Consider the following 56,619-nt stretch of genomic DNA (forward strand, 5'->3'; position numbering starts at 1 on the left):
AAGACGTTCTGCACGACGCGTCTGCGCGAGGTGGTCGGATGGGCCCGAGAGATCATGGGCGGCAACGGAATTCTCATCGAGCACGAGGTCATCAGGTTCTTCTCCGATGCCGAGGCGTTGTACTCGTACGAGGGCACCGCTCAGATCAACAATCTCATCGTCGGTCGCGGCGTGACGGGCTACAGCGCGTTCGTGTGACGGACAGACGAAAGCGCCCCCTCGCGTGTGCGAAGGGGCGCTTTCGTCGTAGGCGTGGAGATCAGCGAGCGAACAGCAGTGCGCGCTTGACTTCCTGGATGGCCTTGGTCACCTGGATGCCACGAGGGCATGCGTCGGTGCAGTTGAACGTGGTGCGGCAGCGCCACACACCCTCGACGTCGTTGAGGATGTCCAGACGCTCGGTGGCACCCTCGTCACGGCTGTCGAAGATGAACCGGTGCGCGTTGACGATGGCCGCCGGACCGAAGTAGCTTCCGTCGCTCCAGAACACCGGGCACGAGGTGGTGCAGCACGCACACAGGATGCACTTGGTGGTGTCGTCGAAACGGGCGCGGTCCGCAGCCGACTGAATGCGCTCGCGGGTCGGCTCGTTGCCCGTCGTCATGAGGAACGGCTTCACGGCGCGGAACGCGTCGAAGAAGGGCTCCATGTTGACGATGAGATCCTTCTCCACCGGCAAGCCACGGATGGGCTCGATGGTGATGTTGAGGGTCTTCGACGAATCCTTCGGCAGCATGTCGCGCATCAGCACCTTGCAGGCGAGACGGTTGACGCCGTTGATGCGCATCGCGTCACTGCCACAGACGCCGTGGGCGCACGAGCGACGGAACGTCAGAGTTCCGTCGAGGTAGCCCTTGACGTAGTGCAGCAGGTTCAGCAGGCGGTCGGTGGGCAGCGTGGGGACCTGGAAGGTGTCCCAGTACTGGCCGTCGCCGCTCTCGGGGTTGAAACGAGCGATCTTGAGCGTGACCATGACCGCGCCGTCGGGCACGGGAGGCAGATCGTTCTGTTCGGACTTCTTGTCCAGTGTGGGTGCGCTCATGTCAGTACTTCCGCTCCATCGGCTCGTAGCGGGTCTGGATTACCGGCTTGTAGTCCAGGCGGATCTCGGTGAGCAAACCTTCGCCCTCCTTGTAGGCCATGGTGTGCTTCATGTACTCGGCGTCGTTGCGATCGGGGAAGTCCTCGCGAGCGTGTCCGCCGCGCGATTCCTTGCGATTGAGCGCTCCGACGACGGTCACCTCGGCCATCTCGAGCAGGAAGCCGAGTTCGATGGCTTCGAGCAGGTCGCTGTTGTAGCGCTTGCCCTTGTCCGCGACGGTGATGTGGTTGTAGCGCTCCTTGAGGGCACGCACATCCTTCAGCGCCGTCTCGAGGCGTTCCTGCGTGCGGAAGACCGACGCGTTGTTGTCCATCGACTGCTGCATCTCGGAACGGATGTCGGCCACCCGCTCGTGACCGTGGTCGGACAGGATCAGCTCGAGCCAGTCCTGCACCATCTTCGCCGGCTCCTCGGGGAGCGGGGTGAAGTCCACCGAGTTGGCGTACTCGGCCGCGGCGATGCCCGCACGACGACCGAAGACGTTGATGTCGAGCAGCGAGTTGGTTCCCAGACGGTTCGCGCCGTGCACCGACACACAGGCGCACTCACCTGCCGCGTACAGGCCGGGGACGATGTCCTCGTTGTTGCGCAGCACCTCACCGCGAATCTTGGTGGGGATACCGCCCATGACGTAGTGACAGGTCGGGTAGACCGGCACCGGCTCCTTGACGGGGTCGACACCGAGGTAGGTGCGCGAGAACTCCATGATGTCGGGGAGCTTCTCGTCGAGAACTTCCTCGGGAATGTGGGTGACGTCGATGTAGACGTAATCCTTGTTGGGACCACCGCCGCGTCCCTCGAGAACCTCGAGCACCATCGACCGCGCCACGATGTCGCGCGGAGCGAGGTCCTTGATGGTCGGGGCGTACCGCTCCATGAAGCGTTCACCCGACTCGTTGCGCAGAATGCCGCCTTCGCCGCGGACGGCCTCGGAGATGAGGATGCCCAGGCCTGCGAGGCCGGTCGGATGGAACTGGTGGAACTCCATGTCCTCCAAGGGAAGTCCCTTGCGGAACACGATGCTCATGCCGTCGCCGGTCAGAGTGTGCGCGTTGGAGGTCGTCTTGTAGATACGTCCCGAGCCGCCGGTCGCGAAGATGATCGACTTGGCGTGGAAGATGTGCAGTTCGCCGGTGGCGAGTTCGTAGGCGATGATGCCGGTGGCAACCGGCCCGTCGTCCGTCTCGGTCAGGCAGAGATCGAGCGCGTAGAACTCGTTGTAGAACTCGACGTCGTGCTTGACGCAGTTCTGGTAGAGCGTCTGCAGAATCATGTGACCGGTGCGGTCGGCTGCGTAGCACGCGCGACGAACGGGTGCCTTGCCGTGGTCACGGGTGTGGCCGCCGAAGCGTCGCTGGTCGATCTTTCCTTCGGGCGTCCGGTTGAACGGAAGACCCATCTTCTCGAGGTCGAGGACGGCGTCGATGGCCTCCTTGGCCATGATCTCCACCGCGTCCTGGTCGGCGAGGTAGTCGCCGCCCTTGACGGTGTCGAACGTGTGCCACTCCCAGTTGTCTTCCTCCACGTTGGCCAGTGCGGCACACATGCCGCCCTGAGCTGCTCCGGTGTGGGAGCGGGTGGGGTAGAGCTTGGTCAATACGGCTGTCCGAGCACGGGGTCCGGCTTCGATCGCAGCACGCATTCCGGCACCGCCTGCGCCGACGATCAGTACGTCGTAACGATGTTCCTGCATGTAAGCGTCAGTGTCCTTAGCTCGCCGAGATGTTGGGATCGAAGGTGAAGATGACGTAGGTGCCGACGCCCATGATGAGGATCATCGACAGCACCAGTAAGGTCGTCAGCCAGAATCGCGTCGAGTCCTTGCGGGAGTAGTCGGCGATGATGGTGCGCAGACCGTTGCCGCCGTGCAGCTGTGCCAGCCACAGCATCGTCAGATCCCAGAACTGCCAGAACGGGCTGGCCCAACGGCCGGCGACGAAGGCGAAGTTGATGCGGTGCACGCCGTCGTCGAGCATCAGCATGATGAACATGTGGCCCAGGACCAGCACGACGAGTGCCAGGCCGGAGAACCGCATGAACAGCCACGCGTAGAGCTCGAAGTTGCCCTTGCTCTGACGCCGCGGCGAACGCGGGTTGGCCAGGCTGGCCGGACGGTCGTAGTTCGTGCCGAGGACCTTCGCCTCGGGACCCTGCGTCGACATCAGTGACCACCCGCCGTGAACATGTTGTAGAAGATTCGTCCCGCGCCCGGGATCATGACGACGAGCCAGACGACTGCGATGACCCAGAGCATCAGCTTCTGGTACTGCGGTCCCTTGGCCCAGAAGTCGATCAGCATGACTCGGATGCCGTTCAACGCGTGGTACAGCACTGCCGCGACGAGGCCGAGTTCCATCAGTCCGACGAGCGGGGTCTTGTAGGTTTCGATGATGGCGTCGTACGTCTCGGGATTGACCCGAACCATCGCCGTGTCGAGAACGTGGACGAACAAGAAGAAGAACGTCAACACGCCTGTGATGCGGTGCAGAACCCAGGACCACATTCCCGGGTCCCCGCGGTACAGAGACCGCTTGCGCTCCTTGACCGGAGCGGCTTCCGTCGTGCTACTCATCGAGTGCAATGCCTCCAACGTCGTTGGTGGACGCGTCGAGCCCGGTGGCCGGGCTTAACCTGGCTCGATTTGTCGCGATTCGGCCCTAGTGCTGGTTGTACTAGCCGCTTGATAGAAACTGTAAACCCATTCGAAACACGGAACTAATTCGACTCGAGGTTCGTATGGTGCCGAAATCCCGTGTTAGGTTTGCCTTCCCAATTCATTCGGGCGGTTTCGGGTAGATCTCTGCATCAATTCAGACAGCGTGATTGGATGGGTGACCATGAACGAAATCGACTGGAATGCGTTGCGCGACAATGCCCATGGGGCCATGAGGCATGCATACGCCCCGTACTCCAATTTTCCGGTGGGCGCGGCAGCTCTGGTGGACGACAATCGCATTGTCACCGGGTGCAATGTGGAAAATGTCTCATACGGTTTGGGCCTGTGCGCCGAGTGCGGGTTGGTGTCGAACCTGCACTCGACCGGCGGGGGCAGGCTCGTTGCCTTTTCCTGTTGCGATTCCCGACGCGAGATCCTCATGCCGTGCGGGCGGTGCAGGCAGTTGCTGTACGAGTTCGGCGGCGCGGATCTGCTCGTCGATACCGCCACCGGGCCGCGTCGGCTGGCAGAGTTGCTCCCGGACGCATTCGGCCCCGACAACCTCGACGAAGGACGCGTGAACAACCATGCCTGACGCCGTATCGATCATCAGCGCCAAACGCGACGGACGCGTTCTCGACGACGAGCAGATCGAGTGGGTGATCGCCGAGTTCACCCGCGGAAGCGTCGCGCCGGAACAGATGTCGGCGTTGGCGATGGCAATTCTGCTGCGCGGATTGTCGCGCCGGGAGTTGAGCACATGGACGAACGCCATGATCGCGTCGGGCACGCGAATGGACTTCTCCGCGTTGCCGCTCCCTACCGTGGACAAGCACTCGACCGGTGGCGTCGGAGACAAGATCACGCTGCCGCTCGCACCCTTGGTCGCTGCGTGCGGAGCGGCGGTGCCGCAACTGTCGGGCCGCGGGCTGGGGCATACCGGGGGCACCTTGGACAAGCTCGAGTCCATCCCCGGATGGCGAGCTGATCTCAGCGGCGACGAGATGCACCGGATTCTTGCCGACCCCGCCGTGGGCGCGGTGGTCTGCGCGGCAGGCGCAGATCTGGCTCCGGCCGACAAGAAGCTCTACGCCCTGCGCGACGTCACCGGAACCGTCGAGTCGATTCCGTTGATCGCCAGTTCGATCATGAGCAAGAAGATCGCGGAGGGCACGGGCGCGTTGGTGCTCGACGTGAAGGTCGGGGCGGGCGCGTTCATGAAGAACGTCGACGATGCACGCGAACTGGCAACGGCGATGGTCGAACTCGGAACGGATGCGGGCGTACGGACCCTGGCGGTGCTGACGGCGATGGACACACCGCTCGGCCTCACCGCGGGCAACGCGCTCGAAGTGCAGGAGTCGGTGGAGGTTCTGGCGGGCGGCGGGCCGGCGGACATCGTGGAGCTGACGATCACGCTGGCACGCACCATGCTCGCCGCGGCCGGGATCGAGGGCATCGATCCGGCAGACAAGCTTGCCGACGGGTCCGCCATGGACCGGTGGCGCACGATGATCGCGGCGCAGGGCGGCGACCCCGACGCCGCGCTGCCTGTCGCCCGTGAGAGCCAGGAATTCACTGCGACGCAGGACGGCGTCGTCACCGGCTTGGATGCGATGGGCGTCGGCCTCGCGGCGTGGCGGCTCGGCGCGGGCCGGGAGCGGCAGGGCGAGCCGGTACAGAGCGCAGCCGGGGTGCGTCTGCATGCCAAGCCGGGCGATCGGGTTCGCGCCGGGGATCGGTTGGCCACCTTGTACACCGACACCCCGGAGAAGTTCGACTACGCGCAGCAGGCCCTCGAGGGCAGTTGGGAGATCGGCACCACCGCCGCGCAGCCGACCCCCCTCGTCATCGACCGGATCGGGCAGTAACGCCGTCGGTCAGATCAGGTTCCCCGCCTCGGTCAGCACGCTGCGCAGAATCTGTTCCATCTCGTCGAACTCCTTCTGCCCGCAGATCAGCGGCGGAGCCAGCTGTACCACCGGGTCGCCACGATCGTCGGCCCGGCAGTACAGCCCGGCGTCGAACAGGGCGGTGGACAGGAACCCGCGGAGGATGCGTTCTGCTTCGGCGTCGCTGAACGTTTCCTTCGTGGCCTTGTCCTTCACCAACTCGATGCCGTAGAAGTACCCCTCGCCGCGCACATCGCCGACGATGGGCAGATCGTGCAGTTTTTCGAGCGTCGCGCGGAACGCGGGTGCGTTGTCCGCAACGTGGGCGTTGAGCCCCTCGCGTTCGAAGATGTCGAGATTGGCCATGGCGACGGCTGCGGAGACGGGGTGCCCGCCGAAGGTGTAGCCGTGGGCGAAGCTCGACGTGCCGTCGTCGAACGGCTCGAAGAGCTTGTCGGAGGCGATCATCGCGCCGATGGGGGAGTAGCCCGAGGTCATTCCCTTGGCGCAGGTGATGATGTCGGGCACGTAGCCGAAGTCGTTGCAGGCGAACATCGATCCGATGCGCCCGAACGCGCAGATGACCTCGTCCGAGACCAACAGGACGTCGTAGCGATCGCAGATCTCGCGGACGCGCTCGAAGTATCCGGGTGGAGGAGGGAAGCAGCCACCCGCATTCTGGACCGGTTCGAGGAACACGGCGGCCACCGAGTCGGGGCCCTCGAATTCGATGGCCTCGGCGATGCGGTCGGCCGCCCAGATTCCGAACGCCTTGGGATCGGTGTCCATGGGGGCCGCAGCCCGATAGATATTGGTGTTCGGCACCCGAAATGCGCCCGGGGTCAACGGTTCGAACGGTTCCTTGAGTGCCGGGATACCGGTGATGGCCAGAGCGCCCTGCGGGGTGCCGTGGTACGCGATGGCACGCGAGATCACCTTGTGCTTACCTGGTTTGCCGACCTTCTTGAAATACTGCTTGGCCAGCTTCCACGCGCTCTCGACTGCTTCGCCACCGCCGGTGGTGAAGAAAACTCGATTGAGGTCCCCAGGGGCGTATCCGGCGAGCCGTTCGGCGAGTTCGATGGCAGGCTCGGTGGCATACGACCACAGTGGGAAGAACGCCAATTCCTTGGCCTGCTTCGCTGCGGCCTCGGCCAGTTCTTCGCGGCCGTGCCCCACCTGCACCACGAAGAGGCCCGACAGTCCGTCGATGTAGCTCTTGCCGTTCGAGTCCCAGATGGTCGAACCCTCACCGCGGGTGATGATCGGGGGAGTGACCCCGCCGCCGTGACGGGTGAAGTGGCCCCACAGATGCTTGGCCGCGGAGGCGTCGAGTTCGGATGTGGATCGCGTCATCGTGTTCCCCAATTGTATTGCTGCTTGACGAGTTTCAGATAGACCAGGGTTTCGGTACTGGTGACCGCGTCGAGGCTGCGGATCTGCTTGTTGAGAATCCGTAGTAGTTGTTCGTCGTCCTCGCACACCACTTCGACAACGATGTCGAAGGAGCCTGCCGTGAGGACCACGTAGTCGATCGCGTCGATCGCCGAGAGTTGCTCGGCCAGTGCATGACTGTCTCCGGTGCACTTGATGCCGATCATGGCCTGCCGCTTGAATCCGACCTGTACCGGATCGGTGACGGCGACGATCTGCATGACGCCGGAGTCCGTCAGGCGTTGAACACGTTGCCGCACGGCAGCTTCCGACAACCCGACGGCTTTGCCGATCGCGGCGTAGGAGCGTCGCCCGTCCTCCTGAAGTTGTTCGATAATCGCCTTGGAGACGTCGTCGAGTGCGATGGGTGACTGATCCGGCATCGGTCGATCTTGTCACCGACACCGCCGCCGACACAAGCGATAGGCGATGAAATTCGCAATAAATATCTGTGTCGACGACAGAATCGGTTGTTGCGGGATCGGAAACCGGGCGAATCCGTGGATCGGTCGGTATCGTGCAGTCATGGCGAACATTCCTGGTTGTTGGATCGACGGACGCGCAGTGGACGGCAGCGGCGACCGCTCCGGCGTCGAGAACCCGGCGACCGGAACCGTGGTGTCCGAGTTCGGTCTCGCCACGGCAGAGGACGTCGAAGCGGCTCTCGTTCGAGCGCGCTCGGCGCTACCGCAGTGGGCCACCGCAACGCCGGCCCAGCGCGGCGCGGTGCTTGCCGACTTGGCGCGATCGGTGGCGGCCGACGCCGAATTCGCCACCGAAGAGGTGGCCCAGACCGGTAAAACCGTGCGTCTGGCAACGGAGTTCGACGTTCCGGGCAGTGTCGACAACATCGAGTTCTTCGCCGGAGCTGCCCGACATCTGGACGGCAAGGCAGCGGCCGAGTACTCGGGCGAACACACCTCGGCCATCCGACGCGACCCGGTCGGCGTCGTCGGATCGATCACGCCGTGGAACTATCCGCTGCAGATGGCCGTCTGGAAGGCGATCCCGGCGTTGGCGGCCGGGTGTTCCATCGTGCTCAAGCCCAGTGAACTCACGCCTCTGACCACGCTGCGTCTGGCGCGTCTCGCCTCGGAGGCCGGCCTGCCCGACGGGGTGTTCAACGTGGTCACCGGAACCGGAGCGGAGGCCGGAGTCGCGTTGTCCTCGCATGCGGGCCTGGACCTGATGACTTTCACCGGTTCCACTCCCGTCGGGAGGCAGGTGATGTCGCAGGCAGCCGTGCACGGCACCCGGGTGCAGCTCGAACTCGGCGGCAAGGCCCCCTTCGTGGTGTTCGACGATGCCGACCTCGAGGCTGCGATTCACGGTGCCGTCGCCGGTTCGTTGATCAACGGCGGACAAGACTGCACGGCAGCAACCCGCGCCATCGTCGCGGACTCGCTGTACGACGATTTCGTCGCCGGAGTTGCCGAGGTGATGGAACGCGTCGTCATGGGAGATCCGACGGATCCGGCGACCGACATGGGATCGCTGATCTCGATCGCGCATCGGGATCGGGTTGCGGCCATGGTGGATCGGGCTCGCGATACCGGAGCGAGGATCGTCACCGGAGGCCGTGTCCCGGACGGTAGGGGTGCTTTCTACCCGCCGACGTTGATCGCCGATGTGGGTGAGCAGGACGAGATCTATCGCGACGAGGTGTTCGGACCGGTGCTCACGGTGTCGCGGCACTACGGCGACGACGATGCGATTCGGCGGGCCAACGACACCGCGTTCGGACTGGCGGCCTCGGCGTGGACCCGCGACGTGTACCGCGCGGGCCGAGCGTCGCGGGAGATTGCGGCCGGTTGTGTGTGGATCAACGACCACATCCCGATCATCAGCGAGATGCCGCACGGCGGATTCGGAGCCTCGGGGTTCGGCAAGGACATGTCGAGCTACTCGCTCGACGAGTACCTCACCGTCAAACACGTGATGACCGACATCACCGGTGTGGCCCGAAAGTCCTGGCATCGCACCGTTTTCGCCAGCGCAGGACCCGAGGATCAGGAGCTACGACGATGAGCGCATCCTGGGCGACCGAACCCACCGATCGCGGCGTGGCGATGGTTCTCGGAGCAGCGCCGCAGCCCTTCTGGCTCGACCGACCGGAACGACCGACGCCCAGGCCGCGGCACTCCGGTTCGACGTCTGCGGATCTGGTGATCGTCGGCGGCGGGTTCACCGGATTGTGGGCGGCTCTGCAGGCGGCAGAGGAGAACCCCGACAGATCGATCGTGTTGCTCGAAGGCGACCGCATTGCCGAGGGCGCCACCGGACGCAACGGCGGCTTCTGCGCGGCCAGCCTGACGCACGGACTGGGCAACGGACTCGACCGGTATGCCGACGAACTACCCGAGTTGCTGCGAATGGGAACCGAGACGCTCGACGCGATCTGCGCGACGGCGAAGAAGTACGGAATCGACGCCGACATCGAACGCACCGGCGAGCTCGACATCGCCAATTTCGACTGGCAGGTCGACGACCTCCGTGAGCTCGGCGACGAGGGGAGACGACTTTCGCAACCGATGGAATACCTCGACGCCGCTGCAGTGAGAGCCAAAATCACCTCACCGATGGCGCGCGGTGCCCTGTTCGACCCCGACGTCGCGATGATCGATCCTGCCAAATTGGCCTGGGGCCTGGCCGACGCGGCGGAGTCGCTCGGCGTACGCATCCACGAGAACACTCCGGCCTTGTCGATCGACAAGTCCGGCAACGGTATTCGGGTGAAGACGGGCTACGGCACCATCGAGGCAGCCAAGGTTCTGCTGGCCACCTCGGCATCGAAATCGTTGCGCCGCAAGCTCCGTCACTGGATAGTCCCGGTGTGGGACTACGTGATCATGACCGAACCGCTGACGTCGGCGCAGCTCGCCGCAATCGGCTGGTCCGGCCGCGAAGGATTGGCCGACTCCGGCAATCGATTCCACTATTTCCGGTTGACGGCGGACGATCGCATCCTGTTCGGTGGGTGGGACGCGCACTACTTCTACGGTAGCGACACCGACCCACGCCGAACCCAACATCCAGACGAGTTCGCGTTGCTCGCCGAACATCTGCTGCAGATGTTCCCAGCCCTCGAGGGAATCCGTGCGACCCACGCGTGGGGCGGATCGATCGACACGTGCTCGCGGTTCAGCGCCTTCTGGGATCTGGGTATGAACGGGCGAGTGGCGTCGGTGGCCGGGTTCACCGGCCTCGGCGTCGGCGCGTCGCACTTCGGGGCCCGAACGGCACTGGATCTGCTCGACGGACGCGATACCGAACGAACGCGCCTGAAGATGGTGCGTACCAAGCCGTTGCCGTTTCCACCCGAGCCCCTCAAGTCGATCGGGATCAACATCACTCGTGCGCAATTCGCTCGTGCAGACCGCAACGAGGGGCGGCGGGGATTGTGGCTGAAGGGAATGGACGCGTTGGGTCTGGGCTTCGACAGTTAGAGCGGCTGCGCCGCACGTGCGTGGAAACTCGGGCTCTGCTACGCATTTCCACTCACATGCGGCGAAGCCGCTCTACTCGTGCGGAACGACGACCACCGGCACCGGGGCAGCACGCAGAATCTTGGCGGCACTCGAGCCCAGGAACACCCGCTTGGGGGTCGCCAGCCGACTCGAGCCGAGCAACAACACATCGCCCGGCTTCCACTCGAGGTTGCCCACGGCCTCGTCCAGTTTCGACCCGTCGGCCACCACGGATTCGAGGCCCTCGATGCCGGGGAGAGTGCGGGCCGCGAGTTCGAGATTCTCCTGTGCGGCAGCGACTTGCCGTCGACGCGTGTCCAGTGAAGTCTCGTCGCTCGGGGTTCCGGTCGATTCCAGAGAGACCAGCGAGACCAATCGAAGAGGCACGTGCGCAGCGCTGGCGAGAGTGAAAGCGAACGGCAACGGGTTCGGGGCGGATGACCGGGTGGGGACGGCGACGGTGAGATCGGTGATCGGTGCGCTGGAGAGCCGGTAGCCCCGAGGGGCAAGTGCCAACGGAACTTCCGAGGCGTGCAGAAGCTGACCGGCGACCGAGCCGATCGAATGTCGGTTCAGCAGGCCGTCACTGGCACCGCCGACAACGATCATGTCGGCATCGGAGTTCACGGCGAAGTCGATCAGGGCGCGGGCGAACGACTCGTGGCTGAGCACGTGCGTGGTCACCTCGATACCCGACGGGACCTGGGCGGCCGCGTCGTCCACCCAGCCCTTTGCCTTGGCCTCGAGGATCTTTCGATACGGTCCACTGCCTTCCATGACAGGTTCGTCGACGGCCATGACCAGCACGATGTCGATGGACGCGTCGAGGGCGCGGGCGAGGGCGGTGGCCAGGGCTACGCCGTCGTCGCCGCTGGGGGTGGCGAGGTAGCCGACGGTGATCTTCATGAGTTTCGGTCCTTCTCTTCTAGTAAGTGTCCGGAACCTTGACTTCGGTGGACGCGGTGAGTGTCTTGCCCTGGAAGAAATCCTTGTTGCCCACGAAGCACAGCAGCATCAGTGGGATTCCGAGTACCAGCATGCCGACACCGAGGACGAACACTCCGCCGATCGGACCGTAGACGGTGTAACCGTAGTCGGGCTTGATCATGTCGACTGCGCTCTGCACGAACGCCCACGTCATGGACAGCCCACCGAGAAGTGGAAAGATGCCGCGCATGAACAGGTTTCGGGCGGACGAGAACAGTGTCCGACGGAAGTACCACGTGCACGCGTATGCGGTGATGCCGTAGTAGAACGCGACCGCGAGCCCGAGCGATGCCACCGAATCCTGCAGCGCATTGGCGCTGACGAAGGTGAGTACCAGGTAGAACATCAGGGCTGCGGCACCCATCACGAGCGTGCCGAAGCCGGGCGTCATGTACTTGGGGTGCACGCTGGCGAACCGCTTGGGGATTGCCTCGTACACAGCCATCGACAGTGTTCCGCGGGCCGTGGGCAGGATGGTCGTCTGTGTAGAGGACAGCGCCGAGATGGACACCGTCAACAGCAGCAGCGACGCGACGATCGAGCCGGCGACCGGATCGCCGAGAATGGTGAGCACATCATCGACGTTGTCCGGGTTGTTCAGACCGATACCCGTGTCTCCGAACCCGGCGAACGACTGCACGGCGTATCCGACGAGCACGTAGGTCGCGACGAGAATCAGCGTCGTGATCACGGCGGCCCGTCCCGGCGTCTTCTCCGAGTCCTTCGTTTCCTCGCCGACGGCAAGGCAGGCATCCCATCCCCAGTAGATGAAGATGCACAGGATGATGGCCTGGGCCGCGTCGGACATCGTCACCCCGGTGGGCACCAACCAGCTCCATTGCGGCGTGATGGCCTGCGGACCGGCCGTACCCGTCCCCACCTTGACCAGTGCCGTCACTGACACTCCGATGAGTACGCCGAACTGGACGACCAGCAACACGTTCTGCATGCGTTCGCTGATGAGGATGCCGCGAAAACTCACGTAGGTCATCGCGACGATGAAGAACGAACCGAGGGCGACCTTGGCCGCGGTCGACTCCGCCAAGTCCGACAGGCCGAGGAACTCGAACAGGTAGATGGCTGCGATCTCGGCGACGTTGGCCAGCACGATGATCGCCGAGACGGCCAGCCCCCACCCGGCCATCCAACCGACCCAGGGCCCGAAGGCCTTGGTACCCCAGGTGAACGACGTCCCGCAATCAGGTGTGTCGCGCCCGAGCTCGCGGTAGGCGAAGGCGGTGAGCAACATCGGAACGAAGGCGATGAGAAACATCGACGGTGCTTTGTCGCCGACGGCCAGAACGACGTAGCCGAGGGTGGCGGCGAGACTGTAGGCCGGGGCCACCGCCGACAGTCCGATGACGATGTTGCCGACCAACCCGAGCGCGCCGGTGTTGAGTCCCTTGCCCGGAATGGTGTTGGGCGGTTCCGCAATCGACATAGGTCTCTCCGAGGTTCGAGTCGACCGAGGCGTCGGAAGGGGACCCGACAGAATCGGTCGCGTGTGATGGATGAACACTACGATTTCCGTCGCCGATTCGCTGTGTATCGACGGAATAGTTTTCATCGGAGTAACAATGCAACGAAATAGGTCGCGGAAGTGGCGGACGTCGCGGGAATCCGCGGACTCGCCGAGTGGCGATGACAGGCGCGCGTCCGCGCACGACGCGCGCTACCGTCGACACATGAGCACCGCGGAGAACACTCAGTCCTCGATCGGTGGCAGTGCGCCACTCGATCTCGCGTCCATCAGGTCGGCTCCGAAGGCGTTGCTCCACGATCATCTCGACGGCGGACTCCGACCGCAGACCGTGCTCGAACTGGCCGACGAATGCGGATACGACGGGTTACCCGCGACCGACGGTGCCGCTCTGGGGGAGTGGTTCCGCGACGCAGCGGACAGTGGATCGCTCGAGCGCTACCTCGAGACCTTCGCGCACACCGTGGCCGTCATGCAAACCCCCGAGGGGTTGTTCAGGGTGGCGCGCGAATGCGCCGAGGATCTGGCCGACGACGGCGTCGTGTACGCCGAGGTGCGCTTCGCGCCGGAACAGCACCTCGAACGCGGGCTGACCCTCGACGAGGTCGTCACCCACACCCTCGCCGGTTTCGAGGCGGGCATCTCCGCAGCCAAGGTGCGGGGCAAGAACATCACCATGGGCACCCTGCTGACGGCCATGCGGCACGCCGCACGTTCACGAGAGATAGCGGAACTGACGGTGCGTTTCCGTGACCGCGGGGTGGTGGGCTTCGACATCGCCGGGGCCGAGGCGGGCTTCCCTCCCAGCCGCCATCTCGACGCCTTCGAATACATGCGAGCCAGCAACGCGCACTTCACCATTCACGCAGGCGAAGCGTTCGGTCTGCCGTCCATCCAGGAAGCGGTGGCGTTCTGCGGAACCGACCGGCTCGGACACGGAGTACGGATCACCGACGACATCACCACGAACTCCGACGGCACGCCGTCACTCGGTCTCTTGGCCGCGTACGTCCGCGACACCAGGATGCCGTTGGAGTTGTGCCCCAGTTCCAACGTGCAGACCGGTGCCGTCGAATCGTTGGCGACGCACCCCTTCGATCTGCTCGCACGACTGCGGTTTCGCGTCACCGTGAACACCGACAACCGATTGATGAGCGACACCTCGATGAGCCGAGAGATGGTCAAACTGGTGGATACGTTCGGCTACGGGTGGAGTGACCTCGAGCGGTTCACGATCAATGCGATGAAGTCCGCATTCCTGCCGTTCGACGAGCGATTGGCGTTGATCGACGACGTCATCAAGCCCGGCTACGCGGTGCTGATCGGCTGACGAGCGAGCGCGCGGCCGGGCGAGAACGCCCTACTTCTTGCGGAGACGGCTCTCGAACTCTCGCTCGAGGGCCCGCCAAGCCTCGGCCTCGACGTCGAACGGTGCGCTCGGGGCCAGCCGATCGGGACTGGGCTCGAGGGTGTACGAGACGTACCAGCCCAACGGTGTGGACGTGGCGAGGGCCTCGTCCACCGAGCTGTCGCCGGCGAAATCGGCTGCATCGGTGAACAATTCGACGGCAAGATCGAGCTGGTCGACGTCCACCGCGGTGGGCCCGTCGGCAAGGTCGTCGGCGAGTCCGGGCAGTACGTAGACGTTGTCGTCGGTGATCGTGATGTCCAGTGAGCCGTCGATCGCGGCGGTCTGAACATCGGAGTAGGTGCTGACCTGCGCCAGGTCGTGATCGTGATCGTCGGCGAGATAGCGAGCCAGCGAGCGCTCGGACCCGAACACGCTGATGGCTCCACCGCGGCCGAGGAAGACGGGCTTGTCGCCGAGGTAGCACCGCAGGGTGTACAGCGTGTCGTCGGACGTGATGATGCGAATGGGATCGATACCGACGGTGGTCCAGAACGTCTCCTCCGCCGCGGCAGCGGCGATGGGATCTCGGTCGACGTCGTCCTCGTCGCTCTCTGCGTCGCCGTCGGACTCTTCGTCCTCGGTGTCGTCGTCGATGTCGTCCGTTGCGTCGTCTGCATCGACGGCGTTCTCTGCAGCCGCGGTGATCTCCGCGTCGGCGACGGCGACGGCGGCGCTGTCGACGTCGGGGGAGGTCACGATGGAATCGACTGCGTCGAGGACTTCGTCCCAATGCTTCGCCACTGCTGCGCCGATGCGGTCCCACAGCTCGGCACCTTCACGGCCGAGAAAGTTCTCGACGCCACCGGCCACCGCTCCGACGAACGGATTGGTTCCGAAAAAGCTTGTGACGGGCCGTAGTTCGCAGACATCACCGATGGACGAGACGATGTCGAAGGTGGCCTGCAGTTCGGCGAGAACGTCGGCTTCGGGGTCTGCAGCCACCAACTCGGGGACTGCGACGAGGTCGAACCGATGCAGCTCGTCGGGCTCGAGTTCGTAGGCCGCGAGAGCGGACACCACCGGCCACGACGGGTGGTCGACGAGGTCGTTGTCGTCGTCGGATCGGACGAATGCGGCGAGCTCGGCAACCGTGGCGAATCCGTAGAGATCTTCCTCGTGTCCGAGGAATGCCTCCCATTCGTCGTCGCCTTCTCGCCACTCCGGTGCCCACAGAGTCGAGAAGTCACCGGCGGTCAGACCGAGTTCGATCGGGATGATGTCTCCAGCCATGGCGCGAAGCCTATCTCAGGAGTCTGTGAACGAAGCCTGCAGACTTTGCAGGATGGTCTCGCGCAGGTCCAACGCTGCGGACGCCGCCTCGGCAGCTGTGAGAACGATGGTCGACGCGAGTTCGCGGGCAGTCACCGATCCGAGATCCTCCGCGAGATCGAGACCGACCATGGCCCCGGTACCGTCCGCGACGACGGTCACGAGCCCGTTGGGTGAGGCCACTCGAATCCTGATGTGGTCGACGCGCTCCTGTGTCTCACGCAATCCGTTGAGCCGGTGTCGGGCTTTGTCGATCACTTTGTCGATCACGGTGTCGAGATCGGTGGGGCGAGAGTGGGTCATACCGGTCGCAACCAACTCGTGGGTGCCGGATCCTGGGCCAGATCGTCGTTCGCGTCGGCGGCCACTCGGGCGTCGGTCGGCAGACCCAGGCGATCGAGGATGTCGGCGGGAACCCCGTCCTCGGCCAACCGGATTCGGCGCTGTGCCCGAGCGGCTGTGGTCGCCCGCGTGCATCGATCCAGGATCGTCGACGCCAATGCTGTTCCCCCGTAACGTAGTTCACGTTCGTCGATAGCGATTGCGATCGGCACTCCATGCTCGGTGGCGCGAACGGATACCGAGCCGGATCGAGTTGCCGATACCGCGCTGACGACGGTGGTGTTCGCGTCCGTCATCGACTTCCTCTCATTCGGTCTGCCTCTCGTTCGGTCCGACCGTTATTGGGTCGGGCGGTAGAAGCCCTTGAATGCCATGTCGCTGTTGGTCGTTCTGATCGGTCCTACCTGCACCGGGTCTCCCGCCTCGACGAGCTGGCCGTTGCCGATGACCATCGCTACGTGGCCGTCCCACACCGCGAGATCGCCGGGCTGTACGTCACCGGCCGCCACCGATGTGCCGATGTCCTGTTCCTGCGCCAGCCGGGGGATGTCGACGCCCTGCTGTGCGTACGCCCATTGGGTCAACCCACTGCAGTCCAGTCCGGTGCCCGGCGTCGTACCGCCCCAGGCGTAGGGGACGCCCTGCTGCGTCAGCGCGCTGCGAACGGCACCTGCGGCTTCGGCGTTGGGGGCGGTGACGGTGCTCCCGTCGGGCAATCGCACCTCTACTCCTCGGCCGGCGTCCCCGGCGCGGGGTGAATCCATCGCCGAATTGCCCAAGAAGTGCTGTGCTCCACCGGCTCCGGGGGAGTCCGGCGTGCCGCCGGTTTGTGAGAGCGACTGCGCGAACGTCTTCGCCAGCTTCTCCCCGGTCTCGATCACCTGAGCCGTTGCAGGTGAGGTCATCAGGTTCGAGGGCGAGCCCGGCACCGCTGCCGGGCCGGAGTCGATGGGTGCGGGGACCGCGGGTGGGGAGGCCAGCTCGCCGGCTGTCGCAGCGTGCACGGCCAGTTCGGCGCGCACACGCGCGACCACCGCCAGAGCGCGCTCGAGGTGCTCGATCGCGGCCGAGATCAGCATCGTCTGCCCCATCGGGGTGGCGATGATCGGTCCTGCGGAAAGGGCGATGCCCACGAACGACTGCACTATTGCCTGTAGTTCGACGAAACCCTGCTCGGTATCCCGACATGCCCGATCGACGACGGCGGCGATATCGTCCGCGTGATCGGCAAGGGCCAGAGCACTCGCATGAGCGTTCTCGGCGTACCGAAGTGCTGCGTCCGCGGCGTCGCCGTTCCAGTTCGAAGCAAGTTCGGTGATCGCGATGCGGCCGATTCCCTGGGCGGCCTCGATCGCAGCCGACGACAGTCGCAACACGTCCGCGGGGCCTCCGGAGGGAACGGTACCGCCGCCGAAGGCACCGAGTAGCTCGACGATGGGGCGAGAGAGTAGATCGATCATCGCCGCTTACCGAGCGTCCGGTGCGCGACCGGCAGAGTGGGCCGTGACGGCCGCCCCGGTTGCGTCGTCGGTGCGGGCGTACGACACCGCAGCATCGGCGGCCGCAGAACCGAGGCTCGCCACCGCTCCCGCCAGGCGAACGACCGCATCGGTATGCGCCAGATGGGTTCCGGTCACCGTGGCCAGAAATTCCTGCCCGATCAGGCCGAACACCGGCGCCAACACGGCGGGCCCGCAGGCAGCGGCGGCAGCACCGGCCGCCGCGATCTGCTCGGCCATGGTCGACGCAGCCGCACCGTAGGCGAGCACCCCCTCGGTCTCGACGACGAGTTCGTCCATGAGTCCCCCTGAAATCGCGTGCGTTCGCGCAGTCGCCGAATGCGACGCCCAACTGGTTCGACGCGACTGCGGGCACATCGGTTCCCACGACTTGCCGTTCACCGTGCGTCTCGGCGATCTCCTCCGCTGGGGCTCATCGTGTGGGGCCTCATGGTGCTGGGCCTTATCCTGTGAGACATGGATACACACGTGGTCGACCACCCACTGGCCGCCGCCCTGCTCACCACCATGCGGGACGAGCGGAGCGACAACGCCACGTTCCGCACTGCGCTCCGCCAGCTCACCCACATGCTGGTGTACGAGGCCACCAGGGACGCCGACATCGACACGTTCGAGGTACGTACTCCCGTCGCAGTCACCCAGGGCACCCGGTTGGCTCGTCCGCCGCTGCTCGTGCCCGTACTGCGTGCCGGTCTCGGCATGGTGGAGAAGGCGAGCGGTCTGATTCCACAGTCTCGCGTCGGGTTCGTCGGGATGGCCAGGGACGAGCAGACGCATCAGCCGGTGCCCTACATGGAGTCCCTGCCCGACGACCTGTCCCAGACTCCGGTCTATGTGCTCGACCCCATGCTGGCGACCGGCGGATCGATGGTGCACACGATCGAGCTGCTCGTCGGACGCGGCGCAACCGATGTCACTGCCATCTGCGTCGTGGCCGCCCCCGAAGGCGTCGCAGCGCTCGAAGCATCGGGACTCCCGGTGCGACTCGTTGCCGCGAGCATCGACGACGGACTCAACGACAATGCCTTCATCGTCCCGGGCCTCGGCGACGCGGGCGACCGTCAGTTCGGGCCCCGCTGATTCGCTCCGGTGCAACCCTGCTCGCGCTCGGGGTGTCCTGGCCCTCCGCCGGTCCTGACACCCCGCGGTTGCGCCTGCTCGACATCGAGGCCGAGCAGGTCGAGTTTCAGGAGCTGGTGGGTAACACACTGAGCTACCGCGCTCTCGGCGGTGCGGCAGACCGATACTGCACGGGCCGAACGGCATTCACTGCGGACGGGCCGCCGCGGTACGTTCCGTGCCCGGGCCGGGAGCCGGCCGTCGGATCAAGCCAGTGTGCACGGTGCGCGGACAAGGACGTGTTTCGTTTCGTTCATACCGTGCACCGCAGCGGATTCGTCTCGCGTGATCTGGAAAAGCATGTCATGGCACCGCATTGGCTCTACCTGGCGGCGTTTGCCAACGGCACCTTCAAGATCGGGACGGCCGCGCAGACTCGCAAATGGGGTCGGCTGGCCGAGCAGGGGGCTATCTGTGCGCAGTACGTCGCGCACGCGGACGACGGCAAGGCCGTGCGTGTCGCCGAGGACCTGGTGACCGAAAGGCTCGGACTACGGCAGGCCGTACGGTCGGCGACGAAAGCAGCATCGCTGTGCGTGCCACTCGATCTCGACCGGTTGGAGGCAGGCACTGCCGCGCGTGCGGAGCAGGTCCGTCAGCTGTTGACCGACGCCGCGATCGGCGGATGTCGGCCGATCGCGGAGCGGTGGACTCCGCCTGCGGGGCGGGAAACATTGAGCGAAAACGATACTCGGGTTGCCTACCCCGCCGATGTCGCAACCGGCTCTCATGGACTGCAGATCAGGACATGCGTCGGGCAGGCGGTGATCGCCTCGGTCGACGAGCAGACCTACGTCGCGGATCTGGCGGCATTGAAGGGTCGGCGCATCGAACTCGGGGCCTTCACGTCCGATCTGCCTGCGGTGCAGTCGGCACTGTTCTGAGTTACAGCTCTTTTGCGAACGCGGAGAGCTGGGCCAGGAGTTCGTACGCCGTCGCTCTCGCCCTCGCCAGATCCTGCCGGTCCGAGACGGGCTCGACGACCTCGAGGTACGCCTTGAGCTTGGGTTCGGTCCCGGACGGTCGCACGATGACCCGGAGTCCGGATCCCGCGATTTCGACTGCGTCGGTGCGCAACTCGTCGTCCCGGTCGGCGTAGTCCATGACAGTCACCGTGCGTCCGGCCAGCTCGGTCGGCGGCGTGCTGCGCAGTCGGCGCATCATGTCCCCGATGTCGGTGAGATCCTGCACTCGGCGCGACACCTGCGCGCCGCTGTGGACTCCGAATTCGACGGCGAGGTCGTCGAGTACGTCGAGTAGCGTGCGTCCGTCCTGCTTCAGCGCCGCCGCGAGGTCCGCCAGTACGACGGCGGCAGAAATCCCGTCCTTGTCTCGCACCACATTCGGATCTACGCAGTGACCGATCGCTTCTTCGTAGGCGTACACGAGGCCGTCTCCGGCGCGCACGAGCCATTTGAAACCGGTCAGTGTGCGGGCATAGCGCGCGCCGCGGGCCGGTGCCAGTGCCGAGAGCAGCTGCGAGGACACGATGGTGTTGGCCACCAGTGAGCCGGGCGGTGCGTCACGCAGCAGGTAGTCGGCCAGCAGAGCGCCGGTTTCGTCCCCGGTCAGCATCCGCCAACCGTGAGCGTCTCGGACTCCGACTGCGCAGCGATCGGCATCGGGGTCGAGTGCCACGGCGAGGTCGGCGTCGGTCTCGGCCGCCAGCGCGAGAACCGCGTCCGCAGCACCCGGCTCTTCCGGGTTGGGGAAGGTCACCGTCGGGAAGGACGGATCGGGCTCGAACTGCTCCTCGACCACCCGGATGTCGCGGAACCCAGCGCCGCGCAGTGCCGCCACGGCGAGTTCTCCGCCGACGCCGTGCAGTGCAGTCAGGGCGATACGAACATCGCGTGATCTCGAACGGGGCAGTCTCACAACCGAATCGAGGTAGCGCGACGCGATGTCCGAGCCGCTGGGCTCGACGGCTGTGCGAGGCACGTCGACTGCATCTGCGCTGGCCTCGATGAGCGCCTCGATCTGGGCATCGCTCGGCGGAACCAACTGCGACCCGCCCCGCAGATACACCTTGTACCCGTTGTCGGCGGCCGGGTTGTGCGAGGCGGTGATCTGCACCCCCAGCTCGGCATCGAGCGCCCGTACGGCGAAGGCGACAACGGGCGTGGGGAGTGGTCGAGGGAGAAGGACCACCGAAAATCCCTGCGCAGCCAACGTTTCCGCCGCTGCGAAGGCGAACTGTTCCGAACCGGTGCGCGCGTCACGGCCCACCACGACCGTGGATCCGCCGAGGCCCTGCCCGAGCAACCACGCTGCGATACCGGCGGTTGCTCGCACGACCACGGCGACGTTCATGCCGTTCGGGCCGGCGCGCACCGGCCCTCGGAGACCGGCGGTGCCGAAGGTCAACGGACCGCTGAATCGGTCCGCTAGTTCGGAATCGGAGAGGCCGTCGAGTTCGTCGCGGCTCGCCGGATCGGGATCTCCCGCGATCCAGCGTTGCACGCGTTCGGTGAGATCCTCGATCACAGCCGGGTGACCAACTCGTGCAGCAGAGCGCCCATCCGAGCTGCCGAATCCTTGCCCGCAGCGAGCACTTCGGAATGATCGAGGTGTTCTCCGGTCATGCCGGCAGCGAGGTTGGTGACCAACGAAATTCCCAGCACGCGAGCACCCTTTGCACGGGCGGCGATCGTCTCGTGCACCGTCGACATGCCCACCAGATCTGCACCGAACGTGCGCAGCATCTTGATTTCGGCAGGCGTCTCGTAGTGAGGGCCCGGCAGTCCCGCGTAGACGCCGTCCTCGAGAGACGGATCGATCTCGGCCGCGAGAGCGCGGAGTTCGGGTGAGTAGGCACCGACGAGATCGACGAATTCGGCGCCGACGAGCGGCGAACGGGCGGTCAGGTTGAGGTGATCGGAAATCAGAACGGGTTGGCCGACGCTCATGCCTTCACGGATGCCGCCGGCGGCGTTGGTGAGGACGACGGTCGTCGCGCCTGCCGCGATCGCGGTGCGCACCGGGTGCACGACGCGTCGGAGGTCGTGGCCCTCGTAGGCGTGCGTACGGCCCTGAAGTAACAGAGTGTGGGTTCCGCCCACGTCCACCGAGGTGATCGTGCCGGAGTGGCCCGACGCGGACGGCGGCGCGAAGCCGGGGAGATCGGCCATGCGCACGGTCGCGGTGGGGGAGCCGAAGACATCTGCGGCCGCCTGCCAGCCGGAGCCGAGGACGATGGCGACGGTATGGGTGTCGATGCCGGTCGCTGCAGCGAGAGCATCGGCGGCGGTGCGCGCCGCCGCGTCGGGATCGGTCACGGGATCGGTTGCTCGTGCGTCGGAAGTTGCCACGATGAACAACAGTATGAGATCGCTGCGATGGATGTGGAACCGAGACGGTGCGACCGGGAAGTTACCGCCGAGTAGTATCCGCTGCATGCCTTATCTCGAACGCGACGGTGATGTCCACATCTTGTTCCTCGGTGCCCAGGAGGGCGCGGGCAATCCAGAGAACAGGTTCCACCCCGACTGGATAGATGCCGTCCATGCACTGCTCGACGAGGTCGAGGCATCGACCGGTCCGGCCGCGCTGGTCACCACCTCGGCAGGCAAGTTCTACAGCAACGGACTCGATACCGATTGGCTGTTCGCGAACCTGGACCGGATCACCTGGTACCTCGACCGCGTGCACACGCTCTACACGCGGCTGCTGGAGTTCCCGATGCCCACGGTCGCAGCCGTGCAGGGCCATGCGTTCGGTGCCGGCGCGATGTTCGCAACATCGCAGGATTTCCGCATCCAGCGCGCAGACCGAGGCTTCTACTGCCTGCCGGAGGTCAACCTCAACATGCCGTTCACCGTCGGCATGTCTGCCCTGATCAACTCCAGGCTGCCCAAGCAGACCGCCGTCGAGGCGATGCTGACCGGCCGTCGTTACGGCGGGGCCGATGCGGTGGCCGCAGGAATCGTCGAGGCCACCGCGTCCGAGGAATCGGTGGTTTCCGACGCCGTTGCCAAGGCGGCGGCGCTGACCAGCACCCGGGGAGCGAACCTGGCCGGCATCAAGAGTCGGATGCACGTGGACCTGCTCGCTGCGCTGACGACGCCGACGGACGACAGCAACTTCAGCTTCGGCAACTAGCCTCGTCCGGCACTGTTCGGGCTCGGAGTCGGCACAGCCGTTCCGACACGCCGCCTCGCTAGTGACACACTGTCTCTCGTGATCGACGAACCGAACAGTGCCGCCGTGGGCGAGGAGATCGGCCGCGCGCTCGCTCACGCAACCGACGAAGTGGTTGCGCTGTCGCATTCGATTCACGCAGAACCGGAACTGGCGTTCGAGGAATACCGCAGCGTTGCGAAGGTCCTCGACACGCTTCGCGCCCACCATTTCGAGATCGAATCCGGGGTCGCCGGCATCGACACCGCATTCACCGCGTCGGTGGGTAGCGGCGAGCTCGTGATCGGAATCTGCGCGGAGTACGACGCGTTGCCCGAGATCGGTCATGCCTGCGGCCACAACATCATCGCCGCGTCCGCGGTGGGTGCCGCCCTGGCGCTCGCGCCGGTGGCCGATGCGCTCGGCATCACGGTCCGAGTGCTAGGCACCCCTGCCGAGGAAACCGGCGGTGGCAAGGTCCTGATGCTCGAGCGCGGCGTCTTCGACGACATCGGTGCCGCACTGATGGTGCATCCGGGCCCGTTCGACATCGTGGGCGCGACGTCGCTGGCATTGGCCGACGTTGCCGTCAAATTCACCGGCCGTGCGGCCCATGCCTCGGCCGCCCCCGAGTGGGGAATCAACGCGGGCGATGCCGTCACCGTCGCACAGGTGGCGCTCGGGCTCATTCGGCAGCACCTCTCGCCCGGCCAGCAACTGCACGGCATCGTCAGCGACGGCGGCGTCGCGCCGAACATCGTGCCCGGACATGCCGAATTGCTCTACTATCTTCGCGCGAACAGCACCGAGTCACTCGAGGCGCTGACGAAGAAGACGTTCGCCTGTTTCGAGGCGGGTGCCATTGCCACCGGATGCACACACGAAATCCGCACGGTGTCGCCGACGTACGCGGCCCTGACCCCGGATTCGTGGCTGGTGGCGGCATTTCGTCAGGAAATCGAATCATTGGGACGGTCGCCCTTGGCACCGGATTTGGAAGGATTTCGCCCGTTGGGCAGCACTGACATGGGAAACGTGACGAATGTTCTACCCGGAATCCACCCCGTCGTCGGCCTCGATGCCGGAGGGGCGGTGACGCATCAACCGGAGTTCGCCGCCGCGTGTGTCACCGAGTCCGCCGATCGTGCACTGCTCGACGGTGCTCTCGCCCTCGCCGGAACGGCCGCTCGTGCCGCAGCCGATCCACAGACCCGGGCGCGTCTGCTCGACGGTGTGAACGCTCGATCGGCGGTGCAGCGATGAGTTCACGTGAAGCCGCGATCGATCGGTGGATCCAGGCTCACACAGAAGATCTGTCCCTGTGGCGTCGGCACATTCACGCCCATCCGGAACTGGCCCGTCGTGAATTCGCTACGACGGCGTTCGTCATGGAGCAGCTGTCGGCGGCAGGCCTGTCACCCAAACCTCTGCCCGGCGGTACGGGCTTGATCTGCGATATCGGTCCCGACGGCCCACGCGTCGCGCTGCGTGCGGACATGGACGCGTTGCCGCTGCAGGAGATCACCGGTGCGCCGTACACGTCGACGGTTCCCGGCGTATCCCACGCGTGCGGGCACGATGCGCACACCACGGTGCTGCTGGCGACCGGACTCGCGCTGGCGTCGCTGCCGGACCTGCAACATGGCGTTCGGCTGATCTTCCAACCTGCCGAGGAGGTCATGCCGGGCGGTGCACTCGACGCCGTTGCCGCGGGAGCGCTCGACGGGGTGTCGAAGATTTTCGCGTTGCACTGCGATCCGCGGCTCGAGGTGGGGCAGGTGGGAGTGCGTGTCGGGGCCATCACCTCCGCCGCCGACACCGTCGAATTGCGTCTGGACTCGCCGGGCGGGCACACGTCGAGGCCGCATCTGACGACCGATCTGGTCTACGCGTTGGGGACCGTCATCACCGGGCTGCCGGGCATGTTGAGCAGACGAATCGATCCGCGAACCAGCACGGTCATGGTCTGGGGCGCGGTCGTGGCGGGGCAGGCCCCCAACGCCATTCCGCAGACCGGCATGCTCACCGGAACAGTACGGACCGGCGACCACGAAACGTGGGCACTGCTCGAGCCGCTCGTTTCCGAGATCGTCACCGGTCTGCTGGCACCGACCGGGGTGCGCTTCGAGCTGCACTACCGTCGCGGCGTACCGCCTGTGGTGAACGACCCGGCGTCCACGGCCACCTTCGAGAAGGCCATCGGCCGAGTCGGTCCGACAGCATTGGCCGACACGGCGCAGTCCGGTGGCGGCGAGGACTTCTCGTGGTACCTGGAGAACGTGCCGGGAGCGATGGCCCGACTGGGCGTGTGGTCGGGGACCGGTCCGCAACTCGACATCCATCAGCCGACATTCGACCTCGACGAGCGAGCCTTGGCCGTGGGTGTGAAAGTGATGACCGGAATCGCATTGGACCCGAACTAGCGGTCGGGCGGTTGTCGTCGCCGCTGACCGCGAACTTCTACGACGTGGTGCCCGGTCCTACGTTGCGGCTGTTCCTGGTGCGTAGGTCGCGCACGTATTCGGCTGGGGCACCGGCAATTTCGGCGGCCTCGGCCATGACCCCGAGGTAGCGTGCCGACGGTAGGCCACCCTCGTAGGCGTCGAGAACGTAGAGCCACGCCAGGACCGGCTCGCCTCCGGTCTCGATGCGCAGCCGAATCTTGCGGTGGATGCCGAGCTCCGAGCCCTCCCACCGATCCAGGCTCTCCTCGTCCTCGTCGGAGACGTCGTAGAGCACCACGAAGACCTGTGAGTCCGGGTCCTCGACGATCGTGGCGAGCGCGCCCTCCCAGCCGATGTCGCCACCGCCGAAGGTCAAGCGCCACCCGTGCAGCCACCCGGTTCCCGACAGCGGTGAGTGGGGGCAACGCTGCAACATCTGCTCCGGATGCATGTTCGATCCGTAGGCGGCATAAATTGGCACGTCGGCCAGCCTAAACCGTATCGCCGCCCGTTGACGCCCCGTGGTGGTGTTTCGGTGCGTCGTCGCAGGTACGCCGAGCGACGGGTGGAGTGAAGCTAGCCTTACCGACGCGCGGAACCGGACACTGCAATACCGTTGACGTGACACAGTACAAAGATTTCAGCACGCGAGAAGAGGATCAATGACCCGGATTGTGATCATCGGTGGTGGTCCGGCAGGGTACGAAGCAGCATTGGTGGCGGCGCAGCACGGCGGACAGGTGACGCTCGTCGATTCCGACGGCATCGGTGGCGCCTGCGTTCTGTGGGACTGCGTGCCGTCGAAGACGTTCATCGCCTCGACCGGCATTCGCACCGAGATGCGTCGCGCGAGCGACCTCGGAATCTCACTCGACCCATCACAGGCAGCGGTCGCGCTGCCCCAGATTCATTCGCGAGTGAAGAGCCTCGCGCAGGCGCAGTCCACCGACATCGCGCACCGGGTCACCTCGGTGGGCGTCGAAATACTGGCCGGTCGCGCCGAGATGATCGACACGCACGTCGGATTGGCCTCGCACCAGATCAAGGCGGTGTTGGCCGACGGCGAGGAGCGAATTCTCGACGCCGATGTCGTCCTCGTCGCCACCGGAGCGCGCCCCCGCGTCGTCAAGGGTGCCGAGCCGGACGGCGAACGCATTCTCAACTGGCGGCAGTTGTACGACCTCGAAGCACTGCCAGAACACCTTGTCGTCGTGGGATCCGGTGTGACCGGTGCCGAGTTCGTCTCGGCCTACACCGAGATGGGCGTCAAGGTCACCGCGGTATCGAGCCGCGATCGCGTCCTCCCGCACGAGGACGAGGACGCTGCCCTTGTGCTCGAAGACGCGTTCAACGAACGTGGCGTCACCCTCGTCAAGCATGCCCGCGCAGACTCGGTCGTCCGCACCGACGACGGTATCGTCGTCACGCTGTCCGACGGGCGCACCGTCGAGGGCAGCCACGCGCTGATGACCGTCGGATCGGTCCCGAACACGTCGGGACTCGGTTTGGAGAAGGTCGGGATCGAGCTCGACAAGGGTGGATACCTGCGTGTCGACCGCGTGTCTCGTACCGCGGTCGCGGGCATCTACGCGGCGGGTGACTGCACGGGTCTGCTGCCGTTGGCGTCGGTGGCCGCGATGCAGGGACGCATCGCGATGTACCACGCCCTGGGCCAGGCCGTCAGTCCCATCAAGCTCAAGACCGTGGCGTCGGCGGTGTTCACGCGGCCCGAGATCGCATCGGTCGGCGTCGCACAGTCCGCGATCGATGCAGGCGACGTACCGGCACGCACGGTGATGTTGCCGTTGACGACCAACCCGCGAGCGAAGATGAGTGGTCTCAAGCGTGGTTTCGTCAAAATATTCTGTCGCCCCGCCACCGGTGTGGTCATCGGTGGTGTGGTGGTTGCTCCGAGCGCATCGGAGTTGATTCTTCCGATCGCGATGGCCGTGCAGAACAATCTGTCGGTGAACGACCTGGCCAACACGTTCTCGGTCTATCCGTCGCTGTCGGGTTCGGTCATCGAGGCCGCGCGCCAGCTGATGGCGCACGACGATCTGGACTGATCTCGCAATGTGAGAAACGCGTTTCATATTTCGGACGCACATGACATAGTCGAGAGAGCGGACACACCCGTCCGCTCTCTCTTCGACTCTGCGGATCCGCGGGCCGTTCTTCCCGTCCCTGCTGCCCTGGAGTCTCTTTCATGTCTTCGATTCATCCGTTTGCCGGCTTGGCCCGACGCACCGCAACACTCGACAGCTCGGCCATCCGCGACCTTCTGGCCCTGACCGCTCGCGACGAGATCATCAGCCTGGCCGGCGGTTTACCGGCCACAGATCTCATACCGGTCGACCGCATCGCTGCCGCAGCGGACGCAGTGCTGCGACACTCCGACGCAGTGCAGTACTGCGAGACCTCCGGCCACCGAGCCCTGCGCCGCGTCATTGCAGCCAGGGAAACTCTCGCACGCGAAGGGGGTACCGTTCCGGTGGAATCCGTCGTCGTGACGCACGGATCGCAGCAGGCCTTGACACTGCTCGCGCAGGCGCTGATCGACCCGGGTGCCGTCGTGGTGGTCGACGAACCGGCGTATACCGGAGCGCTGCAGGTGTTTTCGATTGCCGAGGCGAAGATCGAATCCATCCCCATCACCGATGGCGGGATGGATGTCGACGAGCTCGAAGCGCGGCTGCTCGCCGGCCTGCGGCCCGCGGTGGTCCATACGGTCGCCAACTTTCACAACCCCCGCGGCGTGACGATGACCGAGGCTCGCCGTCGCCGACTCGCGGCCCTGGCCGACCGGTACGGATTCTGGATCATCGAGGACGATCCGTACGGCGAGATCTGGTTCGACACAATTGAATCCGGACCGTCCCCGTTGCCGATCGCGTGTCACAGCGATCGTGTCGTCAGGTTGTCGAGCGCGTCGAAGATCCTGGCGCCGACTCTGCGCGTGGGATGGTTCGTTGCCCCGCCCCGAGTGTGCGCGGCGGTGGAACTGCTCAAACAGGGTGCCGATCTGTGCGGTTCCTCGCTGACACAGCTGATGGCAGCGGACATGCTGGGCGACACCGGGTGGCTGGCGGACCACCTGACCGATCTTCGGCGTGAGTACGGTTGTCGCGCAGACGCATTGATGAGCGCTCTGTCCGGGGAATTCGGTTCGGCGCTGGACGTCTCGCGACCCACAGGTGGAATGTTCGCATGGGCGACCTTTCGCGACGGGACCGATACCACCGAGCTGCTCGCTGCGGCGCTCGCGCACGGCGTCGCGTTCGTGCCGGGTAGCGCGTTCGTGCGCGCTGCAACGTCCACGTCGGCCGAGTACTTCCGCCACTCGCTGAGGTTGAGCTTCGCCGGCTCCACACCGGAGGTGCTGAACGAGGCAGTGCGGCGGCTGAGCGCGGCACATGCGTCGATGACACGGCGAAGCTGAACCGCGACCAGCCTGCGCTGGTTCTGCGCTCGGCCGACCTGGGGCGGTAGCCTGACGTGGGAGACATCGCGAGGAATTTTCGAGGACAGGGAGCGTCCAGTGAGCAACCGATCGAACACGAAGTTCCTCGGACCCACCCAACGGGTGGAGGCGTGGGACCAGCTCGGACGCGAACAATTCGACGTCGTGGTCGTCGGCGGTGGCGTCGTGGGTTCGGGTGCCGCGCTCGACGCCGCAACACGAGGCCTGAAGGTGGCGCTCGTGGAGGCGCGTGACTACGCGTCGGGCACGTCCTCTCGCTCGTCCAAGATGTTCCACGGTGGCCTTCGCTACCTCGAACAACTCGAGTTCGGACTCGTCCGTGAGGCGCTGCACGAACGTGAACTCTCGCTCTCCACACTCGCGCCGCATCTGGTCAAACCGCTGAAATTCCTGTTCCCCCTCACCCATCGGGGGTGGGAGCGCCCGTACATCGCGGCGGGTATCTTTCTGTACGACCGGATGGGCGGTGCCAAATCGGTTCCGCAACAGAAGCATCTGACCCGTTCGGGTGCCCTGCGGATGTCGCCCGGCCTCAAACGGAAATCGCTGATCGGCGGAATTCGGTACTACGACACCGTCGTCGACGACGCGCGGCACACGATGACCGTCGCCAGAACGGCAGCCCACTACGGCGCGGTGGTGCGTACATCCACTCAGGTCGTGGGGTTCCTCCGTGAAGCCGACCGTGTTTCCGGTGTGCGAGTGCGAGATTCGGAGACCGGGGCCACCACCGAGGTGCGTGCGCACGTGGTGATCAACGCCACGGGCGTGTGGACCGACGAAATACAGTCGCTGTCGAACATGCGTGGTCGCTTCCGAGTACGGGCCTCGAAGGGTGTGCACATCGTGGTGCCGCGCGATCGCATCGTCAGCGAAGCCGCGATCATTCTGCGCACCGAGAAGTCCGTGCTGTTCATCATTCCGTGGGGCGCGCACTGGATCATCGGGACCACCGATACCGACTGGAACCTCGATCTCGCGCACCCCGCCGCGACCAAAGCCGATATCGACTACATCCTCGGCGAAGTCAACGGGGTGCTCGTCACGCCGCTCACGCACGACGACATCGACGGCGTCTACGCGGGATTGCGGCCGCTACTGGCGGGTGAAAGCGACGAGACGTCCAAGCTGTCCCGTGAGCACGCGGTGGCGCGGGTGGCACCGGGACTCATTGCCATCGCAGGTGGCAAGTACACGACCTACCGGGTGATGGCCGAGGACGCAGTGGATCTCGCGGCCGAGGACATCCCGGCGCGGGTGGCGTCGTCGATCACCGAGAAGGTGCCGCTCGTCGGCGCGGACGGTTACTTCGCCCTGGTCAATCAGGCCCCGCACCTGGGTGAAGTACACGGGCTGCATCCGCACCGAGTGACTCATCTGCTGGACCGATACGGCTCGCTGATCGACGAGGTGCTGGCCATGGCGGACGGCAAACCCGAACTGCTGCAACCGTTGACCGACGCGCCCGCTTATCTGCAGGTCGAGGTGGTCTATGCCGCTGCGGCCGAGGGCGCACTGCACCTCGAGGACGTGCTGTCGCGGCGCACCCGGATTTCCATCGAGTACTCGCATCGTGGGATGAACTGCGCGGGTCAGGTCGCCGCACTCATCGCCCCGATCCTGGGGTGGGACGAGGCCACGGTCGACCGTGAGGTCGACACGTACCGGGCTCGGGTCGAGGCCGAGATCGCGTCGCAGCGTCAGCCGGACGACGAATCTGCCGACGCCCTGCGCGTCGTCGCCCCCGAAGCGCGTCAGGAAATTCTCGAACCCGTCCGGACCCTCTGAGTCACGGAACCCGAACCAGCGTCCGCGGTGCGCGAGCAGCCGTCGCGCCGGAGACAGCCATGACCAGCAGGGTGAGTATCGCAAGTGTCAACATACGATCCATGGTGATCGGCGAAGCTGTGAGCAGGCTTGGTCTCACCTGACGAAGCTCTGTGAAGGCCGGTCATCTCTGGCAGTGCGGGCAGTAGTAGATCTGCCGTTCTTCGAGTGGGTTGTCGCCGATCAGTCCGAACTCGATGGTGGTACCGCACCGCCTGCACGGCTTGTTCTCACGGCCGTACACCCAGAAATGACGGCCCGCGCGACGATCCCCGGTGGTGACGCGCTGATTTCGATTCTTGTTGGCGGTGATGGTGCGGAAGGACAGGTCGATCATCTTCTTCAGGTCTCCGGAGTCCTCGACCGGCGTGCGGGGATCGACTCCGCGAAGGAAGCAGATCTCGTTGCGGTAGACATTGCCGAGTCCGGCTATGTTGCGCTGATCGAGCAGGGCCAGGCCGATCGGTCGGCCGGGGTCCGACTCCAGATTGGTCAGGGCGACACCTGGGTCCCAGTCGGGTCCGAGTAGATCCGGTCCGAGATAGCCGACAGCGTCGTCCTCGTTCTCGAGGATCTCCAGCACGCCCAGCTCGAATCCGATGGCCTGCGCCTTCTCGGTGTTCAGAATGATCCGAGCTTGGAAGGCCGGACGACGCCAGCGAGCCCCCAGTGCATAGACGTGCCAGGTGCCTTCCATCTTCAGGTGCGAGTGGATCGAGTAGCCGCCCACTCTGATCAGCAGGTGTTTGCCCCTCGACGCGACGGACTCGACCGTTTCGCCGGTGAAGTCGACTGTGGCGTAACGGGGTACACGAATGTCGCAGGCAGTGAGCTGCTGGCCCTCGAGCGCTGCCCGCAGAGTGTTGGCGGCGCGCCAGACGGTATCGCCCTCGGGCATCTACGTCCTCTCTCGTTCTTCGGTTCTCTTCTTCGTCAGTGGTGCGGTGCCTCAGCGCCGCAGGCGTAGTCCGCGGGGTGTCGCCGAGAAACCGGCCGCGGTCAACGTCTTGGAGAAGTCCGTGCCGTGGATATCGTGACCGTTGATCCGTTCGACCAGTAACTTGTCCACCCCGCCGCGCTTGACCGTGGTCGCCAATGCCGTTGCTGCAGAGGCGATGTCCTCGGTGTTGTCGCCGAAGGTCAGCACCGACTTCCCGCCACGTTCGACGAACATCGTCAACTCACCGCGAACGAGGACTACCAGTGCACCGGCCTTGCGACCCGGCCGGTGCTTCGTCGTGTCGTCGGTGTCTTCGCCGCCGGCCTTCGGCCAGGGCAGTGCTCCGCCGTAGGGGTTGGCCGGATCGCAGGACGCGAGCACCACGGCGGTGGCGTTCTTCTTCGGTTCGTCGTAACTACGCAACCGGTCGACGACGTCGGAGGTGGAGAACTGAGCGCCGCCGAGCGAATCGACGAAGTATCCGCGTCGGCAGCGACCGGAATCCTCGAACCCCGTCAGCACCTTGTACATCGTGGCGAACCCGCCGGGGACACCTTCGTTCATGACCGAACCACGCGTCACCACGCCGTAGCGTTCGAGGAGTACGTCTGCGGTCGCGTGAGCGCGGACGGTGAGGTCCGGTTCGAGTTCGGGCAACCGTGACCACCGACCGCCGGCCGTCGGTGGGCCGGTGCGGGTGGGCAGGGACGGCCGCTCGAATTGACGGTAGGAACGCAGGCGCGGGGTTCGACGCGGTGATCGATGACTCGGGGCGGAGCGGGTGGCCGTCGAGTTCAACAGAGCCCGCAGTGGCGCGAACGTGTCGTTGCTGAGCCGTCCGGCCCACACCAGCTCCCAGAGTGCAGCCTGCAGAGCAGTGTCGTCGGTGCTGCCGACGGTATCGGAGAGCTGGCGGAAGAAGTACGCACCACCGCCCGCGACTGCGTCCTGGATGCGAATCTGCAGCTCGGACAGGTCGGATTCGGCGGCGGGCACCAGAGTCAGCGGGGCGGTGTCGGCCATGTGCAGGCTCACCCAGCCGTCTTTCGACGAAATCGCACCGTGTCCCGCCCACAACACCTCACCGGTGGAGGTCAACTCGTCGAGCATGGCGGGGCTGTAGTCGCTCACCCGGGAGGCGAGCACGAGAGATTCCCACGCCGACGCCGGAACGGGCACGCCCGCAAGCTGTTCGATGACCGTTGCGACACCGTCGATGCCGCTCAACCGGCGACTGTCCACGTGCTGCCACGCCGGCAGGAAGCGGCCGAGCGTGGCGGTGGACACGGGTTCGACTTCCTGCCGTGCCGCCGCCAAAGATCGCCGCCGCAATCGCCGAAGAACCTCGGCGTCGCACCATTCACTGCCCGTTGCACCGGGACGGAATTCGCCCTCGACGACGCGTTTGTCCACGGCCAGTCGGCGCAGGACGTCACGCACCACGGCGGTACCGACGCCGAACCGCGCGGCTGCGTCGTCGAGGGTGAACGGACCGTGGGTTCGGGCGTACCGGCTGATCAGGTCGACGAGTGGGTCGTCGACGGGCTCGATGAACGCGGCGGGAGTGCCGATCGGTAGCGGAACACCGAGTGCATCGCGCAAGCGAGCCGCGTCCTCGATGGCCGTCCACCAGTTCTGGCCGGCGAACGAAACTTCCATTGCCCGCTTTGCATCGGCCAACTCGGCGAGCCACTGCGGGAATTCGTCGCCGTTGGTGCGCAGTCCGACTTCCGTGGCGGTCAGCGGACCGAGCAGCCGCAGCAGATCCGCAACGCCTTCGATGTCCTTGGCGTGTCTGTCCTCGGGCAGTCGCTGCAACTCGAGCTCGGTGGTGCTGATGACGCTGTCGTCCAACAACTCTCGCAGCTCGACGCGTCCGAGCAACTCGGCCAGCAGCGCCGAATCGAGAGACAGTGCGGCGGCCCGCCGTTCGGCGAGCGGGCTGTCGCCCTCGTACATGAAGGCGCCGACGTAGTTGAACAGCAACGAATTCGCGAACGGTGACGGTGACGGCGTCTCGACGTCGACGATCCTGATCTGGCGTCGGCCGATGCGGGCCAGGATATCTTCGAGGGCGGGGAGGTCGTAGACGTCCTGCAGGCACTCGCGCACGGTTTCGAGCAGGATCGGGAACGTGGGGTATTTACGAGCGACGTCGAGCAGCTGTGCCGAACGCTGCCGTTGTTGCCACAGTGGTGCCCGCTTGCCGGGGTTGCGTCGGGGCAGAAGCAGTGCACGAGCGGCACATTCGCGAAATCTCGACGCGAACAATGCCGATCCACCGACCTGCTCGGTGACGATGTCGGCGATCTCGTCGCGCTCGAACACGAACAGTTCCGCGCCGGGCGGCTGGTCGTCGGTATCGGGTAGCCGGACGATGATGCCGTCGTCGGATGCGGTGGGGGCGGCGTCGATGCCGTATCGCTCGATCAGCCTTGCGCCGACCGCGAGGGCCCACGGCGCGTGTACCTGCTGACCGTAGGTGGAGTGCAGCACCAAACGCCAGTCGCCGAGTTCGTCGCGAAAGCGCTCGACGATCATCGTCTTGTCGGTGGGCAGTTGGCCGGTGGCCTCCAACTGTTCGTCGAGCAAAGCGATCAGGTTGTTGACTGCGTTGGCGTCGAGACCGTCCGCGCTCAGCCGCTCGGCCAGGTTGCTGCGGTCGGTGGTGCTCCGCAGAAACTCGCCCAGGGCCCGGCCCAATTCGGCCGGTCGACCGAGGCCGTCGCCGTGCCAGAACGGCAGCCTGCCCGGTTGGCCGTATGCGGGACTGACCAACACCCGGTCGTGCGTGATCTCTTCGATGCGCCAGCTGGTGGCACCGAGTGCGAACACGTCGCCCACTCGCGATTCGTAGACCATCTCCTCGTCGAGTTCGCCTACCCGAGACTGCTTTTCGCCCACCATGTAGACGGTGAACAGGCCGCGGTCGGGGATGGTACCGCCGGACGTGACGGCCAGCCGCTGCGACCCGGGACGGCCGGTGAGAGTGTTGGCGTCGCGGTCCCACACGAGCCGTGGCCGTAGTTCGGCGAACTCGTCCGACGGGTAACGGCCCGAGAGCAGGTCGAGTGTCGACTCGTAGGCAGATCTGGGCAGAGTGGCGAAACTGCCGGTGCGACGGACTGATTCGAACCAGTCCTCGGCGTCGATGGGTTCGAGTGCGCACGCCGCGACGGTTTGCTGGGCGAGGACGTCGAGGGGATTGGCCGGGACGAAGAGGGCCTCGATCTTGCCCGACGTCATGCGTTCGACGGTGACCGCGCAATGGATGAGATCGGTGCGGTGCTTGGGGAACAGCACGCCCTTGGAGATCTCGCCCACCTGGTGGCCGGCGCGACCGACGCGCTGCAGGCCACTGGCCACCGACGGCGGTGCCTCGACCTGGACCACCAGATCGACTGCGCCCATGTCGATTCCGAGCTCCAGACTGCTGGTGGCCACAACGCAGCGCAGACGACCGGTCTTCAGATCGTCTTCGATCAGCGCGCGCTGATCCTTGCTGACACTGCCGTGGTGGGCCCGTGCCAGCAGAGGATCGGCGCCGTGGTTGACGTCGGATGCGGTGCCCACCTGAGATGGTGGTTTGTGCTCGGTATCGACTCCGCCGCCGATACGTTCGGCGTACACCTCGTTGAGCCGCGCGGTCAGTCGTTCCGCGAGCCGGCGCGAGTTGGCGAAGACGATGCACGATTTGTGCTCGAGGATGAGATCGACCATCTTCTCCTCGACGTGCGGCCAGATCGATCCCTGAGCCGGGGGAGCGGCGGAGGTGTCCGCATTCGGGTCGGTGACGCCGAGTTCGGTCATGTCCTCCACTGGCACCTGAACCGTCAGGTCGAAAGTCTTCGGAGCGGGTGGGGCGACGATCTCGATGGGAGCGGCACCGGCGAGGAATCGGCCCACTTCCTCGTGGGGGCGCACCGTCGCGGACAGGCCGATGCGTTGCGCGGGCTTGTCCAGCATCGCGTCGAGTCGCTCGAGGGACACCGCGAGGTGCGCGCCACGCTTCGTGCCTGCGACGGCGTGCACCTCGTCGACGATCACCGTATCGACCTCGGCCAGGATGTCCCGCGCCGCAGAGGTGAGCATGAGGAACAGAGACTCGGGAGTGGTGATCAGAATGTCCGGCGGAGTCTTGATCATGGTCCGGCGATCGGCAGCGCTGGTGTCGCCCGAGCGGACTCCGACGGAGATCTCCGGCGGGTTCAGACCGAGACGCTTGGCCGTCTGGGTGATGCCGACCAACGGAGCACGCAGGTTGCGCTCGACGTCCACTGCCAAAGCCTTGAGCGGCGATATGTAGAGCACCTTGGTCTTGCGGGTGCTGTCCGCACCCAGTTGGGCCAGCTCGTCGAGGGCCCACAGGAACGCCGACAGCGTTTTGCCCGAGCCGGTCGGCGCGACCACCAGGGTGTGCGATCCGCTGGAAATGGACGACCACGCACCGAGTTGCGCCGACGTGGGGGCCGGAAATGCGCCGTTGAACCACTCGCGAGTCGGCCGCGACAGCTTCTCCATGATGTCGGTGCCGATACTGTGCGTGGCCATCCCACCATCATGCCCCGAGACACCGACAGGTAACCCCGGAGCGTGAAGCTCGTGCGCTGCGGTGTCGTTTCGCCCGATTCGGGTACCCGGTGGCCATGACCGACGACCAAGAGATCATGCAGAAGATTTCCGCGAAACTCGACGCACTGCTCGGCAGCAAGACGAACGGCCTGCAGAACGAGGTGCCGCCGGGTGCAAGCATCCAATCGGACGAGGACGACGCCGAGCACGGTCCACTCGGCCGGGATTACCACTTGGCGAGCAAGTACGCCCAGGCGCTGGCCATCAACGAGCCTCAGGTGATCGACCGTGACGAGTTCGACCGCTTGGTCGCCGAATACGGCTGAGCCGACGCATTCGAGTGAGCCCCGACCCCTGCATGGGATCGGGGCTCACTCGTCTCGGGCGCACCTGGCGAACACCCGGGGCCGGTTCTACAGTCGATGGAGTGACCGAACGCAAGAAGCCAGGAGTCACGTTCGAGTCCTGGGTCGACAAACAGATCCGCGAGGCGCAGGACGCCGGTGCATTCGAAGGACTCGACGGCACCGGTAAACCCATCCCGATGGGCGATCCCGACGACGAACTGTGGTGGGTTCGCGGCTATCTGAGGCGAGAGAACCTGCCGGTCGATGCGCTCTTGCCCACGGCGTTGGCGTTGCGCAAAGAGATCGAGCGGCTGCCCTCGACGTTGATCGGTCTCCGGCGCGAGGAGTCCGTACGAGACGTGTTGGACGAGCTCAACGCTCGCATCGTCGATTGGATTCGCTTTCCTACCCCGCCGATCGTGCCGCTCGGCCCCGTGGATGTCGAGACATGGGTGTCCCGGTGGCGTACCAATCGAGCCGAGGTCGACCGACTGGAAAGACAGCACGACGCGGAGTCGGCTGTGACGTCGGGTCGGCCCTCGGCGGCGAACCACGACGGTGCATCGTGGTTCGCGCGCATTCGCAGCAGGTTCAGCTGGTGGCGCTGAGTCCGATCGTCCTGGCGCAGTAGGCCAGAGCGTCCGCCGCAGTGGACACGAACGGAAGCGCAGCTGTGCCGTCCACGCGCACTCGAGAAGGCAACAGCCCGTCGGGGCACTTCGGTTCCTCGAGTGTCGTCCACCCGGTTGCGCGCCGACGCACGCCGCCGACCAGGGTGTCGGTCGGGTGCCGGACTCCGCTGCGGAGCGCCACCGGGGCGGTGTCGAGGTGCGTGCGAGCGAAGCGCAGTGCGGCGTCGACAGCGTCGACGGTCTGGGTGGCCGATGATCGGCCGCGCAGCCCGGTGCTCAGGCCGTGGCCGGGGAGATCCAATACCACTACGTCGACGCCTGCCCGTGCGATCTCTTCGGCCAGGGGTGTCAGGTAGCGGGCATGCAGACCGGTATCGGCAACCAGCACCACCGACTGGTCGGTGGCTGTCGCCGATCGGTGTACTTCGATGTGCACTCGACCGCCGGCGATATCGAGCTGCCGGTGCACGATATCGAGGCCGGCGACGTCAGCGCGGGCGAGCGCGACCGCGTCGGAGGCCGGCCGCAACGCTGCCTCGCAGGCGAGGTCGCGTTCGAGGGCGTCCTGACTCCTCAGCAGCGACTTGCCCTGCAGCAGAATCATCACGGCGGCAGCCTCATGGGAGGTGAGGGTGGGTGCCCAACCGGTGGCAGCACCGAGCGCGGTCGAATCGACGATGGGCTCTCCGGGCGTGACCCACTGCCCGGAGAACGGCGTGAGGCCGAGGGCGAAGGCGATGTTCGCGATACGCGTCGCCGCTTTCTGTGGAACGTCGAACATCAACTGGCCCTGCATCGCAGCGAGTTCGCGCACGCCGACCCAGTCCACCGGACCCAGGTTGTACGGACCGACGAGGTCGGTCTTGGCCGCGCGGTGGAAGGCGTCGGCCATGTCGTCCTGGAACAAGAATTGGTACGAGGCCCGATCCGCTTCCGGGAACGCGCCGATCGGCCCGGTGAACTGGTCGATCCCGTCGTTGGCGAAGTCGGGCCCGACGATGTACGTGCACCGCAACATGGAGATGGTCATCTCACCGGGGTGCCTACGCAGCCACCACTCCGCGTAATGTTCCACCTCGGCTTTGTCGTAGAAGTAATAGCGATTGGGATCGCCTGCTGGATAACTGTTCTCGGTGAGCGGCTCCGGAGCGATGTCGGCACCGTACGCATTGATGCTCGAAGCGATCACCACGCGTGACACCCCCGCTCGGTATGCGGAATCGATGACGTTGCGTGACCCGCGCAGGTTGATGTCGTGGGTCTCCGTCTTGTCTTTGAGCTCCTCGACCACGAACGCCAAGTGCAGCACGACGTCGCACTCGGCGAACGTCTCCTCGAGGTCGGGAGAGCGAATGTCCGAGCGGATCGCGGTGAACTTCGGGTGCGTGATTCGGGCTGGGCGACGGGCTATCCCGACGACCGCGTCCACCTCGGGATCCTCGAACAGCCTCGGGAGAATCGCGGCCGCGAAGTCACTGGTGGCTCCGGTGACCGCGATACGCACGCCGCGGTGGCGCTCACTCATGAGGGCAGCTCCGCTACGGCCTCGATGATCTGTTCCGTGGCGGTCGACAGGTGTTCTTCGGTGTGCGTTGCCATCACGCACAGGCGAAGTATGGCACCGGATTTCGGCACGGCGGGATGCAACGCGGCGCTGGTGAAGATGCCGCGGTCGTAGAGGTTCTTCCACAGACTCATGGCCACGAGGTCGTCGCCGATGTGGAGTGAGACGATGGGGGCGGCCGTATCGCCGTGGGGTGTGGACGAGCGGCCTGCCACGTCGAGGCCGGCCGATTGCAGTCCGCCGCGCAGGATCTCGGCGTTGTCGAGTACGCGCCGAGCCCGATCCTTGCCCTCGTCGCTTCGGATCAGGCGGACGGAAGCCAATGCGGCACCCACCGCAGCAGGCACACCGGAGGTCGTGAACAGGAAGGCGCGGGCCTTGACCCGGAGGGTGTCGATCAAGTCGCTCGAGCCGGTCACGAACCCGCCGGTGGAACTGGGGCTCTTCGACAGTGACGCCATCGTGACGTCGACGTCCTTGGTGATGCCGAACAGCTCTGCCGCTCCGGTGAGTTCGGGCCCGTAGACACCGAGGCTGTGGGCTTCGTCGACCATCAGCGCTGCGTGATAGCGGATACACAGCTCGGAGACGACGTCGAGCGGTGCCAGGTCGCCCTCCATGGAGTACAGACCGTCGACGATCACCAGCACGGCTCCGTCGTCGACGACGGGTTGCTGGAGTTTGGCTTCGAGATCGGCCATGTCGTTGTGCTTGAACTTGACCACCGACGCGCCCGAGAGAGTGCTGCCGTCGCGGATCGATGCGTGGGCCGCCGAATCGACGATCACCGTGTCACCGGGGCCGACGATCGCACTGATCGTTCCGAGGTTCGTCTGGTAGCCCGTGGTGAAGACGAGTGCGTCGTCCGTTCCGTGCCACTGGGCGATCTCGTGCTCGAGTTCGAGGTGGAGGTCCAGAGTGCCGTTGAGCAAACGACTTCCGGTGACTGCGCTGCCGAATGTGTCGAGCGCGTGCTGGGCACCCTCTACAACCTTGGGATGATCGGCAATGCCGAGGTAATTGTTGGATCCGAGCATGATTTTGTCCCGGCCCTCGACGCGAACGACCGGGGCAACGGCCGATTCCATCTTGCGGAAGTACGGGACCACATCGGCGTCTCGAACAGCGCGCAGCAAATCCACGCGCTCGTCTCCGCCGAGTCGTTTCATCAATCTGTTGACAACCATCGTGTACCAGAACTCCTCACAGAGTCGATTGTGGATTGTCGCGAATTCATGAGTTCATTCGGAGTGGGCGGCGCGGGCGATTGGTATTCGGCGGAAGAATATTCAGCGTTTCAAAAGATGCTCGTGCGACGGAAATCGGTTGGTAAATGCGCCCCGAAAAATAACTTCGGTTTCTTTCGAGGGGCAAACTTTACGAGACCTTTAGTTTATCGCCGCAGGTGGCGGGGTATTGTCGGGGTCCAGCGCGAATTCACCTGCTTTACCGCTGTCCATGCCGATATTGGACTGATTTGTCCAGGTCGACTGATGGTACAAATTGGACGACGCCGCAATCAATCAGTGACACACAATCGATTAGTGACACAAGGAGATGAACAGTGACTGGATTAATGGTGCGCGAAAGAGAAACGCTCGAGAAGTACATGCCGGGTTTGCTGCAGTATCTGGACACAACCCCACTGGACCGACTGGAGTCCCGCGATTCGGACGCGATCGACAAGTTTCGGGAATTCGGCGGTACCGGCTTGGTGGTCCCGGGCGAACTGGGTGGTCTCGGTGCTCCGGCCATCGACGCGGTTCGGGCGCAAAGGGCCATCGGGTCTCGCTCACCCTCTCTGGGCGCGGGAACCACGATGCACCATCTCTCACTCGCGTCCCTGACCGAATTCGCTCGTGGTGCCACCGACGACGACCGAGCATTGATCAAGGGATTGGTCGACCAGAAGGCGATCGTCGCTTCCGGGTTCTCCGAGGGCGTCACCGGCGGGAGTGTGTTCATTCCGACGATGACCGCCGTGAAGAAGGGCGACAACTACATCGTCAACGGAAGCAAGAAGCCGTGCAGTCTGGCACGTTCGATGGACTTGCTGACCTGCAGCGTCGAGATCGACTCTGGTGACCGCGCCGTCGCGCTGATTCCGGCCGGCCTTCCGGGTATGAGTGTGAAGCCGTTCTGGACCACCGACATTCTGGCCGGCGCGCAGAGCGAGGAAGTGTTGCTCGAAGACGTCGAAGTACCGGCAAGCCTCGTCCTACCCAACAAGGACGACGATCCCGATGGCGTGCACGAGATGACCGGCTACCTCTGGTTCGGGATGCTGATCTCCGCCAACTACATCGGCGCCGCGACCTCTCTGCTCGAGCGGATGATCGAGCAGGACAAGGGTGACTACGAAGGCTACGTTCGAGCGGCGGCCGAACTCGAGGTGTCCATGGCGGCAATCGAGAACGTGGCCCGTGCCTTCGACGAAGGTGAACGCGGACAGGACATCTCGGTGAAGTTGCTGTTCAACCGCATCGCGATTCGTGACGCACTGGTGCGCAGCAGTTCGGCTGCCATCGAATCAGTGGGCGGGATCGGCTTCATCAAGTCACCCGAAATCGCTTACGTCGCAGCAGCATTGCACGCGTTCGCATTTCATCCGCCATCACGGCGGTCCATTTCGGAGACCCTGGCCCGTTTCCACGCAGGTGAAGATTTCGCGTTCGTCAAATAGCGACTAGCGCTGTTCGTCTTCCATCTCGTCGTTCAACTTGTCCTCGCCCCGGTTGCGGAAGAACTTGAATCCGGGGATGCCGATGACGGCGCGCCTGACGTCCTTCGTCACTCCGAGAAGCTCGTGGATCTCGGGGGAGACCGTATCGAGGGTCGCGAGGATGGGGAGTAGAGCTTCCATGTGGTCGAGGAGTCCGGGAAGCTGATCGACCATGGCGATCGCTGCGTCGACCTCGGCGTCGGACAGGTTGTCGACGAAGCGTCGCGCCATCGGCTCGGACTTCTTGGCGATGGGATCGAACATCTCGATCAGCTCCAACGCCGTATGCGAGGCGGCCGATGCCGACGCGACCACGGTGTCCGCGGCACCGGTCGTCCGTTGTACATGAGCAACCACGGCATCGGCCGAATCGATCACATGGTCGATTCGTGTCATCAATGTCTCTATACGGCTCAGCAGTGCTTCGATTCTGCCGGGCAGGGTAAGCGCGAAATCGGCCGTGGTGAACATCCAGCTCACACCGGCCCGCGCCACTGCGGCTCCTCGCCGAAGCACCGTTTCGGTACCGAGAGGGTCGGGGAGGACCACACCTGCCAACACGAGAGCCATAGGAGCGACAATGCCATACCGACGCAACGCCCCGACTGCCGTTAGCCTCGACGCATGAGAGTCCTCGTGACCGGTGCCAGCGGGTACATCGGATCTCGGCTGGTGGCGGCCCTGTTGGCAGACGACACGGACGTCGTCGTCGGGTCTCGGACTCCGAAGAACCTGCGCACTTTCGACTTCTACGATTCCGTGACCGCGGTGTCGCTCGACGTCACGGACGAACAATCCTGTGCCGCGGCCTTCGCAGAGTCGGGCGACATCGATGTCGCCTACTACCTCGTCCATGCGATCGGCGAAGCCGACTACCGTGCCCAGGACCGGACGTCCGCCGAGCAGTTCGCCGCGGCCGCCGCGCGAGCGGGAGTGCGTCGAATCGTGTACCTGGGCGGCTTCGTCCCCGACGACGCCCACCTGTCGGAGCACCTGGCCAGTCGCGCCGACGTCGGTGAGGCGCTGACGGTGGACGGCATCGACCTGGTGTGGTTGCGAGCGGCGATCGTCATGGGTGCCGGCTCCACGTCGTACGAGATGCTCCGCTATCTGGCGGACCGCCTGCCTGTGCTGCCGTTGCCGAGCTGGCTCGCCGAGCCCGTTCAACCGATAGCAGTCGACGACGTACTGCACTACCTGGTGGCGTCGGCCGATACCGACACCGTCCCAGCAGGTTCCTACGACATCGGCGGCCCGGACGTGGTCCCGTACCGCGACCTGGTGTTCGCCTACGTCGAAGCCGCCGGGCTGCAGCGCATCGGGATACCGGTACCGCTCGTTCCGACGTCACTCGCCGGCAAGGTGATCGGAAAGATCATTCCTGTGCCCGCCGGGCTCGCCGAGGATCTGGTCGGTTCACTGCACAACACGATGACCACGTCGGAGAGCCGGATTCGGGATCTCGTCCCCGATCCGCCCCGTGGTCTGACCACCATCGCAGACGCCATGGCCCGTAGCGTGCGAGGAACCGTGGGCGAGCCGCCCGGGGTCTGTGCACTGAAGGACCCGCTGCGACTGGCGAACACCGACGCAGCATGGAGCGGCGGAGATGCGCTCGGCGTCCGGCGGCACGGCGTGGCAGCGTCCTCGGACCGCACCTGGGGTCTGGTCGAGGCTCTGGGCGGCCGTCGACTGCTGGCATCGAAGCCCGTGGCAGCAGCAGTGCGTACCAACCTCGATGTGGCTGCGAGTGTGAACCGACGCGCGAAGTCGGTCGTGCGCCGACTGACCGATACCGAGGAGGCATGATGGCAACGTGGTCGACGACCGCGCTGAACGTGATGAAGTCCGCTCTGGTCGATCCTGTCGAGCGAGACCACCGGGAGTCCGACGCGGCGTTCAGGAAACGGCGCATCATCGTGCTGATCACACTGGTGATCGGGGCGACGGTGCTGTATTTCTCGCTCAAGGTGGAACCGGGTGACCCGTCGTTCTACGCATTGACGCTCGTGTTGGCCGCAGTGTGGATCATCGGTGGATGTCTGTCGGGGCCGCTGCACCTCGGACGGATCAAGGTGGGCGGGTCCATCCGGCGGCCGATCGTCACCCCCATCCTCATCGGTCTCGCCGTCGGTGGCGTGTTCATGCTCGGCGGCCTCGTCGTCCGTCAGATTCCGCCGCTCGCCGATTTCACCGAGAACGTGCTCGCACACGCCCGAGTGGGGTCGCTGGTACTGATCGTGTTCATCGCGTTGCTCAACGGTGTCGCCGAGGAGATCTTCTTCCGAGGAGCCTTGTACTCAGCCATCGGAGTCAAACATCCGGTGATCATCTCGACAGTCGTCTACACCATCGCCACCCTCGCGTCCGGCAACCCGATGCTCGGCTTCGCCGCCGTGCTGCTCGGTTACGTGATGGGGCTGCAACGTCGGGCATCGGGCGGAATTCTGGCACCGATCCTGACGCATGTCAGCTGGTCGGCGGTCATGGTTCTGGCCCTGCCCCCGCTGTTCGTGTGAGCAGAGGGTCATGTCTCGTGCGGGCAGAGGGGCATCGGCGGGGATCTGAGCTAGATTGCGCACGTGAGTGAAAACCTCGATCGCGTCGACCGCCTGATCGTCGACGAATTGATCTCGGACGGCCGCGCGACGTTGGCGACGTTGGCAGAGAAGGCGTCTCTGTCCGTGTCGGCTGTTCAGTCGCGAGTTCGACGCCTGGAGTCGCGACGAGTCATTCGCGGTTATACGGCGCAGGTCGATCCCGAAGCTCTGGGGCGTCCGTTGTCGGCGTTCGTCGCGATCACTCCGATCGATCCGGCTCGGCCGGACGACGCCCCCGCACGACTGAAGCATCTGACCGCCATCGAGTCGTGTCACTCGGTTGCCGGCGAGGAGAGCTACGTCCTGATGGTGCGCGTCGAGTCGCCGCGCGCCCTCGAACATCTACTGCAGGAAATTCGCGCCACGGCGCACGTGCAGACGCGCAGCACGATCATTCTGCAGACGTTCTACGATCGTTGACCGCTCGCCAGACGCGGTCCGAGGACATGGGCAAGTGGTGCAAGCGCACTCCCACCGCGTCACGGATCGCGTTGGCCAGTGCGGGGGCGACGGGGTTGTACGGTGACTCGCTCATCGACTTCGCGCCGAACGGGCCCAATCGGTCGTAGGTGTCCGCGAACAGCACCTGGGTTCGTGGAATGTCCGCGAACTGGGGGACGTGATAACTCCGAATGGAGTCGGTGGTGATCCGCCCCGCACCGTCGGTGCGCATCTCCTCGTACAGTGCGCTGCCGATGGCCTGCGCGACACCGCCTTCGACCTGGCCCCGGCACTGCTGCGGGTTCATCACGGTGCCTGCGTCGGCGCTCTGCACCGACTGGAGGATCGCGACCGTACCGGTCGCTTCGTCGACCGCCACCCGAAATGCCTGCACGTTGAACGCCAGTGATCGCGGGAGTCCGCCGCTGTTGCCGCTTGCCGTCAACGTGCCGCCCGCCGATGCCAGTACGTCGTCCAACGGGACGAAGCGATCTCCGCACCGCACCCCCTCGGGCCCCAACGTGCAGTTCGAAGGGCGGTGCCCGGTCGCGGTGGCAGCGACCTCGACGATGCGGGCCGACAACCCGCGCACCGCCGCGTAGAGCGCCTTGCCTGCGACGACGGTCCCCGCCGAGCCGAACGCACCGGTGTCGTAGGTGACCGACTCGGTATCGGACTGCACGACGCGGATGCGGTCGACCGACGTGCACAGCTCGCTGGCCGCGATCTGGGTGTGGACGGTGGTGGTCCCGTTTCCGAACTCCGCTGTTCCGACGCGTATCTCGTAGCCGCCCTCGGGCAGCAGCGACGCGGTGGCCTCGGCGCGGTGGCCACGGGGCGGAATGGTGGCGATCATGGCCACCGCCATTCCTTCACCGATCTTCCAGCCGGGCGGCGCAGGCTCGCCGTTGCCTTGCCTGATGGCGTTCTCGGCGAGGTCGATGCACTGATCGAGACCGTAGCTGCCGAATTGCAGGTCGTCGCCTTCGCGGTGCGCGGCGACGATCTCGTCGCCGGGAACGATGACATTGCGGCGGCGGAACTCGAACGGGTCGATATCGAGCTCTCGGGCGAGATCGTCGAGGGCCGATTCGATCGCGAACATGACCTGTCCCAGTCCGTAGCCGCGGAAGGCACCCGATGGAATGTTGTTGGTGTACACGGTCTTCGCGTCGACCTTTTTGTTGGCGCACCGGTAGATCGCCACCGATTCGCCGCACCCGTGAAACATCACTCCGGCACTGTGATTGCCGTACGCCCCGGCATCGGTCAGCACGTCGATCGACAGGGCGGTCAACACGCCGTCGGCGCTCGCGGCGGCGGTGACGTCGACGCGAAACGGGTGTCGGCACGGTGCGACCGTGAACTCGTCCGTGCGGGTGAACTCGAACTGCACCGGCCGACCGGTCCGCAGAACGGCCAGGGCGACGACGTCCTCGGTCAGTAGTTCCTGTTTGCCGCCGAACCCGCCACCCACCCGTGCGGTGAACACGCGGACACGATCCCGGGGGAGGCCGAAGATTTCGCATATTTCGTCGCGCACCAGGTAGGGAACCTGGGTGCTGGTGCGCATATGAAGCCGGCCGTCGGCGTCCAGCCAACCGATGGTGCCGTGAGTTTCCAAGTGCACGTGCTGAATTCGCTGAGTCGTCCATCGCCCGGTGACCACCGCTGCTGCATCACGTACTGCAGCGTCGACGTCACCGGTGCTGCCGTGCAGTTCGGCCACCAGGTTTCGGGACGGGTCGGCGATCCGAGCCGATGTGTCCTTGTCGCCGTGGATCTTCGGTGCGTCCGGGGCGAGTGCCGACTCGGGGTCGAACACGGCGGGTAGCACCTCGTACTCGACGATCAGGGCGCGGCAGCCCTCCTGCGCGGCGGCGATCGACTCTGCGACCACGATCGCCACACGTTGGCCGATGAACCGGACGACGGTGTCGAGTACCCGGGTGTCGTCGGGGTCGTCGACGCGGCTGTCGTGTCTGGCCGTGGAAAATGCCACCGCCGGGCTGTCTTTCGAGGTGAGCACCAGCTGCACTCCCGGAACCTGCTCCGCGGCCGTGGTATCGATGGAGACAATCCGCGCGTGGGCATGCGGACTGCCGAGAACACTGGCGTGCAGCAGCCCGGGCGGGGAGTGATCGAGCGTGTACGCCTCGGTTCCGGTGACTATCCGTGTGCTCGCGGGCGCTTCGAGCGAACGCCCGCATGCCGGACCGTCTGCCACCTTCTCGGTGTTGACCACCCCGCACACGGCATCGGAAATGGCGCGATACCCGGTGCAGCGACACAGATTTCCTTTCAATCTTGCCGGCAGCTCGTCCCTGTCGTCCGCGGTCAGGGTCGACGCGGTCACGACCATCCCGGCCGTACAGAACCCGCATTGGAATCCGGCGGCCTCGACGAACCGGCGCTGCATCGGGTGCAGATCCTGCGGGGTGCCGAGCCCGGCCACGGTGGTGACGGACCTGTCGGCCGCGCGGTAGGCGGGAAATATGCACGAGTGCACCGGTTCTCCGTCGACGAGGACCGTGCACGCGCCGCAGTCACCGGCGTCGCAGCCCTTCTTGACCTCGAAACGGTCGTGTTCGCGGAGCAGGGTGCGCAGACATTGACCCGGTCGCGCGGCTACCTCGGTCGGTACGCCGTTGATGTCGACGATCATGACAGCTCCTCGCGAATGGACTGCGCCGCAGCGCAACTGATGTGTCGACGCCAATCCGGCGCACCATGGGGATCGTCGTACCAGTGCTGCGGACCGATAGTGTCGGCAAGGGCGTCGTCGAGCTCGTGCGCCGTCGGTACAGCCGAAAACCGAAGCACGAACGGACGAACGGTCGACGCGGTGACGGTCAACACGAATGTGCCGTCGGGGTCGACGCGTCCTATCACCACCGCCGCCGATCGGCCGAGAGGTGAGAGCGACAGCGTGCGCATCGCCGTTCTCGACTCGAGGGCGTGCCGCGGAACGTCGATGCTGCGCAGCACATCCCCGGGTCGGAGCACCGTGGTCTGGGGGCCGACGACCAGCTGGTCGATAGGCAGACGGTAGTCGTGCTCGGGGCCGTGTGCCGACCACACCTCTGCGACGCCGTCCAGGGCGGCAGTCAACGAGATCATGGCTCCGGCAGGCAGGGCGAGCGCTACGTTTCCGCCGACTGTGGCCGTCTTCCAGATCTTGAACGAGGCCAGCAGGGCGGCTGCACACCGAGGGAACAAGGTGGTTGCGGGGAAGGCGGACTCGAATCGAGCCAGAGTCTCGATCGTGCACGTCGCTGCGATCCCGAGTCCGTTCTCGTCGACGATCAACGGTTCCCATCCCAGGGCCGTGATGTCGATCAGGGTGGTCAGGTGGTCCTGTTTCTCCGAGAACAGCCACGTGCCGCCCGCAACTACCGCGGCGTCCGCGCTGCCCGGCGGCAGATCCGCACGCGAGCGGGGAAGCAGAACACGATCGACAGTGCCGAGATCCATGGCTTCGTTCACCTCATTCTCGCCGGCCCGGATTCACCGCCCGGTGCGCCTTCTCGAACTGTAGTGACTTTCTGTTACCGATCTCGGTGCTCACGCGATACGCCCGAAACTCGGCGGAAACAACCCGCGCTTATCTTTGCCTCCGGCACGGCCGAACACACGAGGCGGGAGGTTCAGCGATGTACGTCGGAGACCTACTCGATGCCTCGCACCTGGGCATCCGATTGCTCACCTCCGATCGCGACGCCCTCGGACGTACCCTGCGGTGGACGTTCACCACCGACCTACCCGACCCGTCCCGATACATCGCGGGCGGCGAGTTGGTCATCACCGGACTCGTATGGCGGCGCACGCCCGACGACAGCGAAGTGTTCGTTCGATCGGTGGCCGAATCCGGTGCGACGGCATTGGCCGCGGGGGAGGGGTTGCTCGGACACATTCCGCTCGATCTCGTCAACGCATGCGAGCGACACGGTCTGCCGCTCCTCGCTGTTCCCGACACGGTGTCGTTCGGTGAGGTCACCGAATTTCTCGTCGGCCGGGTCACCGGTGATCGAATTGCTTCGCTGAACAATTCGCTCGTGCGCCAACGCCAGTTGCTCACCGCGGTCGCCGACGGCAGAGCCCTCGACGAACTGGCACTGCACATCTCCAGAGAAACGGGAATGGCGTGTCTGATCTACACCGCCACCGGGCGTCGGTTGGTCACCGAGGCATCTGCGTTGTCCGACGCAGATGTCGACACCTTGACGCACGCGGCACTCTCGTCCGAAACGCTTCCTTCGACAACCGTTCTCGCTGATGGATCGACCTACAGTGTCTTCGGCGTCGGGCCATCGCTCGTACAGCGCACCACGCGATGGTTCCTGGCTGTGGCCGGAGACATGGATTCGTTCTCTCCCGACGTCTCCGAGGCGTTCGGGCAACTCGCAGCCATCGCCGCGCTCGATCGTGCCCGGCGTGAAGAAGGACGGCTGGTGCGGCGTGAGATCGCAGATCAGGCGGTGGCGTTGATCGAACACGACAGCACCGGATTCGAGGCACTGACGAGGCTGCGCCAGGCAGGAGTCGACCCCGACAGGCCGCTCGTCGTCGTCAGAGTTGCCCACAGCGGTCGCGTCGACCTGCGAGAGATGCTCCGATCCGTCGTCGGTGACACCCTGACCTCGTTCGGCGGTGGGTGTGTCGGATGCAGCGCGCACGGCGACATCGTCGCTGTCGTCAATACCGACGACACACTGTTCGCGCAGACCATCCGCATTCGGCTGTCCCGGTTGCGCTCCGGGATCGGACCCAGCCGAATACATGTGGGCGTGAGCGCCGTGGCCACCGGGCTGACCATCGACGGCGCACTGAGGTCGGCTCGTCACGCTCTCGAACTCAGCAGGCAGGGATCCGCGGCGGTGACGGTCACCGCAGGCACCAAGCCGACCTCGGCAGTATCGATGATGTCGGCGCTTCCCGACGACGTACGAAAATCGTTCGTCGAGCATGTCCTCGCGCCGCTGCTCGAGCACGACCGACGCACCGACGCCGACCTGACCGACACGCTGCGGGAGTTTCTGGCCAACGGGGGGTCCTGGCATCGAACCGCAGAGTCGATGCACGTCCATCTCAACACCGTCCGATATCGCATCAAACGCGTGGAGGAACTGCTCGGGCGAGATCTCGGCTCCACTGCGGACAGACTGGATGTCTACCTCGCCCTGCAATCCATGCCTCGGGCGTCGGCCCACGGCGCTGCATAATGGGGAAATGACTGCAGGCTTCACCGGAATCCCCTTCACCGCCCTGGACTTCTACGAAGACCTCGAAGCCGACAACAGCAAACTCTGGTGGAACGAACACAAGGACGTCTACGACAGTGCCGTCAAGGCACCGATGACCGCGTTGCTGGCGTACCTGGAACCCGAATTCGGTAGCGCCAAACTGTTTCGGCCGTACCGGGACGTTCGATTCTCGAAAGACAAGACCCCGTACAAGAGTCACCAGGGCGGGTTCGTCGCACGGGGCGACAGCCTCGGCTACTACGTCCAGATCGATCCCGCCGGATTGTTCGTCGCAGGCGGCTTCTACAACAGCTCCCCGGACTCGATCGCGCGTTCCCGCAAGACCGTCGACGACGACGTACGCGGAGCCGAACTCGAGGCGCTACTGGCCACGCTGACGAAATCCGGGTTCGAGATCGGTGGTGACGTGCTCAAGACCAAGCCGCGGGGTTACGAGATCGACCATCCGCGCATCGATCTGCTGCGGCACAAGACGTTGACTGCCGGCAAACATTTCGGCTCACCCGCGTGGCTCGAAAGCCCCAAGGCAGCAACGAAAGTACGCGACGCCTGGCGTGCTCTGAGCCCACTGGTGGAATGGTCCGCGGCACTGCACACGTGAGCGCAATGTGTTACCCGACGACGGAGTATGTGCGCCAAGCACTTCCGGCGTCCGGAGCGTCCTCTCGTTCGACCGTTGCCTGAATTAGACCGTAGGGCCGATCGTCGGCGTTGAACACCTCCAGGTTGTTCTCGATGCCGAACTTGCCCAAGTCGTAGACGAAGTGATGCTTGTTGGGGGCCGACATCGAGATCTCGGCAATGAACGGATACTTCTCCAGTACCGCCTCGCCCATGGCGTACAGGGTCTGCTGAAGAGCCAGCGACTGCAGGTTGGCGAATCGCTCGATCATCGCGGCCTTGACGCCCGCGTACACCGCATCCCACTCGACATCGGTTGTGGTGTAGCGCCACTGCGCTGTCAACGACGTCGCCATCACTCGGTCGGTCGTGGGCTCGAGAATCGTCAGATCGTCCTCGAGGAAGCCGTGGAACTCCGAACCCGTCGACTTGAGAATCACCATCTCCTTGAAACCGCTGACGACCCAGGTTCGCTGCGCCTCGCCCTTACCCTCGACCGTGACGGCCGAGGTGCGAATTTCCTCGCCCTTGCGGGTCCACGTGTGGTCGTGCTCGACGCCGTCGACGACCGCACGCGCCCAGGCGTACTCCTCGAGTTCGATACGGGCACCGTCGACGGGCTCGACGTCGTCGACATAGTGACGGGCGAGGTCGAGCCCATAGCTCTCCAGGTGAAGCAGACCCTTGGTCTTGGCATACGCGTACGCGGTCTGCTTCTGGGTGTCGGTGGGCAGAACGGCGGACTGATCGCCGGCCAGGTGTGCGGCAGAGAAATCGCCACGCAGCGCACTCGATACGTTGATGTCGTGAATCTCGTGCCGCGGAGAGTCTCGATAGATCCGCACCACCCGGTTCTCGGCTTTGCCGTACTGATTGGCTCCCAGAACGATCTTTCCGGTCAGGTCGGTCATGTCAGCTCCCGCGATAGGTCGAATATGCGAAGGGGGACAACAACAACGGCACGTGATAGTGGGCGTCGGGGTCGATGACGGTGAAGGAGACGGACACCTCGGGGTAGAAGCTCGGGGTCGAGGTCGCCTCGAAATACGATTCCGTGTCGAACGAGAGCCGGTACACGCCCGGTTCGACAGGTCCGGGAATCACCTCACCGATGCGGCCGTCTCCGTCGGTGGTGGCCGTCGATATCTCGCCCTGTTCGGAATGGAACAGCCGCACGCGCATGCCGACCGCCGGTGTACCGGCCGTGGCGTCGAGCACGTGCGTGGACAGCCCGGTCACTGCTTCGGTCCCAGCACGCGGCCGAGGCGAATTCGGTTGATCTTGGCCAGTTCCACGCGGAGCACCCGTCTTTCGGTTTCGGCATCGTTGTCGAGCCTCTCCTCGAGGATAGCGAGCAACTCCTCGGCCGACCTGCCGGTCGCGCACACCAGATACACGTGCCCGAACTTGTCTTCGTACGCGCGGTTTCCCGCCGCCAGCTTCTCGCGTACTTCGCTGCCCGCAGTGGTTACTGCGGCCTGCTCACGCTTCGACGACGGGTTGTCCGCAGTGCCCCCGATCCGGGGATGGCCGTCGAGTGCATGATCTATCTCGGCCTCCGGCAGCTCGGCAAGTACCCGATCTGCTCTGTCCAACAAAGAGTCTCGGCTGGCGAACGGTCTACCCTGGGCGACTCGACGGGCCCAGATCGAGGACGCGCAGCACTCGAACAGTGCATGCATCGCCTGTCGATCGGAGAGCTTGTTGAACCCGTCGAGTCCTATCCATTCGTGCAGCACATCTCGCTCGCTATCTGAAGTCGTTGATCCGGCCGAACCGCGCGGCCGCGATGGGGTTGGCGTCCGCAACCAGATCGTCGAACCGATAGTTCGCGATCTTGGCGATTTCGATCATCGCGAAGGATCGCTCCGCCGACGGCGCATTCTCCACCCGCGACCATCCGTTGGCCAGAACCCGATCGTAGCGTTCGGTCTCTCGGGCGCAGATCACCAACGGGAATCCGAAGTGTCGCCGATACTCGGCGGCGAGCTGAACGATGTTCTCGTGTTCGTCCTCCTCGAGGTTGGACAACCCGACGTGATCGGCAGCGTTGAGGGTGCCCGTCGCATCCTCGCTGCCGAGGTCGGGGTAGCTGTTGATCAGCTCGATCTGTTCCTCGGTGGTTCCGGCCAACAAGGCTTCCTGGAATGCCTCACGCAGACCGTGGGCGTCGGCGAACGGGCGCTGCTGATACGCACGCTCGACTACCCACGGGGTGCCCTGCACCAGACCGCCGAACGTGGCGGCGAACTCCTCGGCCGACATCTCGTTGACCCGGTCGAGGGTGATACCTGCACCCGGACCGCCGGCCACGGCCTGACCACGATTTCCGATGTGGAAGAACAGGACGTTGAGGACGATGGCAGAGACGGCGCCCAGGACGATTCCGCTGCCGAACAGCATCTCGAGCCAATCCGGTACGCCCTGCGAAACGGTGGGTTGGATGGTGACGAGCATCGCCAGTCCGAGACTGGTGGCGACGATGATCAAGTTGCGATGGTCGGTGAAGTCCACCTTCGACAGAGTCTGGATTCCGACGACGGCGACCGTCGCGAACAGGGCCAGTGCGGCACCGCCCAGTACCGGTGGCGGGATGGAGGCGACGACGGCCGCCGTCTTCGGCAGCAGACCGAGCAGAATCATGATGCCGCCCGCGCTGGCGACCACCCACCGACTACGCACACCGGTCAGTCGGACCAGGCCGACGTTCTCCGAGAACGCCGTGTACGGGAACGAGTTGAACGTGCCGCCGATGACGGTGGCGACTCCATCGGCCCGCAGCGTGGCAGCGATGTCGTCCTTCTTGATGCGCTTGCCAACGATCTCACCCGTCGCATAGACACTGCCGGTGGTTTCGACCGCGATGATGAGCATGACGACGATCATCGAAATGATGGCGACGACACTGAATTTGGGCACACCGAACAGGAAGGGCAGGGTGAATCCGACCCACGATGCTTCCGCGGTGCCGTCGAAGTTCATGTCCCCCAACACGAATGCGACGGCACTGCCGATGACCAGACCGAGCAAGACGGCGATGGTGGCCATGAAGCCCTTGAAGAACCGTTGGATCAGCACGATGATCAGCAGCGTGCCTATCGCGTACGCCATCCATCGACCGTTGGTCGGGTCCTGTTCGTGTGTCGCAGGATTGGTCACCGCATCGTTGACCGCTACCGGCAGCAACGCGACGCCGATGATCGTGATGACGGTTCCGGTCACCACCGGTGGGAAGAAGCGCAGCAGCCTACTGAAGTACGGTGCCATGAAGAACGTGACCAGACCGGCGACGATGACGGCACCGTAGACGTACAGCAACCCCTCGGTGCCGCCGCCGTTGGCCATTGCGATTGCGATCACCGGCGACACACCGGCGAACGTGACGCCCTGCAGAAGTGGGAGCCGGACACCGATCTTCCAGAACCCGACCGACTGAATGATCGACGCGATACCGCAGGTGAACAGGTCCGCATTGATGAGATGGATCAGCTGTTCGTTGGTCAGCCCGATTGCACTGCCGATGATGATCGGTACGAGAACGGCACCGGCGTAGAACGCGACCACGTGTTGAAACCCGTACGCGGCCAATTTGGGAACAGGAAGCACTTCGTCGACGGGATGGACGCGCTTGCGTGTGATGGGCTTGACGGACATCGGTGGGCACCTCGCGGACGCAACAGGGTGGATTCCTGCGACGCTGCAGGAGAAGTGCACCAAGAATCGGTCATTGCGACCGCTGCCGCCAGTCGAGCGAGCACAAAAGTTCCGCCGCGCTCGAGGCGCGTGTTGTGCGATCATCCAACATTCGGCAGGACGACAGAAGGAGTGACGATGTCCGACGCTGTCGTGGGAGTGGTCCTGGCTGCAGGTGCCGGAACGCGATACGGATCGCCCAAAGTGCTCGCTCACGACGGGTTGTGGCTTCGCACGGCTGCGCAGGCACTGACCGATGGTGGTTGTGACCAGGTGATCGTTGTGCTGGGCGCGGCCGACGTCGCTGTGCCCGATGGCGCGACCGCAGTACACGCTCCCCACTGGGAGCAGGGAATGAGCGCATCCTTCACCGCCGGCTTGGCGGCCGCATCGGACGCGGAGTACGTGGTGGTTCACGTGGTCGACACACCCGACGTCGGGTCCGACGTGGTGCGGGCAGTCCTCGACGCCGCACCGCGGACGGGTCTGGCCAGGGCAGTGTTCGACGGCCGCCCAGGTCATCCGGTCGTTCTGGCGCGTCGACACCTCGAGGCAGCTGCGGCATCGGCGTCGGGAGACTCGGGGGCGCGGGACTTCCTGCGGGGGAGGGACGACGTGATCGCCGTCGAATGTTCGCAGTGGGCAACGGGAATCGACCACGACTACCGGTGAGCGGACGCCTCTCGTCCACTCGGGACTGGACTCTACGAAGGCGCTGTGTCCGGTGCACGGTGAGCGGACACCCAGTCTGCATGTGCGACCGAGCCCGCCTCCTCATCGACTACGAGGACCGGAGCCAGTAGAAGCGTCCCCGCGGGGACGCTCGGTCAAAGGACCTCGGCGGCAATGGCGTCGATCATGCCGTCGAACTGATGACCACCGGTCGGGAACTCGACCACCGTCGCCGACGGGAGCGCCTTCGAGTTCAGCGCCAGATGAGAAATGGGAACCACGTCGTCGTCTCGGCAGTGGACGAGCATCAGGTCGGTCTCGGGCTCTCGGTCGGTGAACGCGTAGTCGGCGATGTCCCACCCACGCGGAGTCCAGTCCGGCATCGCCAACAGAATGGCCCGCGCGGGCCATTCCCGGCGATGTTCTGTCAAGACCCTGACGAGGATCGATGCGCCGAAGGAATGCGCAATCACCGCATCGTCGGGTCCGAGTCGGTCCAGGTGCTGCCTAACCGGTTCGGCCCAGTCCTCGAAACCCATGGCGGTGTCGGACAGCTCCGGCATCCGAAGTTCGAGACGCAGAGCTCCAGCCAACCCGTGCGCCAGCTCCGCGTCGTCGACGAATCCGCCGGCACCGTGAACGAACAGAAGTCGACCGACCATGCGGGGTTCCTCTCCTCGGCAATGCTGTCACTGAAGAAGACCGGTGCTCGGCCGTGAATTCACCGGTCGACACACCATCCTGTCGTGCGCGTTTTGCGTACCCCGGGGTACGCAAAACGCGCACAAAGGGTTGACGCACCACAGTGCCTCGTGGAACCATCTGGCGCAGCGTCGCGTGTCGATGACGGACTGCGTCAGGCATGGAGGCGTCGTACTGCCCAGGAGGCAGCGCATGTCCGTTTCGTTCGATCACACCATCATTGCTGCGAAGAACAGTTCTGCGTCGGCGGCGTTCTTTCGCGAACTGTTCGACCTGCCGGAGGCACCCTCGTGGGGCCCGTTCGTCAACGTACAACTCACCGACGGGACGTTGATTCAGTTCGCCGAACCACCGATGGATGACATTCAATTCCAGCACTACGCATTCAGAGTCACCGACGACCTCTTCGACGCCGCCTACACACGGCTCGTCGGTATGGGCGTCGAACACTGGGCCGATCCACGGATGACTCGGCCCGGGGTAATCAACACCGATCATGGCGGTCGAGGGGTGTACTTTCGCGACCCCACCGGCCACTTCTTCGAGATGCTGACGCGCTCGTACCTGGCCGAACCGGGCGAGTCTGTACCGTGACGGTTGTGGCCGAACAGCAGCACGTTTCGATGACGAGGGCGGCATACGACACCGTCGCAGAAAGCTACGCGGACCTGGTTCGCGACGAGCTGGACGGCAAGCATCTGGAACAGGCGCTGCTGGCCACATTCGCCGAGCGTGTCGACGCTGGGGTCGTAGTCGACGTGGGATGCGGATCGGGGCGCATCGCGGGCCATCTACGACGCCTGGGCCTGAGCATGACCGGAATCGATCTGTCGCCCAGCATGATCGACGTTGCGCGTCGTGAATTTCCGGACGTGCGTTTCGTCGTCGGCGCGATGCAGTCGCTCGACATGGGCGACTGCACCGTCTCGGGAATTGTCGCCTGGTATTCGATCATCCACACCCCGCCGGCCCAGCTGCCGCAGGTGTTCGCCGAACTGCATCGGGTGCTGCGTCCGGATGGACTGCTGCTGTTGGCATTTCAATCCGGGGACGAGCGGGTGCGACTGGAACAGGTGTACGGACACTCGGTCTCGTACGACGCCTATCGACTGGACCCCGACGCCATTGCACAGATGGTGGTCGACGCCGACTTCGAACTGGACATCCGTGTGCACCGGGCTCCGGTGGGATACGAATCGACGCCGCAAGCATTTCTGATGGCGCGCAAGCGAACATCGTGACATCTCGAGACCGGTAGGATCTGCCCGATGTGTGCACCCCGTCCACGCGTCCTGTTCG

Annotated in this window: 54 protein-coding genes (2 of these 54 cut by a window edge); 26 read left to right on the forward strand and 28 right to left on the reverse strand. The window is 65.0% G+C overall.

Features of this window, described 5'->3' with window-relative positions; translation table 11 throughout:
* Positions 1 to 198: the final stretch of an acyl-CoA dehydrogenase family protein gene (locus tag ASH04_RS19365; RefSeq protein WP_057474263.1), read on the forward strand. It extends 1,041 nt beyond the left edge of the window; 198 of the gene's 1,239 nt are visible here — the last part of the coding sequence; the start codon falls outside the window, past its left edge; it ends in the stop codon at positions 196 to 198.
* Positions 199 to 259: 61 nt separating this feature from the next.
* Here the strand turns inward: ASH04_RS19365 and ASH04_RS19370 are convergent, their stop codons facing one another.
* From ASH04_RS19370 to sdhC, 4 genes are read right to left on the reverse strand one after another with little or no spacing between them, the layout of a single operon-like run.
* Positions 260 to 1,042 carry a succinate dehydrogenase iron-sulfur subunit gene (locus ASH04_RS19370; protein ID WP_027496417.1) on the reverse strand — a complete coding sequence of 261 codons (783 nt, stop codon included), beginning with the start codon at positions 1,040 to 1,042 and terminating at the stop codon, positions 260 to 262.
* A gap of 1 nt (position 1,043) precedes the next feature.
* Entirely contained in the window at positions 1,044 to 2,795 is a 1,752-nt protein-coding gene (gene sdhA, locus ASH04_RS19375; protein ID WP_027496418.1) for a succinate dehydrogenase flavoprotein subunit, read from the reverse strand.
* Positions 2,796 to 2,811: 16 nt separating this feature from the next.
* Positions 2,812 to 3,264, reverse strand: coding sequence for a succinate dehydrogenase hydrophobic membrane anchor subunit (locus ASH04_RS19380; protein ID WP_027496419.1), 453 nt, complete (start codon positions 3,262 to 3,264; stop codon positions 2,812 to 2,814).
* Positions 3,264 to 3,605 carry a succinate dehydrogenase, cytochrome b556 subunit gene (gene sdhC, locus ASH04_RS19385; RefSeq protein WP_027496420.1) on the reverse strand — a complete coding sequence of 114 codons (342 nt, stop codon included), beginning with the start codon at positions 3,603 to 3,605 and terminating at the stop codon, positions 3,264 to 3,266. Before sdhC ends, ASH04_RS19380 begins: the two co-directional genes overlap by 1 nt.
* Positions 3,606 to 3,939: 334 nt before the next feature.
* On the opposite strand from sdhC, the gene ASH04_RS19390 reads away from it, so the two are divergent.
* On the forward strand, positions 3,940 to 4,353 hold the full coding sequence (locus ASH04_RS19390; RefSeq protein WP_027496421.1) for a cytidine deaminase: 414 nt from the start codon (positions 3,940 to 3,942) through the stop codon (positions 4,351 to 4,353).
* Entirely contained in the window at positions 4,346 to 5,629 is a 1,284-nt protein-coding gene (locus ASH04_RS19395; RefSeq protein WP_032408072.1) for a thymidine phosphorylase, read from the forward strand. The genes ASH04_RS19390 and ASH04_RS19395 overlap by 8 nt, the downstream gene beginning before the upstream one ends.
* Positions 5,630 to 5,638: 9 nt before the next feature.
* Here ASH04_RS19395 and ASH04_RS19400 read toward each other — a convergent pair whose 3' ends face one another.
* Positions 5,639 to 7,006: an aspartate aminotransferase family protein gene (locus tag ASH04_RS19400; RefSeq protein ID WP_032371013.1), complete on the reverse strand. Its 1,368-nt coding sequence runs from the start codon at positions 7,004 to 7,006 to the stop codon at positions 5,639 to 5,641.
* On the reverse strand, positions 7,003 to 7,467 hold the full coding sequence (locus tag ASH04_RS19405; RefSeq protein WP_027496424.1) for an Lrp/AsnC family transcriptional regulator: 465 nt from the start codon (positions 7,465 to 7,467) through the stop codon (positions 7,003 to 7,005). Before ASH04_RS19405 ends, ASH04_RS19400 begins: the two co-directional genes overlap by 4 nt.
* A gap of 142 nt (positions 7,468 to 7,609) precedes the next feature.
* Here ASH04_RS19405 and ASH04_RS19410 point away from each other — a divergent pair, with 142 nt between their 5' ends.
* Positions 7,610 to 9,112 (forward strand): gamma-aminobutyraldehyde dehydrogenase, encoded by a 1,503-nt coding sequence (locus ASH04_RS19410; protein ID WP_057474264.1) that lies wholly within the window; start codon positions 7,610 to 7,612, stop codon positions 9,110 to 9,112.
* Positions 9,109 to 10,530: an NAD(P)/FAD-dependent oxidoreductase gene (locus ASH04_RS19415; protein ID WP_032408074.1), complete on the forward strand. Its 1,422-nt coding sequence runs from the start codon at positions 9,109 to 9,111 to the stop codon at positions 10,528 to 10,530. Before ASH04_RS19410 ends, ASH04_RS19415 begins: the two co-directional genes overlap by 4 nt.
* Before the next feature lie 72 nt (positions 10,531 to 10,602).
* Here the strand turns inward: ASH04_RS19415 and ASH04_RS19420 are convergent, their stop codons facing one another.
* Together ASH04_RS19420 and ASH04_RS19425 are read right to left on the reverse strand one after the other, a co-directional pair.
* Complete coding sequence (locus ASH04_RS19420; protein WP_057474265.1) at positions 10,603 to 11,457, reverse strand: universal stress protein; 855 nt, start codon at positions 11,455 to 11,457, stop codon at positions 10,603 to 10,605.
* Between the two features lie 19 nt (positions 11,458 to 11,476).
* Positions 11,477 to 12,979, reverse strand: a complete 1,503-nt coding sequence (locus ASH04_RS19425; protein WP_032371009.1) for an APC family permease — start codon at positions 12,977 to 12,979, stop codon at positions 11,477 to 11,479.
* A 244-nt stretch (positions 12,980 to 13,223) separates the two neighbouring features.
* Here ASH04_RS19425 and ASH04_RS19430 point away from each other — a divergent pair, with 244 nt between their 5' ends.
* On the forward strand, positions 13,224 to 14,348 hold the full coding sequence (locus tag ASH04_RS19430; RefSeq protein WP_057474266.1) for an adenosine deaminase: 1,125 nt from the start codon (positions 13,224 to 13,226) through the stop codon (positions 14,346 to 14,348).
* 30 nt (positions 14,349 to 14,378) lie between these two features.
* Here ASH04_RS19430 and ASH04_RS19435 read toward each other — a convergent pair whose 3' ends face one another.
* From ASH04_RS19435 to ASH04_RS19455, 5 genes are read right to left on the reverse strand one after another with little or no spacing between them, the layout of a single operon-like run.
* Entirely contained in the window at positions 14,379 to 15,659 is a 1,281-nt protein-coding gene (locus ASH04_RS19435; RefSeq protein WP_057474267.1) for a hypothetical protein, read from the reverse strand.
* A 15-nt stretch (positions 15,660 to 15,674) separates the two neighbouring features.
* A complete protein-coding gene (locus ASH04_RS27000) occupies positions 15,675 to 16,001 on the reverse strand; it encodes a YbaB/EbfC family nucleoid-associated protein (protein ID WP_057474268.1) in 327 nt (108 codons plus the stop codon).
* Positions 15,998 to 16,336, reverse strand: a complete 339-nt coding sequence (locus ASH04_RS19445; RefSeq protein WP_057474269.1) for a hypothetical protein — start codon at positions 16,334 to 16,336, stop codon at positions 15,998 to 16,000. The genes ASH04_RS27000 and ASH04_RS19445 overlap by 4 nt, the downstream gene beginning before the upstream one ends.
* Before the next feature lie 42 nt (positions 16,337 to 16,378).
* Complete coding sequence (locus ASH04_RS19450; RefSeq protein ID WP_057474270.1) at positions 16,379 to 17,500, reverse strand: C40 family peptidase; 1,122 nt, start codon at positions 17,498 to 17,500, stop codon at positions 16,379 to 16,381.
* Positions 17,501 to 17,506: 6 nt separating this feature from the next.
* Complete coding sequence (locus tag ASH04_RS19455; protein ID WP_080733168.1) at positions 17,507 to 17,839, reverse strand: type VII secretion target; 333 nt, start codon at positions 17,837 to 17,839, stop codon at positions 17,507 to 17,509.
* Positions 17,840 to 18,016: 177 nt separating this feature from the next.
* Between ASH04_RS19455 and upp the strand changes: the two genes are divergently transcribed.
* Entirely contained in the window at positions 18,017 to 18,640 is a 624-nt protein-coding gene (gene upp, locus ASH04_RS19460) for a uracil phosphoribosyltransferase (protein WP_027496434.1), read from the forward strand.
* 32 nt (positions 18,641 to 18,672) lie between these two features.
* Positions 18,673 to 19,563: a DUF2797 domain-containing protein gene (locus tag ASH04_RS19465; RefSeq protein WP_230593563.1), complete on the forward strand. Its 891-nt coding sequence runs from the start codon at positions 18,673 to 18,675 to the stop codon at positions 19,561 to 19,563.
* 1 nt (position 19,564) lies between these two features.
* On the opposite strand, the gene ASH04_RS19470 is transcribed toward ASH04_RS19465, so the two are convergent.
* Both ASH04_RS19470 and ASH04_RS19475 read right to left on the reverse strand, forming a co-directional pair.
* Entirely contained in the window at positions 19,565 to 21,166 is a 1,602-nt protein-coding gene (locus ASH04_RS19470; RefSeq protein WP_057474271.1) for a phospho-sugar mutase, read from the reverse strand.
* Positions 21,163 to 21,990, reverse strand: coding sequence for a purine-nucleoside phosphorylase (locus ASH04_RS19475; RefSeq protein ID WP_048319886.1), 828 nt, complete (start codon positions 21,988 to 21,990; stop codon positions 21,163 to 21,165). Before ASH04_RS19475 ends, ASH04_RS19470 begins: the two co-directional genes overlap by 4 nt.
* A gap of 85 nt (positions 21,991 to 22,075) precedes the next feature.
* Here ASH04_RS19475 and ASH04_RS19480 point away from each other — a divergent pair, with 85 nt between their 5' ends.
* The 3 genes from ASH04_RS19480 to ASH04_RS19490 all read left to right on the forward strand — a co-directional run bounded on the left by ASH04_RS19480 (position 22,076) and on the right by ASH04_RS19490 (position 25,221).
* Positions 22,076 to 22,780, forward strand: a complete 705-nt coding sequence (locus tag ASH04_RS19480) for an enoyl-CoA hydratase-related protein (RefSeq protein ID WP_057474272.1) — start codon at positions 22,076 to 22,078, stop codon at positions 22,778 to 22,780.
* Positions 22,781 to 22,885: 105 nt separating this feature from the next.
* Complete coding sequence (locus ASH04_RS19485) at positions 22,886 to 24,061, forward strand: M20 family metallopeptidase (RefSeq protein WP_057474308.1); 1,176 nt, start codon at positions 22,886 to 22,888, stop codon at positions 24,059 to 24,061.
* A complete protein-coding gene (locus tag ASH04_RS19490; RefSeq protein WP_057474273.1) occupies positions 24,058 to 25,221 on the forward strand; it encodes a M20 family metallopeptidase in 1,164 nt (387 codons plus the stop codon). The genes ASH04_RS19485 and ASH04_RS19490 overlap by 4 nt, the downstream gene beginning before the upstream one ends.
* 37 nt (positions 25,222 to 25,258) lie before the next feature.
* Here the strand turns inward: ASH04_RS19490 and ASH04_RS19495 are convergent, their stop codons facing one another.
* Positions 25,259 to 25,723, reverse strand: coding sequence for a gamma-glutamylcyclotransferase (locus tag ASH04_RS19495; RefSeq protein WP_027496440.1), 465 nt, complete (start codon positions 25,721 to 25,723; stop codon positions 25,259 to 25,261).
* Between the two features lie 181 nt (positions 25,724 to 25,904).
* On the opposite strand from ASH04_RS19495, the gene ASH04_RS19500 reads away from it, so the two are divergent.
* From ASH04_RS19500 to ASH04_RS19510, 3 genes are all read left to right on the forward strand, one after another.
* Complete coding sequence (locus ASH04_RS19500; protein ID WP_027496441.1) at positions 25,905 to 27,308, forward strand: NAD(P)H-quinone dehydrogenase; 1,404 nt, start codon at positions 25,905 to 25,907, stop codon at positions 27,306 to 27,308.
* A gap of 140 nt (positions 27,309 to 27,448) precedes the next feature.
* Positions 27,449 to 28,681 carry an aminotransferase-like domain-containing protein gene (locus ASH04_RS19505; RefSeq protein WP_057474274.1) on the forward strand — a complete coding sequence of 411 codons (1,233 nt, stop codon included), beginning with the start codon at positions 27,449 to 27,451 and terminating at the stop codon, positions 28,679 to 28,681.
* 99 nt (positions 28,682 to 28,780) lie between these two features.
* Positions 28,781 to 30,511 carry a glycerol-3-phosphate dehydrogenase/oxidase gene (locus ASH04_RS19510; protein WP_027496443.1) on the forward strand — a complete coding sequence of 577 codons (1,731 nt, stop codon included), beginning with the start codon at positions 28,781 to 28,783 and terminating at the stop codon, positions 30,509 to 30,511.
* A gap of 163 nt (positions 30,512 to 30,674) precedes the next feature.
* Here ASH04_RS19510 and ASH04_RS19515 read toward each other — a convergent pair whose 3' ends face one another.
* The gene (locus tag ASH04_RS19515; RefSeq protein ID WP_027496444.1) at positions 30,675 to 31,448 is read right to left on the reverse strand and encodes a DNA-formamidopyrimidine glycosylase family protein; all 774 of its coding nucleotides are present in this window, start codon (positions 31,446 to 31,448) and stop codon (positions 30,675 to 30,677) included.
* Positions 31,449 to 31,499: 51 nt separating this feature from the next.
* Complete coding sequence (locus ASH04_RS19520) at positions 31,500 to 36,041, reverse strand: ATP-dependent helicase (protein WP_057474275.1); 4,542 nt, start codon at positions 36,039 to 36,041, stop codon at positions 31,500 to 31,502.
* A 95-nt stretch (positions 36,042 to 36,136) separates the two neighbouring features.
* On the opposite strand from ASH04_RS19520, the gene ASH04_RS19525 reads away from it, so the two are divergent.
* Positions 36,137 to 36,388: a hypothetical protein gene (locus ASH04_RS19525; protein WP_027496446.1), complete on the forward strand. Its 252-nt coding sequence runs from the start codon at positions 36,137 to 36,139 to the stop codon at positions 36,386 to 36,388.
* Positions 36,389 to 36,489: 101 nt separating this feature from the next.
* Positions 36,490 to 37,017 carry a J-domain-containing protein gene (locus ASH04_RS19530; RefSeq protein ID WP_057474276.1) on the forward strand — a complete coding sequence of 176 codons (528 nt, stop codon included), beginning with the start codon at positions 36,490 to 36,492 and terminating at the stop codon, positions 37,015 to 37,017.
* Here the strand turns inward: ASH04_RS19530 and ASH04_RS19535 are convergent.
* On the reverse strand, positions 37,001 to 38,566 hold the full coding sequence (locus ASH04_RS19535) for an NAD-dependent epimerase/dehydratase family protein (protein WP_057474277.1): 1,566 nt from the start codon (positions 38,564 to 38,566) through the stop codon (positions 37,001 to 37,003). The two genes, ASH04_RS19530 and ASH04_RS19535, sit on opposite strands and share 17 nt — an antisense overlap.
* The gene (locus tag ASH04_RS19540) at positions 38,563 to 39,792 is read right to left on the reverse strand and encodes an aminotransferase class I/II-fold pyridoxal phosphate-dependent enzyme (protein WP_027496449.1); all 1,230 of its coding nucleotides are present in this window, start codon (positions 39,790 to 39,792) and stop codon (positions 38,563 to 38,565) included. Before ASH04_RS19540 ends, ASH04_RS19535 begins: the two co-directional genes overlap by 4 nt.
* A gap of 377 nt (positions 39,793 to 40,169) precedes the next feature.
* Here ASH04_RS19540 and ASH04_RS19545 point away from each other — a divergent pair, with 377 nt between their 5' ends.
* A complete protein-coding gene (locus tag ASH04_RS19545; protein ID WP_057474278.1) occupies positions 40,170 to 41,288 on the forward strand; it encodes an acyl-CoA dehydrogenase family protein in 1,119 nt (372 codons plus the stop codon).
* Between the two features lie 3 nt (positions 41,289 to 41,291).
* Here ASH04_RS19545 and ASH04_RS19550 read toward each other — a convergent pair whose 3' ends face one another.
* Positions 41,292 to 41,897 (reverse strand): hypothetical protein, encoded by a 606-nt coding sequence (locus ASH04_RS19550; RefSeq protein WP_032383951.1) that lies wholly within the window; start codon positions 41,895 to 41,897, stop codon positions 41,292 to 41,294.
* A 54-nt stretch (positions 41,898 to 41,951) separates the two neighbouring features.
* Here ASH04_RS19550 and ASH04_RS19555 point away from each other — a divergent pair, with 54 nt between their 5' ends.
* From ASH04_RS19555 to ASH04_RS19565, 3 genes are all read left to right on the forward strand, one after another.
* Positions 41,952 to 43,136, forward strand: coding sequence for an NAD(P)H-binding protein (locus ASH04_RS19555; RefSeq protein WP_027496452.1), 1,185 nt, complete (start codon positions 41,952 to 41,954; stop codon positions 43,134 to 43,136).
* Positions 43,136 to 43,846 (forward strand): CPBP family intramembrane glutamic endopeptidase, encoded by a 711-nt coding sequence (locus tag ASH04_RS19560; protein WP_032383950.1) that lies wholly within the window; start codon positions 43,136 to 43,138, stop codon positions 43,844 to 43,846. Before ASH04_RS19555 ends, ASH04_RS19560 begins: the two co-directional genes overlap by 1 nt.
* A gap of 63 nt (positions 43,847 to 43,909) precedes the next feature.
* Complete coding sequence (locus ASH04_RS19565) at positions 43,910 to 44,347, forward strand: Lrp/AsnC family transcriptional regulator (RefSeq protein ID WP_027496454.1); 438 nt, start codon at positions 43,910 to 43,912, stop codon at positions 44,345 to 44,347.
* Here the strand turns inward: ASH04_RS19565 and ASH04_RS19570 are convergent.
* Together ASH04_RS19570 and ASH04_RS19575 are read right to left on the reverse strand one after the other, a co-directional pair.
* Positions 44,319 to 47,033, reverse strand: coding sequence for a molybdopterin-dependent oxidoreductase (locus tag ASH04_RS19570; RefSeq protein WP_057474279.1), 2,715 nt, complete (start codon positions 47,031 to 47,033; stop codon positions 44,319 to 44,321). The genes ASH04_RS19565 and ASH04_RS19570 overlap by 29 nt on opposite strands.
* Positions 47,030 to 47,842, reverse strand: coding sequence for an FAD binding domain-containing protein (locus ASH04_RS19575; protein WP_032401223.1), 813 nt, complete (start codon positions 47,840 to 47,842; stop codon positions 47,030 to 47,032). Before ASH04_RS19575 ends, ASH04_RS19570 begins: the two co-directional genes overlap by 4 nt.
* Before the next feature lie 179 nt (positions 47,843 to 48,021).
* On the opposite strand from ASH04_RS19575, the gene ASH04_RS19580 reads away from it, so the two are divergent.
* Complete coding sequence (locus ASH04_RS19580) at positions 48,022 to 49,590, forward strand: PucR family transcriptional regulator (RefSeq protein ID WP_057474280.1); 1,569 nt, start codon at positions 48,022 to 48,024, stop codon at positions 49,588 to 49,590.
* A gap of 7 nt (positions 49,591 to 49,597) precedes the next feature.
* Positions 49,598 to 50,233, forward strand: a complete 636-nt coding sequence (locus ASH04_RS19585; RefSeq protein ID WP_057474281.1) for a DUF2461 domain-containing protein — start codon at positions 49,598 to 49,600, stop codon at positions 50,231 to 50,233.
* A 10-nt stretch (positions 50,234 to 50,243) separates the two neighbouring features.
* Here ASH04_RS19585 and pucL read toward each other — a convergent pair whose 3' ends face one another.
* The 4 genes from pucL to uraD (ASH04_RS19605) are packed head-to-tail and all read right to left on the reverse strand — an operon-like array spanning position 50,244 to position 53,907.
* Positions 50,244 to 51,164 carry a factor-independent urate hydroxylase gene (gene pucL / locus ASH04_RS19590; RefSeq protein ID WP_027496459.1) on the reverse strand — a complete coding sequence of 307 codons (921 nt, stop codon included), beginning with the start codon at positions 51,162 to 51,164 and terminating at the stop codon, positions 50,244 to 50,246.
* Position 51,165: 1 nt separating this feature from the next.
* Entirely contained in the window at positions 51,166 to 51,492 is a 327-nt protein-coding gene (gene uraH, locus ASH04_RS19595) for a hydroxyisourate hydrolase (protein WP_032372721.1), read from the reverse strand.
* Entirely contained in the window at positions 51,489 to 51,992 is a 504-nt protein-coding gene (uraD, locus tag ASH04_RS19600; protein ID WP_057474282.1) for a 2-oxo-4-hydroxy-4-carboxy-5-ureidoimidazoline decarboxylase, read from the reverse strand. The genes uraH and uraD (ASH04_RS19600) overlap by 4 nt, the downstream gene beginning before the upstream one ends.
* A 10-nt stretch (positions 51,993 to 52,002) precedes the next feature.
* On the reverse strand, positions 52,003 to 53,907 hold the full coding sequence (gene uraD / locus ASH04_RS19605; RefSeq protein WP_057474283.1) for a 2-oxo-4-hydroxy-4-carboxy-5-ureidoimidazoline decarboxylase: 1,905 nt from the start codon (positions 53,905 to 53,907) through the stop codon (positions 52,003 to 52,005).
* Between the two features lie 177 nt (positions 53,908 to 54,084).
* On the opposite strand from uraD (ASH04_RS19605), the gene ASH04_RS19610 reads away from it, so the two are divergent.
* Positions 54,085 to 54,618 (forward strand): nucleotidyltransferase family protein, encoded by a 534-nt coding sequence (locus ASH04_RS19610; protein ID WP_057474309.1) that lies wholly within the window; start codon positions 54,085 to 54,087, stop codon positions 54,616 to 54,618.
* Positions 54,619 to 54,773: 155 nt separating this feature from the next.
* Here the strand turns inward: ASH04_RS19610 and ASH04_RS19615 are convergent, their stop codons facing one another.
* Positions 54,774 to 55,280: an alpha/beta hydrolase gene (locus ASH04_RS19615; RefSeq protein WP_032370682.1), complete on the reverse strand. Its 507-nt coding sequence runs from the start codon at positions 55,278 to 55,280 to the stop codon at positions 54,774 to 54,776.
* A 232-nt stretch (positions 55,281 to 55,512) separates the two neighbouring features.
* Between ASH04_RS19615 and ASH04_RS19620 the strand changes: the two genes are divergently transcribed.
* The 3 genes in view from ASH04_RS19620 to ASH04_RS19630 are tightly spaced (at most 27 nt apart) and all read left to right on the forward strand, a layout consistent with a single transcriptional unit that may run on beyond the window.
* Positions 55,513 to 55,914 carry a VOC family protein gene (locus ASH04_RS19620; RefSeq protein ID WP_057474284.1) on the forward strand — a complete coding sequence of 134 codons (402 nt, stop codon included), beginning with the start codon at positions 55,513 to 55,515 and terminating at the stop codon, positions 55,912 to 55,914.
* A 5-nt stretch (positions 55,915 to 55,919) separates the two neighbouring features.
* A complete protein-coding gene (locus ASH04_RS19625) occupies positions 55,920 to 56,561 on the forward strand; it encodes a class I SAM-dependent methyltransferase (RefSeq protein WP_235580048.1) in 642 nt (213 codons plus the stop codon).
* 27 nt (positions 56,562 to 56,588) lie between these two features.
* Positions 56,589 to 56,619: the 5' end (the start) of a hypothetical protein gene (locus ASH04_RS19630; RefSeq protein WP_057474286.1), read on the forward strand. Its footprint extends 797 nt past the window's final position; 31 of the gene's 828 nt are visible here — the first part of the coding sequence; it begins with the start codon at positions 56,589 to 56,591; its stop codon lies beyond the right edge, outside the window.

Source organism: Rhodococcus sp. Leaf233 (genome assembly GCF_001426165.1).
Lineage (GTDB): Bacteria > Actinomycetota > Actinomycetes > Mycobacteriales > Mycobacteriaceae > Rhodococcoides > Rhodococcoides fascians.

Excerpts from the sequence above, each read along its gene's own strand:
- ASH04_RS19370 (WP_027496417.1), bottom strand. The coding sequence starts at position 1,042 with ATGAGCGCACCCACACTGGACAAGAAGTCCGAACAGAACGATCTGCCT.
- sdhA (WP_027496418.1), bottom strand. The coding sequence starts at position 2,795 with ATGCAGGAACATCGTTACGACGTACTGATCGTCGGCGCAGGCGGTGCC.
- ASH04_RS19380 (WP_027496419.1), bottom strand. The coding sequence starts at position 3,264 with ATGTCGACGCAGGGTCCCGAGGCGAAGGTCCTCGGCACGAACTACGAC.
- sdhC (WP_027496420.1), bottom strand. The coding sequence starts at position 3,605 with ATGTGGTCCTGGGTTCTGCACCGCATCACAGGCGTGTTGACGTTCTTC.
- ASH04_RS19390 (WP_027496421.1), top strand. The coding sequence starts at position 3,940 with ATGAACGAAATCGACTGGAATGCGTTGCGCGACAATGCCCATGGGGCC.
- ASH04_RS19395 (WP_032408072.1), top strand. The coding sequence starts at position 4,346 with ATGCCTGACGCCGTATCGATCATCAGCGCCAAACGCGACGGACGCGTT.
- ASH04_RS19400 (WP_032371013.1), bottom strand. The coding sequence starts at position 7,006 with ATGACGCGATCCACATCCGAACTCGACGCCTCCGCGGCCAAGCATCTG.
- ASH04_RS19405 (WP_027496424.1), bottom strand. The coding sequence starts at position 7,467 with ATGCCGGATCAGTCACCCATCGCACTCGACGACGTCTCCAAGGCGATT.
- ASH04_RS19410 (WP_057474264.1), top strand. The coding sequence starts at position 7,610 with ATGGCGAACATTCCTGGTTGTTGGATCGACGGACGCGCAGTGGACGGC.
- ASH04_RS19415 (WP_032408074.1), top strand. The coding sequence starts at position 9,109 with ATGAGCGCATCCTGGGCGACCGAACCCACCGATCGCGGCGTGGCGATG.
- ASH04_RS19420 (WP_057474265.1), bottom strand. The coding sequence starts at position 11,457 with ATGAAGATCACCGTCGGCTACCTCGCCACCCCCAGCGGCGACGACGGC.
- ASH04_RS19425 (WP_032371009.1), bottom strand. The coding sequence starts at position 12,979 with ATGTCGATTGCGGAACCGCCCAACACCATTCCGGGCAAGGGACTCAAC.
- ASH04_RS19430 (WP_057474266.1), top strand. The coding sequence starts at position 13,224 with ATGAGCACCGCGGAGAACACTCAGTCCTCGATCGGTGGCAGTGCGCCA.
- ASH04_RS19435 (WP_057474267.1), bottom strand. The coding sequence starts at position 15,659 with ATGGCTGGAGACATCATCCCGATCGAACTCGGTCTGACCGCCGGTGAC.
- ASH04_RS27000 (WP_057474268.1), bottom strand. The coding sequence starts at position 16,001 with ATGACCCACTCTCGCCCCACCGATCTCGACACCGTGATCGACAAAGTG.
- ASH04_RS19445 (WP_057474269.1), bottom strand. The coding sequence starts at position 16,336 with ATGACGGACGCGAACACCACCGTCGTCAGCGCGGTATCGGCAACTCGA.
- ASH04_RS19450 (WP_057474270.1), bottom strand. The coding sequence starts at position 17,500 with ATGATCGATCTACTCTCTCGCCCCATCGTCGAGCTACTCGGTGCCTTC.
- ASH04_RS19455 (WP_080733168.1), bottom strand. The coding sequence starts at position 17,839 with ATGGACGAACTCGTCGTCGAGACCGAGGGGGTGCTCGCCTACGGTGCG.
- upp (WP_027496434.1), top strand. The coding sequence starts at position 18,017 with ATGGATACACACGTGGTCGACCACCCACTGGCCGCCGCCCTGCTCACC.
- ASH04_RS19480 (WP_057474272.1), top strand. The coding sequence starts at position 22,076 with ATGCCTTATCTCGAACGCGACGGTGATGTCCACATCTTGTTCCTCGGT.
- ASH04_RS19490 (WP_057474273.1), top strand. The coding sequence starts at position 24,058 with ATGAGTTCACGTGAAGCCGCGATCGATCGGTGGATCCAGGCTCACACA.
- ASH04_RS19500 (WP_027496441.1), top strand. The coding sequence starts at position 25,905 with ATGACCCGGATTGTGATCATCGGTGGTGGTCCGGCAGGGTACGAAGCA.
- ASH04_RS19505 (WP_057474274.1), top strand. The coding sequence starts at position 27,449 with ATGTCTTCGATTCATCCGTTTGCCGGCTTGGCCCGACGCACCGCAACA.
- ASH04_RS19515 (WP_027496444.1), bottom strand. The coding sequence starts at position 31,448 with ATGCCCGAGGGCGATACCGTCTGGCGCGCCGCCAACACTCTGCGGGCA.
- ASH04_RS19520 (WP_057474275.1), bottom strand. The coding sequence starts at position 36,041 with ATGGCCACGCACAGTATCGGCACCGACATCATGGAGAAGCTGTCGCGG.
- ASH04_RS19525 (WP_027496446.1), top strand. The coding sequence starts at position 36,137 with ATGACCGACGACCAAGAGATCATGCAGAAGATTTCCGCGAAACTCGAC.
- ASH04_RS19535 (WP_057474277.1), bottom strand. The coding sequence starts at position 38,566 with ATGAGTGAGCGCCACCGCGGCGTGCGTATCGCGGTCACCGGAGCCACC.
- ASH04_RS19540 (WP_027496449.1), bottom strand. The coding sequence starts at position 39,792 with ATGGTTGTCAACAGATTGATGAAACGACTCGGCGGAGACGAGCGCGTG.
- ASH04_RS19550 (WP_032383951.1), bottom strand. The coding sequence starts at position 41,897 with ATGGCTCTCGTGTTGGCAGGTGTGGTCCTCCCCGACCCTCTCGGTACC.
- ASH04_RS19555 (WP_027496452.1), top strand. The coding sequence starts at position 41,952 with ATGAGAGTCCTCGTGACCGGTGCCAGCGGGTACATCGGATCTCGGCTG.
- ASH04_RS19560 (WP_032383950.1), top strand. The coding sequence starts at position 43,136 with ATGGCAACGTGGTCGACGACCGCGCTGAACGTGATGAAGTCCGCTCTG.
- ASH04_RS19570 (WP_057474279.1), bottom strand. The coding sequence starts at position 47,033 with ATGATCGTCGACATCAACGGCGTACCGACCGAGGTAGCCGCGCGACCG.
- ASH04_RS19575 (WP_032401223.1), bottom strand. The coding sequence starts at position 47,842 with ATGGATCTCGGCACTGTCGATCGTGTTCTGCTTCCCCGCTCGCGTGCG.
- ASH04_RS19580 (WP_057474280.1), top strand. The coding sequence starts at position 48,022 with ATGTACGTCGGAGACCTACTCGATGCCTCGCACCTGGGCATCCGATTG.
- ASH04_RS19585 (WP_057474281.1), top strand. The coding sequence starts at position 49,598 with ATGACTGCAGGCTTCACCGGAATCCCCTTCACCGCCCTGGACTTCTAC.
- pucL (WP_027496459.1), bottom strand. The coding sequence starts at position 51,164 with ATGACCGACCTGACCGGAAAGATCGTTCTGGGAGCCAATCAGTACGGC.
- uraD (WP_057474283.1), bottom strand. The coding sequence starts at position 53,907 with ATGTCCGTCAAGCCCATCACACGCAAGCGCGTCCATCCCGTCGACGAA.
- ASH04_RS19610 (WP_057474309.1), top strand. The coding sequence starts at position 54,085 with ATGTCCGACGCTGTCGTGGGAGTGGTCCTGGCTGCAGGTGCCGGAACG.
- ASH04_RS19615 (WP_032370682.1), bottom strand. The coding sequence starts at position 55,280 with ATGGTCGGTCGACTTCTGTTCGTTCACGGTGCCGGCGGATTCGTCGAC.
- ASH04_RS19620 (WP_057474284.1), top strand. The coding sequence starts at position 55,513 with ATGTCCGTTTCGTTCGATCACACCATCATTGCTGCGAAGAACAGTTCT.